General features: G+C 42.8%; 46 protein-coding genes (2 of these 46 cut by a window edge). 17 read left to right on the top strand and 29 right to left on the bottom strand.

Annotation, left to right across the window (positions count from 1 at the left end):
• The 12 genes from EYS00_RS06765 to ccoN form a co-directional block, all read right to left on the bottom strand.
• Positions 1-202, bottom strand: partial view of a patatin-like phospholipase family protein gene (locus EYS00_RS06765; protein WP_130635800.1) — the beginning only. The gene continues 803 nt to the left of window position 1, outside the view; only the first 202 of its 1,005 coding nucleotides appear in the window; it begins with the start codon at positions 200-202; its stop codon lies beyond the left edge, outside the window.
• A 5-nt stretch (positions 203-207) separates the two neighbouring features.
• On the bottom strand, positions 208-1,146 hold the full coding sequence (gene ttcA, locus EYS00_RS06770; protein ID WP_130635801.1) for a tRNA 2-thiocytidine(32) synthetase TtcA: 939 nt from the start codon (positions 1,144-1,146) through the stop codon (positions 208-210).
• A gap of 58 nt (positions 1,147-1,204) precedes the next feature.
• Positions 1,205-2,125, bottom strand: a complete 921-nt coding sequence (gene uspE, locus EYS00_RS06775) for a universal stress protein UspE (protein ID WP_130635802.1) — start codon at positions 2,123-2,125, stop codon at positions 1,205-1,207.
• A 100-nt stretch (positions 2,126-2,225) separates the two neighbouring features.
• The gene (gene fnr / locus EYS00_RS06780) at positions 2,226-2,966 is read right to left on the bottom strand and encodes a fumarate/nitrate reduction transcriptional regulator Fnr (RefSeq protein WP_130635803.1); all 741 of its coding nucleotides are present in this window, start codon (positions 2,964-2,966) and stop codon (positions 2,226-2,228) included.
• A 42-nt stretch (positions 2,967-3,008) separates the two neighbouring features.
• Positions 3,009-3,677, bottom strand: coding sequence for a sulfite exporter TauE/SafE family protein (locus EYS00_RS06785; RefSeq protein WP_130635804.1), 669 nt, complete (start codon positions 3,675-3,677; stop codon positions 3,009-3,011).
• Positions 3,670-3,879: a cbb3-type cytochrome oxidase assembly protein CcoS gene (ccoS, locus tag EYS00_RS06790; RefSeq protein WP_130635805.1), complete on the bottom strand. Its 210-nt coding sequence runs from the start codon at positions 3,877-3,879 to the stop codon at positions 3,670-3,672. Before ccoS ends, EYS00_RS06785 begins: the two co-directional genes overlap by 8 nt.
• Before the next feature lies 1 nt (position 3,880).
• The gene (locus EYS00_RS06795) at positions 3,881-6,265 is read right to left on the bottom strand and encodes a heavy metal translocating P-type ATPase (protein ID WP_130635806.1); all 2,385 of its coding nucleotides are present in this window, start codon (positions 6,263-6,265) and stop codon (positions 3,881-3,883) included.
• Positions 6,265-6,744, bottom strand: coding sequence for a FixH family protein (locus EYS00_RS06800; RefSeq protein WP_130635807.1), 480 nt, complete (start codon positions 6,742-6,744; stop codon positions 6,265-6,267). Before EYS00_RS06800 ends, EYS00_RS06795 begins: the two co-directional genes overlap by 1 nt.
• Before the next feature lie 105 nt (positions 6,745-6,849).
• Positions 6,850-7,806: a cytochrome-c oxidase, cbb3-type subunit III gene (ccoP, locus tag EYS00_RS06805; RefSeq protein WP_130635808.1), complete on the bottom strand. Its 957-nt coding sequence runs from the start codon at positions 7,804-7,806 to the stop codon at positions 6,850-6,852.
• Positions 7,807-7,821: 15 nt separating this feature from the next.
• Complete coding sequence (locus tag EYS00_RS06810) at positions 7,822-7,983, bottom strand: cbb3-type cytochrome c oxidase subunit 3 (protein WP_130635809.1); 162 nt, start codon at positions 7,981-7,983, stop codon at positions 7,822-7,824.
• Between the two features lies 1 nt (position 7,984).
• A complete protein-coding gene (gene ccoO, locus EYS00_RS06815) occupies positions 7,985-8,590 on the bottom strand; it encodes a cytochrome-c oxidase, cbb3-type subunit II (protein WP_130635810.1) in 606 nt (201 codons plus the stop codon).
• Between the two features lie 14 nt (positions 8,591-8,604).
• Positions 8,605-10,038 carry a cytochrome-c oxidase, cbb3-type subunit I gene (gene ccoN, locus EYS00_RS06820; RefSeq protein WP_130635811.1) on the bottom strand — a complete coding sequence of 478 codons (1,434 nt, stop codon included), beginning with the start codon at positions 10,036-10,038 and terminating at the stop codon, positions 8,605-8,607.
• A gap of 241 nt (positions 10,039-10,279) precedes the next feature.
• On the opposite strand from ccoN, the gene EYS00_RS06825 reads away from it, so the two are divergent.
• Complete coding sequence (locus tag EYS00_RS06825) at positions 10,280-10,741, top strand: hypothetical protein (RefSeq protein ID WP_242618675.1); 462 nt, start codon at positions 10,280-10,282, stop codon at positions 10,739-10,741.
• A 37-nt stretch (positions 10,742-10,778) separates the two neighbouring features.
• Here EYS00_RS06825 and bfr (EYS00_RS06830) read toward each other — a convergent pair whose 3' ends face one another.
• From bfr (EYS00_RS06830) to EYS00_RS06845, 4 genes are all read right to left on the bottom strand, one after another.
• Complete coding sequence (gene bfr, locus EYS00_RS06830) at positions 10,779-11,246, bottom strand: bacterioferritin (protein ID WP_130635813.1); 468 nt, start codon at positions 11,244-11,246, stop codon at positions 10,779-10,781.
• Positions 11,246-11,722: a bacterioferritin gene (gene bfr / locus EYS00_RS06835; protein WP_130635814.1), complete on the bottom strand. Its 477-nt coding sequence runs from the start codon at positions 11,720-11,722 to the stop codon at positions 11,246-11,248. Before bfr (EYS00_RS06835) ends, bfr (EYS00_RS06830) begins: the two co-directional genes overlap by 1 nt.
• A gap of 128 nt (positions 11,723-11,850) precedes the next feature.
• A complete protein-coding gene (locus EYS00_RS06840) occupies positions 11,851-13,431 on the bottom strand; it encodes a cation:proton antiporter family protein (RefSeq protein WP_130635815.1) in 1,581 nt (526 codons plus the stop codon).
• 112 nt (positions 13,432-13,543) lie between these two features.
• Positions 13,544-14,008: a c-type cytochrome gene (locus tag EYS00_RS06845; RefSeq protein WP_181412790.1), complete on the bottom strand. Its 465-nt coding sequence runs from the start codon at positions 14,006-14,008 to the stop codon at positions 13,544-13,546.
• 133 nt (positions 14,009-14,141) lie between these two features.
• On the opposite strand from EYS00_RS06845, the gene EYS00_RS06850 reads away from it, so the two are divergent.
• The 3 genes from EYS00_RS06850 (at position 14,142) to EYS00_RS06860 (ending at position 18,674) form a co-directional block, all read left to right on the top strand.
• The gene (locus EYS00_RS06850; RefSeq protein ID WP_130635816.1) at positions 14,142-14,564 is read left to right on the top strand and encodes a universal stress protein; all 423 of its coding nucleotides are present in this window, start codon (positions 14,142-14,144) and stop codon (positions 14,562-14,564) included.
• A 166-nt stretch (positions 14,565-14,730) separates the two neighbouring features.
• The gene (locus EYS00_RS06855) at positions 14,731-16,761 is read left to right on the top strand and encodes a TonB-dependent siderophore receptor (RefSeq protein ID WP_130635817.1); all 2,031 of its coding nucleotides are present in this window, start codon (positions 14,731-14,733) and stop codon (positions 16,759-16,761) included.
• Positions 16,761-18,674: a YfiR/HmsC family protein gene (locus tag EYS00_RS06860; protein ID WP_130635818.1), complete on the top strand. Its 1,914-nt coding sequence runs from the start codon at positions 16,761-16,763 to the stop codon at positions 18,672-18,674. The genes EYS00_RS06855 and EYS00_RS06860 overlap by 1 nt, the downstream gene beginning before the upstream one ends.
• Here the strand turns inward: EYS00_RS06860 and EYS00_RS06865 are convergent.
• The 5 genes from EYS00_RS06865 to EYS00_RS06885 form a co-directional block, all read right to left on the bottom strand.
• On the bottom strand, positions 18,643-20,391 hold the full coding sequence (locus EYS00_RS06865; RefSeq protein WP_130635819.1) for a bifunctional diguanylate cyclase/phosphodiesterase: 1,749 nt from the start codon (positions 20,389-20,391) through the stop codon (positions 18,643-18,645). The two genes, EYS00_RS06860 and EYS00_RS06865, sit on opposite strands and share 32 nt — an antisense overlap.
• A 94-nt stretch (positions 20,392-20,485) precedes the next feature.
• Positions 20,486-21,007: a hypothetical protein gene (locus EYS00_RS06870; RefSeq protein ID WP_130635820.1), complete on the bottom strand. Its 522-nt coding sequence runs from the start codon at positions 21,005-21,007 to the stop codon at positions 20,486-20,488.
• Positions 21,008-21,128: 121 nt separating this feature from the next.
• Positions 21,129-22,076: an ABC transporter substrate-binding protein gene (locus EYS00_RS06875; protein WP_130635821.1), complete on the bottom strand. Its 948-nt coding sequence runs from the start codon at positions 22,074-22,076 to the stop codon at positions 21,129-21,131.
• A 129-nt stretch (positions 22,077-22,205) separates the two neighbouring features.
• Positions 22,206-22,958, bottom strand: a complete 753-nt coding sequence (locus tag EYS00_RS06880) for a LytTR family DNA-binding domain-containing protein (RefSeq protein ID WP_130635822.1) — start codon at positions 22,956-22,958, stop codon at positions 22,206-22,208.
• Positions 22,951-24,039, bottom strand: coding sequence for a sensor histidine kinase (locus tag EYS00_RS06885; protein WP_130635823.1), 1,089 nt, complete (start codon positions 24,037-24,039; stop codon positions 22,951-22,953). Before EYS00_RS06885 ends, EYS00_RS06880 begins: the two co-directional genes overlap by 8 nt.
• Positions 24,040-24,514: 475 nt before the next feature.
• On the opposite strand from EYS00_RS06885, the gene EYS00_RS06890 reads away from it, so the two are divergent.
• From EYS00_RS06890 to EYS00_RS06930, 9 genes are all read left to right on the top strand, one after another.
• On the top strand, positions 24,515-27,427 hold the full coding sequence (locus EYS00_RS06890) for a TonB-dependent receptor domain-containing protein (RefSeq protein ID WP_130635824.1): 2,913 nt from the start codon (positions 24,515-24,517) through the stop codon (positions 27,425-27,427).
• Positions 27,428-27,887: 460 nt separating this feature from the next.
• Complete coding sequence (locus EYS00_RS06895) at positions 27,888-28,880, top strand: DUF2157 domain-containing protein (RefSeq protein ID WP_130635825.1); 993 nt, start codon at positions 27,888-27,890, stop codon at positions 28,878-28,880.
• Positions 28,881-28,952: 72 nt separating this feature from the next.
• Positions 28,953-29,771: a DUF4824 family protein gene (locus EYS00_RS06900; protein ID WP_130635826.1), complete on the top strand. Its 819-nt coding sequence runs from the start codon at positions 28,953-28,955 to the stop codon at positions 29,769-29,771.
• A gap of 198 nt (positions 29,772-29,969) precedes the next feature.
• Positions 29,970-30,245: a hypothetical protein gene (locus EYS00_RS06905; protein WP_130635827.1), complete on the top strand. Its 276-nt coding sequence runs from the start codon at positions 29,970-29,972 to the stop codon at positions 30,243-30,245.
• Positions 30,246-30,357: 112 nt separating this feature from the next.
• Positions 30,358-31,824, top strand: coding sequence for a TolC family protein (locus EYS00_RS06910; RefSeq protein WP_130635828.1), 1,467 nt, complete (start codon positions 30,358-30,360; stop codon positions 31,822-31,824).
• Positions 31,817-33,499 carry an efflux RND transporter periplasmic adaptor subunit gene (locus EYS00_RS06915; protein ID WP_130635829.1) on the top strand — a complete coding sequence of 561 codons (1,683 nt, stop codon included), beginning with the start codon at positions 31,817-31,819 and terminating at the stop codon, positions 33,497-33,499. The genes EYS00_RS06910 and EYS00_RS06915 overlap by 8 nt, the downstream gene beginning before the upstream one ends.
• Positions 33,496-36,615 (top strand): efflux RND transporter permease subunit, encoded by a 3,120-nt coding sequence (locus EYS00_RS06920; RefSeq protein ID WP_130635830.1) that lies wholly within the window; start codon positions 33,496-33,498, stop codon positions 36,613-36,615. Before EYS00_RS06915 ends, EYS00_RS06920 begins: the two co-directional genes overlap by 4 nt.
• A gap of 155 nt (positions 36,616-36,770) precedes the next feature.
• The gene (locus tag EYS00_RS06925; protein WP_130635831.1) at positions 36,771-43,943 is read left to right on the top strand and encodes a LamG-like jellyroll fold domain-containing protein; all 7,173 of its coding nucleotides are present in this window, start codon (positions 36,771-36,773) and stop codon (positions 43,941-43,943) included.
• 147 nt (positions 43,944-44,090) lie between these two features.
• On the top strand, positions 44,091-44,804 hold the full coding sequence (locus EYS00_RS06930) for a hypothetical protein (RefSeq protein WP_130635832.1): 714 nt from the start codon (positions 44,091-44,093) through the stop codon (positions 44,802-44,804).
• A 39-nt stretch (positions 44,805-44,843) separates the two neighbouring features.
• Here EYS00_RS06930 and EYS00_RS06935 read toward each other — a convergent pair whose 3' ends face one another.
• Positions 44,844-47,411, bottom strand: coding sequence for a hypothetical protein (locus tag EYS00_RS06935; RefSeq protein ID WP_130635833.1), 2,568 nt, complete (start codon positions 47,409-47,411; stop codon positions 44,844-44,846).
• Positions 47,412-47,561: 150 nt separating this feature from the next.
• Here EYS00_RS06935 and EYS00_RS06940 point away from each other — a divergent pair, with 150 nt between their 5' ends.
• The 4 genes from EYS00_RS06940 to EYS00_RS06955 all read left to right on the top strand — a co-directional run bounded on the left by EYS00_RS06940 (position 47,562) and on the right by EYS00_RS06955 (position 49,794).
• Entirely contained in the window at positions 47,562-47,993 is a 432-nt protein-coding gene (locus EYS00_RS06940) for a hypothetical protein (protein ID WP_130635834.1), read from the top strand.
• Between the two features lie 162 nt (positions 47,994-48,155).
• Positions 48,156-48,419, top strand: a complete 264-nt coding sequence (locus EYS00_RS06945; RefSeq protein WP_130635835.1) for a hypothetical protein — start codon at positions 48,156-48,158, stop codon at positions 48,417-48,419.
• Positions 48,377-48,697, top strand: coding sequence for a hypothetical protein (locus EYS00_RS06950; protein WP_130635836.1), 321 nt, complete (start codon positions 48,377-48,379; stop codon positions 48,695-48,697). The genes EYS00_RS06945 and EYS00_RS06950 overlap by 43 nt, the downstream gene beginning before the upstream one ends.
• A 203-nt stretch (positions 48,698-48,900) precedes the next feature.
• Complete coding sequence (locus EYS00_RS06955) at positions 48,901-49,794, top strand: hypothetical protein (protein ID WP_130635837.1); 894 nt, start codon at positions 48,901-48,903, stop codon at positions 49,792-49,794.
• 400 nt (positions 49,795-50,194) lie between these two features.
• Here the strand turns inward: EYS00_RS06955 and EYS00_RS06960 are convergent, their stop codons facing one another.
• From EYS00_RS06960 to EYS00_RS06990, 7 genes are all read right to left on the bottom strand, one after another.
• Positions 50,195-50,449, bottom strand: coding sequence for a hypothetical protein (locus tag EYS00_RS06960; protein ID WP_130635838.1), 255 nt, complete (start codon positions 50,447-50,449; stop codon positions 50,195-50,197).
• A complete protein-coding gene (locus EYS00_RS06965) occupies positions 50,439-51,101 on the bottom strand; it encodes a phospholipase D-like domain-containing protein (protein WP_130635839.1) in 663 nt (220 codons plus the stop codon). The genes EYS00_RS06960 and EYS00_RS06965 overlap by 11 nt, the downstream gene beginning before the upstream one ends.
• A gap of 167 nt (positions 51,102-51,268) precedes the next feature.
• A complete protein-coding gene (locus tag EYS00_RS06970; RefSeq protein ID WP_130635840.1) occupies positions 51,269-52,507 on the bottom strand; it encodes a site-specific integrase in 1,239 nt (412 codons plus the stop codon).
• Positions 52,508-52,622: 115 nt separating this feature from the next.
• Entirely contained in the window at positions 52,623-52,895 is a 273-nt protein-coding gene (locus tag EYS00_RS06975) for a TMEM165/GDT1 family protein (protein WP_130635841.1), read from the bottom strand.
• A 111-nt stretch (positions 52,896-53,006) separates the two neighbouring features.
• A complete protein-coding gene (locus EYS00_RS06980) occupies positions 53,007-56,093 on the bottom strand; it encodes an efflux RND transporter permease subunit (protein WP_130635842.1) in 3,087 nt (1,028 codons plus the stop codon).
• A gap of 60 nt (positions 56,094-56,153) precedes the next feature.
• Positions 56,154-57,134 (bottom strand): efflux RND transporter periplasmic adaptor subunit, encoded by a 981-nt coding sequence (locus tag EYS00_RS06985; protein ID WP_242618677.1) that lies wholly within the window; start codon positions 57,132-57,134, stop codon positions 56,154-56,156.
• A gap of 20 nt (positions 57,135-57,154) precedes the next feature.
• Positions 57,155-57,671: the 3' end of a TolC family protein gene (locus tag EYS00_RS06990; protein WP_130635843.1), read on the bottom strand. Its footprint extends 806 nt past the window's final position; only the last 517 of its 1,323 coding nucleotides appear in the window; its start codon lies off the right edge, out of view; the stop codon is at positions 57,155-57,157.

The following is a 57,671-nucleotide window of genomic DNA, read 5'->3' on the forward strand; positions in this document are numbered from 1 at the left end:
AAACCTGCCATTCAGTGAGACCTACCGCCCAATCGTGAAGTTCATCAAGACGACCACTCGCGTAGGCAGCACCCACGTAGGCGCCGATGGAACAACCCGAAACAACGTCTATTTGAATCCCTAAACGCTCAAGCGCTCGTATCACTCCAATGTGCGTCCATCCACGTGCAGCTCCGGCACCTAGTGCGAGTCCAATCTTCATATTTGCTATTCCGTAACGTTAACTACTTGAATATCAGCTGAGTTTTTCGAAGGCGTAATATGCGTAAACGATGGTTGATCAAATGCCGTGTCACCGTCTTTAACTGGCGCATCTGTAGTTGCTATCCCTTTGAAGTCATATAAATTTTTGTCAACTAAATGAGACGGCGCTACGTTTTGCAATGCGCTAAACATAGACTCAATTCTACCCGGAAAACGTCGATTCCAGTCTTGAAGCATGGCCTTCACATTTTGGCGCTGCAGGTTTTCTTGCGAACCACACAGGTTACACGGAATGATCGGGAATGCTTTTGCCTCAGAATATTTCACAATGTCTTTTTCTGTGCAGTAGGCGAGAGGGCGAATAACGATATGCTCGCCGTTATCACTGACCAATTTGGGTGGCATAGATTTTAGTTTGCCGCCATGGAACATGTTCAGGAAAAAGGTTTCAAGCATATCGTCTCTGTGATGACCCAAGGCAATCTTAGTTGCGCCAAGTTCTTTAGCAGTACGGTAGAGGATCCCTCGACGCAAGCGCGAACACAGTGAACAGGTTGTTTTTCCCTCTGGGATCTTTTCTTTTACGATAGAGTAGGTGTCTTCTTCTACAATCAAATACTCTACACCCAGTGTTTCAAGGTAGTTAGGCAGCACGTGCTCTGGAAAACCCGGTTGTTTTTGGTCAAGGTTAACTGCAACTATGTCAAAGTGAATTGGTGCTACTCGCTTCATGAACATGAGGATGTCGAGTAAGGTATAACTGTCTTTTCCGCCCGAAAGACACACCATCACCTTGTCGTTGTTTTCGATCATGCCAAAGTCATCAATGGCTTTACCAACGTTTCTACGCAAACGCTTCTCTAACTTATTTAAGTTATATTTTTGCTTACTTTCCGGTGCGTTGCTCGACGGGTTGCTAACGCCAGTTAGGCTAATACTCATAATCGCTGTAACATCAATATTTAAAAAACGGCATTATACCCAAGCGAGCAACGTTGAGCTACGATATCGGTGAAACAAAACCATCGGGTTTTATTGCAAGCACATCACAAGCAAGCTCATCTATCACATGCTCGGCAGTATTCCCTATGAGGGCAGCAGACAATCCTACTCGCCCCACAGTCCCAATGACCACTAATTCAGCGTCAATCTCTTTGGCAATATAAGGGATAACTTTTTCAGGTAAACCCTCTTTAACGTAGCAGTGGTCGCCTTCAACATGGAATTTTTCTGCATGCATGGCCATTTGTTTTAAATGATGATTCTTAACCGCATCGTTATATGTGCTAGCGTCAAATTCAGGGACTTCAATGGCAATGTTCAGTGGGGTTGAAGGATAGCAATTGACTAGGTTGACGTGCCCACTCAGAAGGTTGGCATAATCATTGGCAATGACGGTAATTTTGTCATTGAGATTGGCGTGTTCTTCGTCTTCGGTGCCAACATTTACCGCAGCGATAATTTGTCCCCCTGGAGGCCAGCCATGATCTTTTACCAGTAATACTGGCGAGGGGCATTTACGAAGCAGGTGCCAGTCTGTTGGTGTGAAGATAACAGAGGCGAGGTCGTCGTGCGGGCGTGTACTTTTAATGACTATATCAGCACTTGAATTAACAGCGTGATGAATGATTGCCTCGTAAGAACGATTATTCCATTCAACGACTGTATCCACTTCTGAGTAACCCAATTCTGCGAGGTGTGTGGCCAACCATCTAGCGTGCTCATTCGTAACCGCATCGCGCATCGCCTCCCGTTCGTCGGGGCTCAGCATGGTGGTCATATCATAGGATAAGTCGTACACCACGAGCATGGCGGAAATTCTCGCGCCTGTTTTATTGGCCAGTTCAATGGCTCTTGCTAACGCGGGTTGATTGTCTCGATCTGCGTCAATGACAGCTAAAATGTGCTTATATTCAATCATCGCTACCACCTTAACCTAGGTTATTTACACTCTAACTCCTTGTATAAGTGTAATACGAGATCGAAAAATTGCGGGGTTATTCGCTAAAAAAACTGTTGGGTTATCCGTCACATACAATACTGTGTCGACCTACGTTACTTAGCTTGTCACGCATTAGGTCAAAATCAGTAATAGTGATTAATTTACCCTCGACACGAATAATACCTTCTTTCTGGAAGCGGCTGAGTAAGCGACTGATAGTCTCGATGGTTAAACCAAGGTAGTTTCCAATCTCATTACGGGTCATCGTAAGGTGGAATTCTTTATTGGAGAAACCACGTGCTTCGAAACGCTCTGAAAGATTTGCTATGAAATACATAAGACGTTCTTCAGCGGTGCGTTTGTTTAGCAGCATCATCATATCGTGGTCTTGTTTAATTTCCGCACTCATGAAGCTCATGATCTGATGGCGAAGCTTAGGAAATTGCATTGCCATCTCATCGAGGGTTTCGTAAGGGAGCTCACAAACCATGGCCGTCTCGAGGGCTTGGGTATAACTCTGATGGCGGTTTTCGCGCAGTGCATCAAACCCTACGATATCCCCGGGGAAGTGAAAACCGGTAATTTGCTCTTCACCATCTGCGTTGGTAACAAAGGTTTTGAATGATCCAGTTCTAACAGCATAGAGAGAAGAAAAAGCATCGCCGCTCTCAATTAATGCATCACCTTTGTGTAGTGGCTTTTTTCTTTCAATGATATCGTCTAACGACTCGATTTCCGTTTTATCGAGTGCCACAGGCAAACATAAATGACTGAAACTGCAATTTTGACAATGAATAGAAAATTGGCTTCCTTTGCTCATAATACACACACTTAACGCTTTGAACTGATAATCTGAATATTACTATGAGATAGATTGAATTGCTCGATAAATTAAGAAAATCGCATACATAAATAAGCCCGTTGCGATAACCTGACGCACAACAGGATGCTTAAATCCTTGCATTAGATAAGTACTCCCGATACTTGCAATAATTAGGGTAGGGAGAGTACCTAGCCCAAAAGCTAGCATGAGGAGCGCACCGTCTACTGCGTTACCAACGGCAAGGGACCATGTGAGCGTTGAGTATACAAGACCACAGGGTAGCCAGCCCCAAATAAATCCGTAAGGTATTGCATACGCGGGATTTTTAAAGGGAATAAAGCGTTTTGACATAGGTTGTAGGGAGCGAAATATCTTTTGGCCTAATGCTTCAATATGGACAAGTCCCCGCCACCAGTTACCCAGATAGCAAGCCAGCAGTATCAGCATTAAAGCACTTAACAGTGACAATATTGGACCGCCGACTGGGACAAAATGCGTAGCCATTTGCCCGAGAGCCCCCGTGATTGCGCCGGCAAGGGTGTAACTAGCTATACGACCAAAGTTGTACGCAAGTGTAAATGGAAGTTTATTCTCGTTTGGTGGTATTACTGCATTCAGTGCCGCGACAACGCCCCCACACATGCCCACACAGTGCACGCCTCCAGCGACGCCCACTAGAAATGCCGAAAGCACATTTAATTCAGTCATTAGACTCGTTTTGCTGCTGTATTTTTTTGCGTTTTTCTGCCAATGCTTTTTCTTCTGGTGACAAATCGTCGTCAAACAGAATGCTATACCCTTGGCGGTCTAGGTCATCGAACTGGTTTGATTTTACCGCCCAAAAAAATACCAGTATCGCGACGGCCACAATAATAATGGCGATTGGGATCAGCACATAAATTATACTCAAGTTAACCCCTTAGCAAACGCGTTGAGTTGTACACGACAATGATACTACTAAGCGACATACCCACTACCGCCATCCACGGACTCAGCATACCTGATACCGCAAAAGGAAGAATAACAAGGTTATACCCAACTGCCCATGCCATATTCTGACGAATAGTTGCTTTTGCCCGTTGTGCCGATTTCAATAAAAAAGGCACTACAGACAGCTTGTCGCCAAGCAAAATGACGTCAGCGGCGGTTTTAGCTACATCGGTTGCATTACCTACAGCGATAGCCACATCGGCGCTGGCAAGTACTGGAGCATCGTTGATACCGTCTCCCATCATAAGCACAGAGTCACCTTGCTCTTGTAAGGCTTTTACTTCTGCAAACTTTTGCTCGGGCGATAGCTCACCTTTTGCAATGTTTATCGACAGTGATTTAGCCACGCTATCAACATTGTGCTGCATATCACCACTAAACATAGCGAGCTTATAATCTTTGAGTTGCGTCAAACTATCTTTGGCATCCTTTCGCAACGTATCCGTGACTTTGAAAGCACCGAGTAATTCCCTATCTGTTACCAAAAAGACATTGGCCTCAAACTCAAGACTGGGTAGGGGCTTCTCGCCAAAGCAAAAGTGCTTTGAACCCAATTGATAACGTGTGCCCTGTATCTCGCCAGAAACGCCACCGCCCGGTGTCACTTCAAACCCTTGCATCACTAGATCACTAGACTTGGTATCAAACGCTTTGGCGATGGGGTGTTCTGACCTTGACTCTAAGCATGCCGCAATATCGAGTACAGCTTGTTCTGCGTGATTGGAGTTAACCCATAGTGCTTGTATGGAAAACTTACCTTGAGTAAGTGTTCCGGTTTTATCGAGTGCAATGGTGTTTATCTTAGTGAGTTGCTCTATGGCATCAGCCCGCTTAAGCAAAATGCCATGCTTATTCAATTTAGCCATCGCGCACGTCAAGGCTGAAGGTGTGGCTAGTCCAAGCGCACAGGGGCAGGTAGCAACTAGTACTGAAACTGTGATCCAAAACGCATTTTCGCTGCCGTGTAAATACCAATACAAGTATGTTGCCGAGGAAATGAGAAGTACGGCTACTACAAAGATTCGAGAAAACTCGTCAGCAATTTGCGCCACCTTTGGCTTATTTGCCATGGCTGTAGTTTGTAGTCTGACTATTTGATTGACTAAGGCGTGCTTCAGTGTATTTGTGACCTTAATGGTCAAACTACCGTCTTTACTCACTGTACCGCCGTACACAAGACTGCCTGTCTCCTTGAGTACTGGATTGAACTCACCTGTGAGCATTGATTCATCAACTGACGAAGAGCCCTCCAGTACAACACCATCTACAGGAATTGTCTCACCGGGTTTAATCAGCGTTAGTTCGTCTTTTTGAAGCTGTTTCGCTAAACACTGAACCAGATTGCCATGTTCATCAATTTTTGTAGCTGACACCGGAACATACTGGGTCATATTGGCAGAAATTTGAGCCGCTCTATGACGGCTGCGGTGCTCCAAAAAGCGACTCAATAACAGTAAAAAAATAAACATGCAGATGGATTCGAAATACACTTCGCCTTCTTGAAGAAGGGTAGATTTCAATCCCGCGATATAAGTGCCGAATACGGCAAGGGTGATTGGAACATCCATATTGACAGTGCGTGCTAGCAAGGCCTTTGCTGCACCAATGTAAAAAAGGCTACCGGAGTAAAGCACTACTGGTGTGGTAAGCGTAAGTGCAACCCAATAAAAATAGTCTCTCGTTTCGGCTTCAATTGCACCGAACCAATCGAAATAGAGGCCTGCCATCAACATCATCACCTGCATGGTCATAATGCCTGCTAAGCCGAGCTTTTTTAGAAAGGACTTTTCTTCACGCTTGTAACTTGCTTCGTGATCATCTGGTTGAAAGGGAGCGCCTTTGTAACCAATACGTTTCAGCGCCTTGAGTATCTGACTTAATTTTAGCTGGTCATCTGCCCATGCGACCATGGCCCGTCGCTCTTGAACGTTAACAGACACTTGCGCAATACCAGTGACTTTTGACAATTGCTTCTCGATCAGCCAACCGCATGCTGCGCAGGTGATACCTTCAACCGTTAACTGAATTGACTTGTTGTTTCCCTCATCAACAACAAAATCTTCTTGTAAGGCAGGTTCGTCAAACAAAGTGAGTTTGCTTAACTGTGCCGGTACAACATCGTCGCTCTTTATTGCGGGTTCAGTGCGGAATTGATAATAGTCTTCCAACCCATTTTGAACGATGGCCTCAGACACCGCCAAGCAGCCTGGGCAACACAAAAAGCGCTGCTCACCGAGGATCTGAGTAGAGTAGGTGTGTTCATCATCGTTGGGCAAACCACAATGATAGCAATTCGGGTCTTTCATTAAGGATTAAATCTGATCGTTGCGCCGTTGGGGAGTGTCAGTGTTTGTTGAATTTTCCATTCTTCATTCATTGGCATCAAAGAAACACGCCACTTACCTGATAAGTCATTGTCGGTTGAACCGCGGAAAACACCTGTGGCATCTCTAGTTAGTAATACCTCGGTATCTTTCTCTTCAAGGGTAACATGATGAAAGGCGAGCTTTAGTGCTGTTCCATCTTGAGGTATACCTGAGTGAAACTTTATGGCTATTAGACCATCGTCAATGGTTAAGTCAGTAGTGATCCGCAATCGACGAGCATTGGCTACTTTATCTAGCCTGGAGTTAATTGCTTTACCTTCTTTGTAATAGTCGTCAACAACTAGGCTGTCTTCGGTATTAATGGCCAGTCTTAACAAGACAACGCCCATAATTAGCGTGACTACTGGCACAGCGATAAGAAACCAGGGCCAAAACTGTTTATACCAAGGTGTGTTCATTAGGGTCCTATTAGCGCTTTAATTTAATGGTTTTGTTACATCGAATAATCTCATAAAAAAAGCCCCGTGGTCACGAGGCTTTTCATCGGTTAACTAGGTTAACGATTATTCGTCTGACAAGCTATATACGTAAGCTGCTACCACGTGGATTTTGTCATCACCTAAGGTTTTCTTAAATGATGGCATAACACCGTTGCGGCCGTAAGTTAGCGTTTCTACAACAGCTCTGTGTGAGCCACCGTATAACCAAGTAGTGTCTGTAAGGTTAGGCGCACCAAGCATTTGATTACCTTTGGCATCCATTCCGTGACAGGCTGCACATACCATGAACCTTGCTTTACCGGCTTCCGCTAGTTCAGCGTCTACATCTGGTAATCCACTGAGGCTACGTACGTAGTTAGCTACTTCTTGAATACCTTGTTCGCCCAACGCTGGAAGTTGTGCAGGCATTAGACCTGAACGGCCAAGTGTTAGCGTTTCAACAATCTTCGCACCTGAGCCGCCGTATAACCAATCGTCATCGGTTAGGTTAGGGAAGCCACCGTTTTGGCCGCGAGCATCAGAGCCGTGACACTGTGAACAGTTTTGTAGGAACAAACGCTTGCCTACTTTATTTGCTTCAGGATCTTTGGCTAACTCTTCGACAGGAATTTGCGCATACGCTTCAAAGATAGGGTCGAATTGCTCTGCTGCAAAATCTAGTTCACGATCATACTCTACCAGATAACCGTTTGCCGACGCCTGCTCTCGAGCCTGGGCTGACTCTTCAAGAGACTGAACGTTCTGGTTTGAACTACGCCACTTCCAGAGACCTTCGTATGCACCAAGACCCGGATAAAGTGCTAGGTAAATAAAACCCCACACAATAGTGATGTAGAACATAATGGTCCACCAACGCGGAAGTTGGTTATTGAGCTCGATAATACCATCGAACTCGTGACCCATTGACTCACCTTCCTCAACACCTGTCTGGTTTGATAGACACCAGCGAAGAAGAAAATAGCATCCTATAATCAACCCAAGGGTGATTACAGAAATCCATATTGTCCAAAACATACTCATAGTTTAAGACTCCTGCTAATCTTTTTTTGATTCGTTGTTATCTTCGTCAGCGAAGGGTAGGTTGGCGGCTTCGTCGAATTTACTTTTATTTCGACTACTAAATGCCCACCAAACTATGCCTATAAAGCTGACAAAAACGATGACAGTGAAAATGCTGCCTACAATACTCTGGTCCATGTTATTTCAAATGAGTGCCAAGAGATTGTAGGTAAGCAATAAGGGCTTCCATTTCTGTTTTGCCCGATACTGCCGCTTGCGCACCTGCGATATCTTCATCGGTATACGGAACGCCGAAACCTCGGAACACTTCCATTTTCTTACCGGTAAGCTCGCCCGATAACGTATTTTCCTCTAACCAAGGGAACCCTGGCATATTAGATTCTGGAACTACGTTACGAGGATTAATGAGGTGCACACGGTGCCATTCGTCACTGTATCGACCGCCAACGCGAGCCAAGTCAGGACCAGTACGCTTAGAACCCCAAAGGAAAGGATGCTCCCATACGGATTCACCAGCAACACTGTAGTGACCGTAGCGTTCTGTTTCAGCACGGAATGGACGAATCATTTGGCTGTGACAACCTACACAACCTTCACGGATGTAGATATCACGACCTTCTAACTCTAATGCCGTGTAAGGACGAAGGCCCTCAACCGGTTCCATTGTCTGCTGTTGGAACATTAGTGGTGTAATCTGAACCATCGCGCCGAAACTGATTGCTACAAGAATCAATACGGTAAGTAGGCCGACGTTCTTTTCAATTAACTCATGTGGATTTTTCACTTCACGTCTCCTTATTACGCAGCCTGAGCTTCAGGTTCTGCAGCAATACTGCCTTTAGGTGCACGTACGGTCATGTAAGTGTTATATGCCATCACCAACATACCTGCTACCACGAACACACCGCCAATGAAACGAACCACGTAGAAAGGCTTAGATGCTTCTAGAGACTCAACAAAGCTGTAGGTGAGTGTTCCATCTGGGTTTACCGCACGCCACATTAGGCCTTGAAGTACACCAGACATCCACATTGCGACGATGTAAAGAACAACACCGATTGTCGCTAACCAGAAGTGCACGTTAACCAAACGAGTGCTGTACATTGCTGGCTGACTAAATAGCACTGGGATCAGGTGATAAATTGAACCGATAGAAACCATTGCAACCCAACCTAGCGCGCCAGAGTGCACGTGACCGATAGTCCAGTCTGTGTAGTGAGAAAGTGCGTTTACCGTTTTAATTGCCATCATCGGGCCTTCAAACGTAGACATACCGTAGAAAGACAGTGAAACGATAAGGAAGCGCAGTACTGGGTCAGTACGAAGCTTATGCCATGCACCAGACAGTGTCATGATCCCGTTAATCATACCACCCCAAGACGGTACGAATAGAATGACAGACATCACCATGCCAAGTGACTGAGTCCAGTCAGGAAGTGCAGTGTAGTGTAAGTGGTGAGGACCAGCCCAGATGTAAAGTGAGATCAGTGCCCAGAAGTGAACAATGGATAGACGATATGAGTATACCGGACGACCCGCTTGTTTAGGAACAAAGTAATACATCATCCCTAAGAAACCTGCAGTGAGGAAGAAACCAACTGCATTGTGCCCGTACCACCACTGCATCATTGCGTCTACAGCACCGGCGTATAGCGAGTAAGATTTGGTGAAAGAAACCGGAATTGCCATGCTGTTACCAATGTGTAGCACAGCAACAGTCAACATGAACGCACCTAAGAACCAGTTCGCAACATAAATGTGCGATACCTTACGGATAACTAGCGTACCGAAGAAGTTGATAATGTAAGCGATCCAGACAAGCGCGATGAGAATGTCGATAGGCCATTCTAGTTCTGCGTATTCCTTTGAGCTTGTTAGGCCAAGCGGTAAAGTAATAGCTGCAAGAACAATAACAGCTTGCCAACCCCAGAAGGTAAACGCTGCTAGCTTGTCACTGAACAGTCTTACCTGACAGGTACGCTGTACAATGTAGTACGACGTAGCGAATAGTGCACAACCGCCAAAGGCAAAAATAACGGCGTTAGTGTGCAATGGACGCAAACGTGAGAAGGTTAACCATGGTGTGTCGAAGTTAAGCATAGGTGCAAACAATTGCGCGGCAATAAATACCCCTATACCCATACCAACGATACCCCAAATGATGGTCATGATGGTAAATTGCCTGACGACTTTGTAGTTGTAATCAGGTTGTGCTTGGCTTATTTCACTCATTTTAATGAATCTTCCACTTCAAATGAACTTATGGTCTCCAACTGCCGTTTTATTACGGTAAAATGTGAAAGAGCGGTCCCTCTTCACACTGAGCTTGGAAAGAGTAATAATTATTGCTCCAAGCCAATTGGTACGCGGATGATAAGGTTTTTAATTACAAAAAGATACCATAAACTAACCGAGCTTGATCTCGGTCAATACAGAATCATTCAAAAATTAATCAATGTTAAAAAATTGCAACATGAATTCAACAAATCGCTTACGTTCGTACCTCGGGCCACTCACTATTTTTTTTGTTGCAGTAGCAATATTTACTGTCCACAGATACCAACAAGCGCTTCAAAATAATGCTATTCCCTATGTTGAAATAGGTAATACCTGTAATTTTGTCAATAATCGCTGTGAACTTTTAATAGAAGGCCAAAAAATAACCGCTTCATTTTCTCAACATCCAGAAGTCGAAGAATCTGTCACTCTAGTATTCAATGGGCTTAACGGAATGGCGCCAGAGAGTGCGTGGATTGAAGGCGTGAATATGTACATGGGAAAAATTCCCGTTTTGCTTACTGAATCAGGCAATGATCAGTGGAGTGGTTGGTTTATGCTGGGTAGCTGCTCAGAGCCACAAATGCAGTGGAGAATACAGCTGAATATAACGGGAAAAGAGAGCGTCTATTTTCTACACTTTTCAACGGTTCAATAAAAAGGCCTCTATCTGAGAGGCCCTATTGATAAGCATGTTACATTTGCGATTGCAGATAATTTTGTAATCCCAAGCGCTTAATCAAACCCAGTTGTTGCTCCAACCAGTGGGCATGGTCCATTTCAGTATCATCAAGTAATACGGTAAGCATTTCACGAGTCACGTAATCGTTCTCTGTTTCACACAGAGCGATTACTTCTTTGAGCTTTTTATCAACTTCATACTCTACGCGAAGGTCGCTTTCTAACATTTCTGGCACATCAGCACCGGCTTTAAACCCTGTGCGAGTTACCATATCCGGTTGACCTTCTAAAAATAGAATTCGCTCAATCAGTTTAGTTGCGTGACCACGCTCGTCGTCAAATTCGTGGTCAATACGCTCGTATAGCTTGTTTAAGCCCCAATCTAGATACATTTGCGAATGGAGGAAATATTGGTCCATTGCCGCTAACTCGTATGACAACAAGTTATTTAGTGCGTTAATGATAGTAGTGTTGCCTTTCATTAGTCGTCTCCCATGACCTGCGCTTGCAGGTAATTTTCAATACCCATGGCATTGATTTGATAATCTTGCGTTTCTAACCAATCTAAATGTTCCTCTTCATACTCGAGCACTGATTCGAGTAAATCACGTGAAACATAGTCTTGCTTTTCTTCGCAAAGGGCGATTGCTTCTTTTACTAGTGGGATTTGTTCTTGCTGAAAACGCGTATCACACTTGAGCATCTCATCGGTGTCCTCACCAATGTAGAGTTTACCCAGTGCTTGTAAATTGGGTAGTCCTTCCAAGAACAGAATACGCTCGATGATATCGTCAGCTTGCTTCATGTCTTTGATGGACTTTTTGTAGTTCTTACTATTGAGCTCAGTTAAGCCCCAGTTTTTGAACATACGTGCGTGAAGAAAGTATTGATTTATAGAGGTTAATTCACACGTTAACACTCTATTTAAAATTTCTATAACGTCGCTGTTGCCTTTCATTTTTAGCCCCCGTCAACTAATTGTGCATAAGTATAAGGGGGTAATCCGTAAAAATCAAAAAAAATTCAATAAAAACAATTAGATATAAATGTTAACCATTCTCAGTTAATCCTTTGTTCTCATTGTATTTACGGTTTAAGTTGTTGGCTTTGCGCATAGGCCATACTTTCCTCAGCAAAACCTAAACCTGCCTCAGTGAAGAAATTGAATACTTTGTCTATGCCATTGTGCCTTAGATACTTAACTTCATCTTCGTACCTGGCTATTGCTGCTACTTTACCTTGATAACCAGCAATTTTTAGTTGGTGAGTGATATTAACTGCGTCGTCAATAGTGGGGAGTGCTAGCAAGACCAATTGCACATTCGCAATATCGAGGTTTTCCCAAAGATCGATATCCTCGCCATCACCGCATATCACGTTCATTCCGCTCTGTTGAAGTTGCTGAACCTTCACTTGATCGGCATCCATTCCCCACACATTGATGTCGTCTAGACAGTTTAAAGCGTTGAATGCACCTTTGCCTACGCGCCCCATGCCCATGACTAGAAAGTCAGCATCATTCATTGTGGGATAAACATCTTCTGGTAAACGTCTTGTTTTTTCAAAGCGCTTCACATAGCTTTTAATTTCATTGTATTGAGAGTGAGACTGACGATACAAAATACTGGTGAATACGAACGAGAACGACACAGCTAACGCTATTACCACCAGCCACTCGTCTGTCAGCATACCCAGTGATACTGCTAAAGCGCCTACGATAAGTCCAAACTCACTGTAGTTTGCTAAAATCAAACTGCTCAAATAGGCAGTCCGCGCGCGCAATCGCAAACTCGTAAACAAGCCGAAGAACAAAAGCCCCTTGATAGGAAGTAGCAGACAAAGTGCTAATGCCAAACCTATCATTGCGATTGAGGGGAGGGCAGTTAGACCTATCGATAGGAAAAAGCCAACCAAAAATAGATCCTTAAAACTTAGTAAAGACTTGGATAGCTCCGAGGCTTTTTGGTGTTGGGCGATCATAACGCCGAATATGAGTGCACCCAGATCTCCCTTTATATTGACCATTTCGAATAAATGATAGCCGCCTAATGCGAGCATAAAGCCTGTGAGCGGCAGTAGCTCTCCGTGTCCAGACTTGTTTATCATTTTGTAAATCAAAGGGAGTAGAGGAAACAGAGCAAGAAGTCCTAACGCGTAAATTGACGGTAACTTACCTGTTGCCGCGACCAAAAATACCACCGCAAAGACGTCTTGCATTACTAGTATGCCAATTGCCAATTTGCCGTGTCGGGTTTTCATCTCTCCGCTTTCATCGAGTACTTTTACAACACAGACTGTGCTACTGAAACTCAAAGCAAATGCTATTAATATTGCACTTTGAAAATCGAGTGACGGAATAAAGTGACTAGCGATTGCGGAAAGACCGTAAAAAACACCACTTGATAAAGCAACCCATAATAGCGTGTGTGAAACACTTCCCCCCCAAACCTCTCGTTTACTCAAGTCTCTGATGTTTAATTTTAGACCTATGGTAAAGAGCATAATGGTGATACCCAAGTCTGCGACGGTAGATAAACCGTCCGACATGGTGTAGCCCATAAAATTGAGCAAGAAACCCGCTAAAAGAAAACCTACAAGGGGAGGAACGCCTATAAGCTTTACGCCTAAGCCACAGATAAAGGCGAAGAAAAGAAGCGCGTATTCCATGAAACCATTGAATCCTATATGAAGATTTAGTTACCCGTCAGTTATACATCAAAGCCCGGTGCAATGTCACACCTTAGTCGCCGGAGCAACTCAGACGGGTAACGCGTAACCTTTATTCTGGTGTTCTAAGTTCATACAACCTATATTCAGACGTACGATAGGGTTCAACTTTGTATTTGGGTTGTAGGAATGCCACCAAGTCGACTAATTCGGTCACCGTAAGGATATCATTCATATTTCTCATTTTTGACTCACCATTATCGGTGGTCATGCTTACAGGTTGTCTGCGCGTGATTTTGTGCGACGGGTTAATGATACTGGTAACGAGCTCTCCGTATGTAGTAACGCTTGCGCTACTACCGCCAATAGGCACTGGACGTACAAGCACGTATTCATGGTCTTCGGCAACATCAATCCCCTCAACCTGATGGCAATCAGTACAGCGAAACTTTTCGAAATTCTGCGCCCCCAATACAGGGTCACCTTCAGGTAATGAGAATCCCCGCGATGAATTAGGTCCACACCCCACGAGTGCTAGTGCTGTGCCAACAACAATAATAAGTGATTGAATTTTCATAGTAACGTCCATTTAGCGCCAGTTGGTTTATAGTATGGATATAAAATAGCCTTGCATGTTGATTTTAATCAAGGTTCTTTCGTATAGATGAAGTAAAGTTAAACTGAGTATTGCATATACCGAGGGCTATACCATGGATAATTACGAAACAATTTTAGTTCCTATCGATGTTTTCTCTGACTACGAAGCGGTTGTAACACGGGCACTCAACATCGCTGGTAATCCACACAAGTGTCATCTTCTTTATGTCGCGTTTCCTCAGGCGAGCATGGAACCATATGGGTTGTTTTTAGAGCGTGACTTTTCATTAGAAGTCACCGAACAAGCAGAGCGAAAGTTAAAAGATGTTGCGGCCCGCCATGATATTCCCTACAGCCACGTGAAAGTCGTTATTGGCTCTCCTGCCGAAGAAATTCATATCATGGCTGATAAAATAGACGCAGACCTTATTGTTGTTGGTACTCACGGTCAAAGCGGATTAAAACTCTTACTGGGTTCCACAGCCAATGCTGTGCTGCATGGCGTTAAAACTGACGTACTTGCTGTAAAAGTCTAGTGGTATGAGTTTCGAAGGTTTTAGACTTAATTGCTTTGGGATTTGTGTTAAACAATTCACACAACTGAATTAAACACCTTTTTTGTACTATGCTTCTGTGTAGGTGACGACACAGAAGTATCCTCTGGTCGACACTATTGTACATTTACTTTGTTAACGGACTATTATGCGCAATATGGTGTTTGCAACTGTCTCACTGCTTCTGTGTGGTGTAACAGCGGCATCAGACTACAAAGATGATGATGCATTATTCTCAATGTCTCTCGATGAACTGTTGGAAGCTGAGTTCACTACAGCGACACTCACACCAGAAAAAATTGACACAGTTCCCGCCGCTTATTCGATTTTTAGCAGGAATGAAATTAGGTCACTAGGTGTAAGGTATTTGCACGAACTGCTTGACTACGTTCCTGGTTTTCAAGTCACTCGCTATTCGGATTTTCCACAACAGTATTCTGCGAGTTCTCGAGGTTTGAGTGTGGGGTCATCATCAAGGAAGATTCTTTTTTTGATTGATGGTTTTACTGCAAACGATCCTAGAGCAGGCAGTGGTGTTAATCTTTTAAACTACTCAATTGATCACATCGAGAAAGTCGAGGTATTACGGGGGCCGGGCTCTGCAATCTATGGTTCAAACGCTTTTACCGGTGTTGTGAATGTTATTACGCGCAACAACAATAAACGGGTTCGAATTCAGAGTGGTAACGAGATAACGTCAGATGTGTTTTCCCAATGGCACACCGATATGGAAGACATTACCATGAGTGCGCAAATCAATATGATTAACGCGCGTGGTGGTCATTACACTGTAAGAGATTTTTTAAATGGTGGTCATAAAAATATCTCAGATCCTTATCAACAACGTTCTATCATAATAGGGCTGTCGAATACTCAACATAAGCTAAACGTCCATTATCGTTATCGAGATGCAGACGATTTTTACAGTATCCAACGATTGAGTGACAGATATGAAAATAGAAGCGTTTCGTCCATGACGAGCGTGCAATATCAATACGATTACCACTGGCTCGAAGATATATCCGCTACTTTTCAACTCAGTCATATCACCACTCGTTTAGAAAGTTCAGCTCAGTCTACGCCAGTGGGGGCATTTAAAAACATTAGTGTTCCAGATACCGATGACCCCCTATTTGGTACTGGTTATTTAGAATCTCGCGGAATTAAAGCAACGTGGATAAACGACTATCGCTTGAATAAAGGTGTGTCAGTGCAATTTGGGGCATCTATACAAAACAATGATGAGACACTAGCCGAAGGGACAACTAACTTTGATTTAGATGCAGTGTTAAATTTGCAGTTCCCAGTTCCATATTCGCCAAACATTGACTTTGTTTCTAAAGTTGGTCAAGAGGACGATCAAGATGCCGGCGGTGCGTTTATTCAGTATCAGCATCAAAAAAATGACTTAAACTGGGTACTAGGGTTGCGTTATGACAGGTTTGAGTCAATAGGTGGTCGTTTCACTCCGAGGCTAGGGTTGGTTTATCGTTCCAACAAAAATTTTCAATGGAAACTTTTGTACGGAGAAGCATTCCGCTCACCAGACCTTGCAGAATTAAGTCTATTTAATGGTGTTGGTCGTGTCGGTAACAGATCACTTCGTTTTGAATCAACGCAATCAATAGACTTTATTAGTCAGTACACGAGTAATGAGACCCGTGCCTCCGTTAATTATTTCATCACTGAATACAAGGATCCTATTATCAATGCTGTAATTGCAGGCAGGACTACGTTAATCAATGGCGAGGACTCGCGTGTTAAGGGGCTAGAAGTTGAAGTTAAACATTTTTTTACTCAACACACATGGATAAGAACAGCCCATACACGATTCCATCAACTTCCCGAAAGTGCTTTTCGAGAATCAAAAACATTGTTTAATTTTCATCTAAATCATTCTATTGCTGGCAAGGTGTCTCTTGGCATTGGTGGTGATTACCGCTCAGCAAGGAAAACCCTTCTGCAGGCATCTCCCCAAGAATTTAACAGGGTGGAGGGATACTGGCGATTGCGCTTGTCAGGATACTATGAGTACGACAACACATTGACGTTTAGCTTTATTGTGAATAATCTTGAGGGAACACAACCGATTGGACCAGCGTTGGGTTCCGCACTTCCTGATGGTGTAGTTCATCCGGGAAGGCAGTGGACAGCGGGCTTTGAATGGGAATTTGATTAATGAATAGACACATTACGGCATTTGTCCTCCTACTGATAACCGTAATGTTCTCGTCCTCAACATCTGCACAGTTCTCTCAGTACGACTTAAAAGTTGCCTTCATAAATAAATTTACTGGATATGTTAAGTGGCCGGAAACACCCGACCAAATACACGTCACCTACCTTGGTGATGAGGAAGCATATTGGCTGAGTATTCAAAAACTCACTTCTATCGATGGTCCAAATCAAAACTACTCTGTATCACGAGCAGATACTTTAGAATCCTTACCTTTTTCCCACATACTTGTGGTAGATACTACTTTCAATGACCGAGTTGAAGAAATTGTTGAACAATTAGAGAACAAACCTACGTTGCTTATTACTAATGATTTTCTAGATAACGCATTGATAGGTATCGACCTTGTTGCACACGAGGGGCGTACGATTTCCTTCAGTGTAAACCGCTATAACTTGGCGTTTCAAAACCTTGAAGTCGACCCAGACATAGTGTTACTTGGTGGTTCCGAAGTTGATGTTGCAACACTCGTTAGAGAAATGAACTCTCAGCTAAACGTGCTAAATGCAGAAGTTGAAGAGAAAAATGCGCTTTCACTAGCGCTTCAACAAGATGTAGCAACGAGTAGAGCATTGCTTACCGAGCAATCCACAGAGCTTGAAAACTTGGCTGGTTCCTATCGTCAGTATCAACAAAGGTACACGGCATTATCAGCCGAGTATGAGCCATTAAGAGAAGCACTAGAAAATGCGCAAAAAGAACTATCCGCCAGCCGCACTCAGCTTGCAACCAATAACCAAGAGCTTGATGCGCTAAATGCAGCGTTAGCTGAACGCACGTCGGCAAACAACACACTCAATGCACTTATTGAGCAAAATCAAGCCCGTCTAGTTCAACAAAATGAACTGCTAAGTCAACAAGACGCAGCGCTAGAGCAATCGAAGCAGACCATTGCGGTTCAAGATGAAACACTACAGTCGCAGAGTTCAACCATCAAAACTCAATCAATTATTGTTTACCTCGCAACCGCGGTGGCGTTACTGACGGGAATAATGGTTTTACTGGCCTACAGAACTGCTAAACAACGTCAACGTACCAATGAAGTGCTTCACGAAAAGAACGCTCAGTTAAGCGCAATGAATGAAAAGATCATAAACACACAAGAGCAACTTATTCAGTCAGAAAAAATGGCGTCGCTTGGTAACCTTGTGGCTGGTGTAGCACACGAGATAAATACGCCACTCGGTGTGGGTATTACCGCGATTTCTCACTTAACACACTCAACGAAAGAATTTGCAAAACTTATCGAGGAAAACAAACTGACAAAAACTCGTATGAACAAGTTCATCGCTTCAATTGGGGAAACTGGTGAAATCGTTGAAAATAATCTCACTCGGGCTGGTGAGTTGGTGCGTAATTTCAAGCAGGTATCGGCAGACCAGACAACCGATGAACTGCGTTGCATTGAACTGAAGAAGTATATTGATGAAGTAGTTTTCAATTTGCATTTCAAGCTGAAAAAAGCCAACCACAAGGTGACAGTAACCAGTAGCATTAACGAATGTGTCAATACTTACCCTGGAATTCTTGCACAGATCATTACTAATTTGGTCATGAATTCCGTGCTGCATGGTTTCCGAGATCTACAGAATGGCGAAGTTAATATCGTGCTATCAAAAGAAGCTGGTCGGGTTGTTATTGATTACACGGATAATGGCTGTGGAATTTCCGATAACGTTAGAAAAAATATATTTGAACCCTTTTTTACCACAAATAGAAACCACGGCGGCACCGGCTTGGGAATGCATATTTGTTATAACCTAATTAACCAAAAACTCAATGGAACTATTGTATGTGCTGCCTCAGAGAATGGTGCGCACTTCGTTATTGATTTTCCAGCTCACTGTCAGAACTAGCACTAATAACAGCGTTCTTTTGTTCGAGAAGAGCGATTAAATCAGCTTCGGGCATAGCTTTCCCTATAAAGAAGCCTTGGATTACGTCACATCCAGCGGTGTTTAAAAATGCTACTTGGTCTTCAGTTTCAACGCCTTCTGCGATTACTTTCATATTTAATTCTTTGGCAATGGTAATCATTGCTTTTATGAGACTATTAGCCTCTGTTGTTTTGTTGATGTCCCACACGAATTCTCTATCTATTTTAAGATTATCAAAGGGGTACTGACGTAAGTAACTCAGAGAAGAATATCCCGTACCAAAATCATCCATGGCGAGTTTAAAACCGTTTGAATGCAGTGCTGCAAGGCACTCTGATGCATTGATCTCGTCACTGAGGAGAATGGTTTCTGTGATTTCAATTTCGAGTAGGTGCCTTGGTATATTGTAAAGCGTAGCTTTTGCGATCAATGATTGAACAAAATCAGGTTCCCGTAGTTGGCGTGGAGAAAGATTCATAGAGACGCGAATGGGTAACTCTCGTTCGAGTTGATGCTGGATGAAAGTCGTTACGTTATCCAAGATAAAATCGCCGATTGATACGATTAAACCTGACTGCTCTGCAACAGGTATAAATTCTGCTGGCCCAATGGGACCTATCTCCGGACAGTGCCATCTGAGCAACGCCTCTACACCGACAATGCGTTTGGATAACAAATCATATTGAGGCTGGTAATGTACTTCTAACTGTTGTTTTGCCAGTGCTTTTCTTAAGTGTCTTTCCACAAGATAACGACGAGTAATTTCTCTGTCGATGGTCTCATTGTAGACTGTGAATTGCCCCTTGCCTTGAGCTTTCGCCTTATACATTGCGGAATCTGCTTTCCTCAGCAAGGTAGACATGGTTCTGCCATCATCTGGATAAACTACTAGACCGATACTACAACTGACAAACAGTTCATTGTTAGACAAGATAAACTGTCTAGCTAACGTGTCGATGATCTGCTGCGCAATTTTATAGTATTCTTCGAGAGGCTTGTGCTCACTAATGAGTACGACAAACTCGTCGCCGCCAAGTCTGGCAAGTAAATCGGCTCGTCCGACTATGTTATCTAGTCTAATAGCGGTCTCTTTTAACAGTCTGTCGCCAATTTCGTGCCCCAAGAGGTCGTTGATATTTTTAAAGTTATCTAGGTCTATGAAAAGCAGCGCAAAACGATGGTTAGAGCGCAAATTTCGTTGTATTAAAGAGTTGATTCGTACGCTTAAAAATGAACGATTTGCCAAGCCCGTAAGTTCATCATAATGCGCTTGATAGTTCAGTTTAAGTTCTGCTTCTTTTCTAGCGGTAATCTCTCTAAAAACTACGAGAATACGATTAGGCTGAGACATTAAGAGTCTTATTTCAAAATAATGCTTGCGGCCATGTTTTATTATGTCAGTTTCAAAGGTCACTAAATGATGATTTGTACAAAGCTGTCTTATATTTGAGTAGAGTTGACTCTGTAGAGATGCAGGTAGTCGCGCATAAATCGACCGGTTGATGTCATTGCTCGTGAGATAATCAAAGGATGAGAAACTGGAGGCTCTAAGGTCAATTATCTTGCAGTCATCATCAATCAATACAAAAACGTCTGGCATTACGCTAAAGACTTCATCAAGTATCTTATCCTTGTGATGACTATCTAGGTATGCCCGCTCTCTGTCTTCCGCCCTGGCGATTAGCTTAGTTGCCATATTATTGAGCGCTTCTCCTAGCCGTTTAAATTCGCCTCGTCCACGTAGTTTTGCTCTAATTCTCGTTTCATCAACGGCGATTTGTTTGGCAGTTTTAAGCAGGTAATCCGTCGGGATCTTGACAAAGCGATAGACGACCAAGCCAGTTGCAGAGGACAGTAAAAGTAGGAGTAGGGCGGCTAACGCACTGGTTTTTTACCGATTCACTAACAGCGCTTTGAAGATAATATTCGATGGAGTAAACCAACAATACTCGACCGCGAGAAAGCGAACGAATTTGCCCTCCTTCTGGGGCTAGTGTCAGTGGCGCTGATACATAAATTTGTTTGAGTCGAGGATTGTAACTTGCTCGGATACCGAATTTTTCAGAGGTTTCGTAAAATAAGGAGGCTCTGGTGTTTACTTCGGTAATGTGTTGCCCCAGATGACCAGCATTTGTCGAGTAAAGTACGATGTCGTTAGTATCGAGTGCCACCAATAACTCGTAACCAATGTTCACACCTCTTGCTCGTAGCGCTTGATCAGCGCGATTTGATTCGTCACTTTTCAAGAAGTTATTCATCTCACGAACCAGTGAGGCGATATCTTGTTCAGCATACTTGACGTTGCTATCCACGATGAAATCAACCGTCGAAGAGTAACTACTCCACAGCGAATAAGACCAAATTATTACCATCAGTAAGACAGTATAGAGTGGTATCCACAGTTTTAAATCTGCCGATACAATGTGATTAAACCTACGGTGTAATAAACTCATTCGTGGTCAGATGCTCTGGCTCTTGATAGTTGGAAAGTAGATCGTTGGATTTCATCAATGCCTCCAATCTCCTTGCTGATAGCATGAGCTGAGATGGTTCTCCAGACATCAATGTTTCAACTTCGGATTGAGTTGGCATGTAAATTTTGTCTAACGTTCCGTCCACACTGCTCAGGTCAATACGCAAAAACTTACTAACATACCTGCGAGTTAAATCTGGCTCTTGTTGCATGAACTCACGTGCATGGTAATAGCCCTCAATTAAACTCAGTATGGTGTTAGGTCGTTGTTCAACCACTTTCCGTTTAACCGCGATAACATCAATGACAGTGTTTGGAATCTGCGCACTATCGAAGAGAATGTTTGCTCCTCTCCCAACGAGATAACTCACCGTAGGTTCGAACGTAACAATAGCATCTACCGACTCAAAACATACTGAGTGCTGGTCAAAAGCGCAGTTAACAACATTAATGTCTTTAGTGGAAATGTTCACTGAAGACAGCGCCTGCTCGAGCATAAACGCACCAACAGCAGAACGCTCGACGGCCAACGTTCTCCCTGCTAACTCGCTCAAAGTATTAATGTTGGGTTTACTTACCAGCGCATCAGCGCCATTTGAGGTGTCTAGAACTAGTACAATTTGAATATCAATACCCAAATCTATAACGGTAAGTGCTTCATCTAACGTCAGCGCTGCTGCTTCTAGGTTGTCCATCGCTAGCGCGTGAATCGCCTCGGTAGTAGAGGGAAGTTCAATGATATTTATTCCTTGTCCAGCATACTGACCATTTTGTTTTGCAATATACAATGGTGCAAATCCTGGCCAACTGTTGATACCAAGTCGAAAGGGAGCTTGAAAGCTTTTTGAGCAAGATGGGATTAGTAAAACGACAACTAAAAGAAGTCCCGAATAAAACCTTGTACGCACGTGATTATCCTTATCAGTACTTTAAAAAAGTTGTACAACATTTAGTCGATAATTTCACATTACAGTACAAGTATAGAACAGTAAATAGAAGAGGCTTTAAATAAAAACCTCTTCTTGATTAAGAAAATCTTAACTTGTAAGTTCCGCAAGCTTTGTGCGGTTTCTTCGAGAGAGCATTAGAACATCTCCGGTATTCAAAATAACTGAATAATCGCCTTTTTCATTTGGACGTAATTCTGAAATCGCTGAGCGTTTTACGATAGTCGAACGATGAATACGTACAAAAATATCAGGGTTCAATTGCCCTTCTAAAACAGTCAGCGTCTCTCTGTGGAGTACTTGTTTTCCATCTTTCAAGTGAATTTCAGCATAGTTACCCGCACCCGAAATATAAACGATGTCATTAACGTCAACCAAGCGAATTCGGCCTGGATCTCGAATTACTAATCTATCCCGATAAGTGTTTTCTTGATTAATGATTTGTTTAAGCATTTCTCCAATTTGAACCACATCTTGAGGTGATTCTTCATGAATGCGAGAGTAGGCACGTGCTATCGCTTTGTTAAATCGGTCGTCGTCGTAGGGTTTTAATACATAATCTACTGCATCTAATTCAAATGCATTTGCTGCGTGTTCGTTATATGCGGTAACGAACACAACATTGCTTTTGCTTGGCAACGTTTGAGCAACCTCCATTCCATTCATTCTAGGCATTTCAACATCAAGCAAAACTAATTCTGGTTCGTAGATTTGAGCGAGTTCCATTGCCTCTTTACCGTCACTCGCTTCATAAACGCGATCAATATCTGTTCGCTGAGACAACAACATTTTCATTGTCTCTCTCGATAAACGTTCGTCATCTGCAATCAAAACATTAAGCATCCATATCTCCTGTGGGTATGATCAAGCGAGTTTGGAACATGCCATTTGAACTGGGAGTTAGTTCAAAGTGAAAATTGTCGAACATGCGCGCCAATCTCTCTCTGGTGTTTGACACACCAATACCATAGCCTTTGTGATCATCATTTTCGTTAACTGCATTTAGTAGGTCTATTTGCAGCATATCTTGAATTTTCGCTACTTTTAGGCGCAGTGGATTGCGCTTTTCATTCGATTGAGCCCCATGCTGAACCGCATTCTCTATCAAGGGGTGAAGCAACATATTTGGAATTTCGAGCCCTAAACATTCATCATCAACCTCGATATCAACATCGAGTTTGTCTTCAAAACGCATTTTTTGAATCGCTAAGTAACTTTCTATAAATTTGATCTCATCTTTTACTCGAACACTTTTATTACTCTTATTATCAAGAATTGTTCGCAACATCACACTCAAAGATGAAAGAGCACGTACTGCATCGTTTTCTTGTTTTAACCGCACTAGACTGGCGATAGTGTTCAGCGCATTGAACAAAAAATGAGGATTGAGTTGTGTACGCAAGGTTTTAAGCTGCTCCTCAATCAAAGCCGTTTGTAATCGCTTAAGTTCAATACGATCGTTTACCGATTGCTGGTAGTAGCGCAAACTCATGGTTAAAACCACAACGCCACCATAAATCAAAACGTCAATATGCGCGCTGCCGGTAAGTACTACATATAAAGCTTCCATGTTATCGGTAAAGCTTCTATCAACTAACGCACCGCGCATGAAGGTTGAAGCTATAAAGTACAGCATCAAGATGAACGATCCCGACACTAAGTGTGCACCTAAACGCTTAACCCAATGGTCGAACGACTCTTCAATAATATTTGTCGCGGTATGTGTTAAACCAGATACCCAGATCCAGTTGAGAAACCAGGGGCTGAGCAAAACCCAAACTCTACCCCAAGAAAGTGCATTGGATGTATCCAAAATTGCATTGTATTGGATGTACGTAATTACACTAAGTATGGTAAACCAGAAGCATATTGATAATGCCCAGAAGAACTTCCCTGGTTTGTGTAAAGACAAGAAATCTAGCATCCTAAACCTATCCCAATTGGCAGTTCGCTATAGCGAACATTTGTGTATCCAACAAACAAAAATATCCATATTCTCCTTCATCAATCCTTAACCTGTGACTGCGCCCCGCCTTTTAGTCATCATTATGAGACCACTTGTCACAACATTTGGTCAATTCGGCAAATGTTACAAACTGCGACAGCTGGTCACACTTATTAGTTTTCTACGTAATCGGCGTGAGTTCACTAGCGTTTGTCGTACTAAACCTGCGAATAAACGCTTTTTTTAGACACACAATTTTTGCGATAAACGGCGCTAAGAAACTGCGAAATCCGCTTGTCGCGCATTTCCCCCCGTTTATCCCTAGATAATGTCGTCCTATGTATACCACCTAGAGATAAGACCTGTTTCTTCCTAATTTACTTTCAGATAGCGACAGCTATCTACCAAAAAATAATTATGAAGCTATGCAAAGTAGCTTCGCAGGGAGAAATACATGTATAAAAAAACAAAATTATCAAATGCGGTAAAATACGCATTGGTAGTAGGCACTGCGCTCGGTATGACATTTAATGCCAATGCGCAAGAAAACACGACAGAAGAAGAACAAGTTGAAAGGATTGCAGTAACCGGTTCACGCATTAAATCAGCAGAACTCGCCTCAGCATCACCGCTCCAAATACTAGACGCAAGTGACATTCAAGCATCTGGTGTTGCGAACATCCAAGATATACTTCTAGAAAATCCAGCGTTTGGTACACCAGCGATTAGCCGTACAAACTCAAACTTTTCTACAGCAAGTGCTGGTGTATCAACTATCGACTTACGAGACTTGGGTACTGCGCGTACCTTGGTACTGGTCAATGGCCGCCGGTTTGTGTCTGGTGTTCCTGGTAGCTCTGCGGTTGACTTAAATACTATTCCAGCACAATTTATTGAGCGTATTGAAATTCTGACCGGTGGCGCGTCTGCGGTATACGGTTCTGACGCTGTTGCTGGTGTTGTTAACATCGTAATGAAAGACAACTTTGAAGGTATTGAGTTTAATGCACAATTAGGTCAATCAGGTGAGGGTGATGCTGACGAGCGTCAGTTCGCCATGACCATGGGCGCAGAAAGTGCTGATGGAAAAGGTACCATCATGGCGCACATTTCATACACAGACCAAGGCGCTGTTTTTTCTAGAGATCGCAAGCGCTCTGATGTTGACCAATTATCAGGCATCTACTTTGAAGATGACCCGGTAGCGAATCCAGGTTCAATTTTTGAAGCAGTTCGCCCATTCTTCTCATCATTCCCACCGCAAGGTCGTTTTGATGCAGGAGATACGCGCTACACGTTTGATTCGAACAACAATCTTCAGGCGGGATTCTCTACCAACGGTAACGATACCATTGGGCCAGATGGTTTTAACCGATCTGCGCATCGTACTATTGCGATCCCAACTGAGCGTTATCTTATGGCGTTAAATGGTCGTTATGAATTAACAGACGACCACGCATTTTTCTTCGAAGGTACATACTCAAACGGTTCGACCACTACTGAACTTGAGCCGTTCCCATTTGCATCAGACGATATCTATTCAGATGGTTTTGTTCCTCTCGAATTCATGGTTGGCGGCCAGTTAGTGGCTAACCCATTCGTACCAGATGCTATCTTAAATTCTGCGATTGACGAAAACGGCGATGGTGTCCGCGATTTGTTCTTTGCTAAACGTCTGAGTGGCGTTGGCAACAGGGGTAACACTGCCGAGCGTGATACTTTCAGAATCTTAGCAGGTATGGAAGGTGAATTGTTCGATGGTTGGTACTATGACGTATTTTATACTTACGGCCAAACGAAAGAAGCTCAGGTTTCTAATGGTCTAGTAAACGTTCAAAACTTCCGTTATGCACTAGAAGCGGTGACCGACGTTGCAGACTTTGATAACGATGGTATTACCGACGAAGCGATTTGTATGGATGCCACTGCTCGCAGCTTTGGCTGTGTTCCCATCGACATTTATGGTTTTGGTTCAATTTCAGAAGAGGCTGCTAGGTATGTAACCGCACCAGCGTTACTCTCTACGGAAGTTACGCAAGAAATCATTGGCGGTAACATCTCTGGTGAAGTTATGGAGTTACCTGCGGGTCCTCTGGGTGTTGCTGTTGGTTTTGAATATCGTGAAGAGTTCTCACGTAGTGAATTTGACGCATTACAACAAGCAGGTCTTAACGCGGGTAATGCTATTCCAGCTACTGAAGGTGAATTCGACGTTACAGAATTCTACTTAGAAACCAATGTACCAGTGTTTGAAGGTTTCAATGTCAAGGCTGCGGTGCGTGCATCTGACTATTCAACAGTAGGTAGCACCTCGAGCTGGAACGTTGGTTTCGACTACGAGCTTAACGATGAAATTCGCTTCCGCGTGATTCAAGCGCAATCAACACGTGCGCCTAATATTGATGAATTGTTCCAGCCAGACAGTCAAACATTCCCTTCAGGTTTGATTGACCCTTGTACAAACGACGCAACAGCACGATGCTTAGCTGATGCAGGTGTTGCGGCAAACATCGCAACTAACGGCACATTTACACTTAACCAATCTGACATTCAAGGTATTAGTGGTTTTAACCGCGGTAATATCAATGTTAGTGAAGAGAAAGGTAAATCAACCACAGTGGGTGTTGTTTATACGCCTGAAAACATTACGTTCCTTGAAGATTTTGATTTCACGTTGGATTATTTTGATATTGAGATCGAAGACGCAATTGTATCAACACCTCGTCAGTTCATCCTAGATCAGTGTTATGACGGTGGCGATGAGTCATTCTGTGATTTTGTTACACGTCGTCCTACTGCAGTAGGTAACAACAGCGCTGGTTCAATCGAGTTTATCGATAGCGCGGTGACTAACAGTGGTGGTGTTACTCTTGAGGGTGTTGACTTAACCGTTAATTATCGTACTGAGGTTGGCGGTGGCGATCTAACTGCACGTTTGGCTTACACCTATCTCATCGACGGTGCGACTACGCCAACACCTGATGCTGCTGAAGATCCGTTCGTAGGTGAAATTGGTACGTCAGAACACAAGGCATTCTTCAACTTAGGTTACCGTTACGACGATATGAACTTCGTTGCACGTATGACTTATATTGGTGCTGCTGACTTTGATGATCAATTCCTCTCTGGGTTTGGCATCGCACCGGGTGGTATTGGTGTGAGTTCAATCACCTATGTTGATTTGCAAGCGAGCTATCAGCTTAATGATGTTGTTGAAGTGTATGGCGGTATCGACAATGCATTCGACAAAGAGCCACCAAGAATTCTTTCTGGTGTAGCGGGTAGTGACACGGGTACTGAAACTGACGCGGGTACTTACGATCCAATTGGTCGTGAATTCTACGTTGGTGTTCGTGCACGCTTCTAATTGAAATAGTTAGATAATATTAGAAAAAGGTCAGCAACTGCTGGCCTTTTTTGTTGGCTATTAACCTTTAGTCTTAGTTTTCCTCATTTTATCCCAGCTAGTGGTCAATTCGTCACTGTTGTGTAGCGCCCAATATTCAACAAGTTAAACTAATTACGTTGGATGAACTTCCAACAGAGTACACAACATTGTAGACGTGTATTCAAACTGGACCTTTGGGCTGATGCACCCTAGCATCAGCCTCTTTTTTTACGTCATCTCTGCTTTCTGAGCTAAAACGTCCACACAACCTCACCAATAATATTCTCTTCAAGAACACATCCTGTGCAACTGGATATCAAAACGTAAAGGTTTGTTAATTCCTTGACTTAAATAATGATTAGGCCGAATCTAAGTTATGTCGATTTTGCTGGACAACAATGCGATCGTGCATTGATGCATTCAAGGAAGTATGTAGTTTATGGATAGTCAACATCTAGCTCAACAGCGTTGTGATCAAATTAACGCATTCAACAAGGAGTTAGAAACCTTAGAACGTGAGGGTGTGTTTATTTTATCAGAGAGTTCTCGGCAATCCGTCTCTGCACACCATGAACAATTACTTCGAGATTTATCAGCGTCATTTGATATTGATAGCAACAATACTGCAAAACAGCTTTCCATTGGTATGAAAGTCGCTTCGTTGTTTGGAGCTATTGCACTATCAGCGAGTGTGTTTTTTCTTTTCTATCAGTATTGGGGGCTGTTGACTACGACCATACAAACCCTTGTGTTAGTTGCCTCTCCGTTGATTATGCTTGGAATAACGGCTATTTTCAGCAAACATGAAGACTCGGGATATTTTGCAAAAATCAGTGGGCTTCTCGCCGTATGTTGCTTCGTATTGAATCTATCAATGTTCGGGAAAATATATAATCTCCCGTCGTCGCCAAATGCGTTTTTAATATGGTCCTTGTTTTCTTTGTTGCTCGGGTACAAAGTGAGATCGAGAGTACTATTAACCTTCGCTATTTTGTCGTTCGCTGCTTATTTGTCTGCGAGAATGGGAATGTGGTTCGGTATTTATTGGCTTTCATTTGGTGAACGGCCTGAGAACTTTTTCTTACCCGCATTACTTATATTTGCTTTGGGGCACCTCGTCCAAAAGCATTATGAAAACTTTGCGCCAGTATACAGGGCGTTCGGCTCGCTATTGTTGCTCATACCTGTACTTGTGCTCTCCCATTGGGCCAATGGCAGCTACTTACCATACTCAAGAGAATTCATAGAGGGGAGCTACCAATTAGCAGGGTTTGCTATCTCTGCAGGGCTCGTTTGGTATGGGGTCTACAGAAACTGGAACGAAAGTATCAACTTAGGCACAGTGTTTTTTATTGTTTTTTATATACCAAGTTTTACGAGTGGTGGTGGGATTGGTTCCCAAAATATCTATTCTTCCTGGTTATTGCGCTAACTTCTGTACTTCTACTGCTGATATTAAAACGCGTGAGAATGCAGTTGAAGCATAATGCAGTAGGAGTTAACCATGTTTGAAAGATTGAAAACAAACGCATTTTTGATTTTGGCGGTACTTTTACTAATCGTAAATGGGTTCGTATTAGCTACCGTGGTGTCAAACAAACAAAGCGTATTGTCTGAACTCGTTTTGACTGAGCGAGAACTCACTCTGTCTTACAAAAAAAATGAAAATTCGGGGAGGTTTCTTCGAATTAAATATCGAGCGCTTAACGATAATGTTGGTTTGTATGTAGGTTCATATAGCCGCTTGTTTCCTAAGTGGTTAACTGAAGAAAAACTGATCCAACTTGGTTTTGTAATCAATAACGAGGACACGGATGACACTTACATAGGCGTTTATGACAAAAAGGAAGTTTATATCGCTCTTGAATATGACGGAGAGGCCTATGTAAATATGTTATCCAATGTGGAAGCGTGGTACGAAGAGCAATTGTTAGAAGAGGAATCACCCTCAGATCGGGAACGCTTTGTTAGAAGGCTTGCTAAAGAACGAGACGAAGCGTCGAGATTATTTGTCATAGATGCTGAAACGTCTTTGGATGTACTGCTTTCTCGTTACGATGGTGCTGAAAACATCATGTATGCCAAAGCGATTGTCAGTGTTTCAAAACCACTTTATGGCGATAATCGCGGTCACGGCTTTGTCGGTTTTATTGAACAATTAGCCGTTGAAAACATTAATCTAGCCTTGCCTTATAGTCATACTCTAGGGCAACTTCCTTTACGCGAGTATGATCAGGTTAATCCGCCAAGGTATCGTGTTAGTGTAAGCGTTGGCAGCCAATTATCACCGTTTGTAACTGACGTTTCTTTGATGAGTGATTGAGTAAACTGAGTTCAAGTATTCGCAATACCCAATCGGTCGGTTTATTTGAACTGTATTATTCACTATAATCCAACCATGAATATTAAACATACATCGGTTTCAATCCTTTTTTTGCTAACACTGCTCTTCTCACAAGTCAGCAGTTCGTTTGCATCGCCGATGATATCTTCTTCATCAGATGCTTCTTGTAACATGTCAATGGAACATCATGATGGTTCACATGGTTCCAATTCAGCAATGGCTATGGGGCATAATAGTCAAGACGCCGATTGTTGTGATACTCATGATATGAGTAAATGTGCTGAAGGGCAGTGTGATTGTGTCGTACTGTCTTTCGTAGCCGCTATTATCGATGACCACGTTCCTAAACAATCAACGGTTAACGCGACTAAAGCGCCATCCGAGTTGGCTTCATTCGTCTTATCCGCTTATTCCGCACCTCTCATACGACCTCCAATACAGCTCGTTAAGTAAATTACTGTTCGCCATAGCGAACCAGTACTTCTATCTCCCCACGTAGAATGGGACAAAGCGCAGCCATCATGGTTTGTGACTACCAGCAATTCTTGTTTAAAGAGAACAATTAATGAAAGTATTTCAAAGCGTACTTTTGCGACCTGTATTTATAGCAATGCCAGCAGTGGTAATTATTAGCTTGTCACTAGCAAGTATTAGAGATGTGAACGCATCGACAGTGTTGAGTCTAGACGGGGCTATCAGAATCGCCCAATCACAGGACAATTGGCTAGCGAAAAGTCATTTAGCGCAGGAGCAGCTTTCCATCCTCAGCGAGGGAGCGAGTGCATTACCTGACCCGACGTTGAATATTGGTATGTTGAACCTACCTACGGACGGTTTTGCTTTGAACCAAGAACCTATGACACAGCTGAGAATAGGTGCCTCTCAACTATTTCCAAGGGGGAATACCCTAGCGTTACAGCAATCACAATTACAAGAAACTGCAGATAAACAACCTATTATGCGGGCTGAAAGGCTTTCTAATATTGAACTGCAAACAACTCATCTTTGGCTAGACGCATACTTTAGCCAAGCAAGCTATGCCTTAGTAAAAGATGCTGAACCACTTTTTGATAAGCTTGTTGAAATAGTAAATGCGGAATATGTATCCTCTGTAGGCAAAGCAAGTCAGCAAGATTTAATTCGGGCCGAATTGGAACTTGTAAGACTTCAAGACAGACTTATTACCTTATCCACACAGCAGCAAACCGCATTAGCTAGACTGAGTCAGTTTTTGTTAACTCCACGTCAGTCTCATAGTGAAGTCTCAGAATTTGAATATTTTGATTCAGTTGGAGAGCTACCAAACCATCAGCTTAAACATATTAGTACGCAATTAGCGCAATTGAATGCCTCGCATTTTTTAGATCAACAAACGTTGTTTTCTTTGATAGAAAATCATCCATTAGTGATGGTGATAGAACAGCAAATTAACGCTGATAAAATCGGTGTTGAGATCGCAGAGCAAAACTACAAACCACAGTATGGCGTTAGTGCAAGCTATGCGCTTCGAGACAACGAACCAGAGGCTCAAGGAGGTGATAGCCGAGCTAACTTTTTATCTATCGGAATGACTATGTCGTTGCCGCTATTCTCAACCAAACGACAGGATTCGCAGGTAATGAATAGTATTCATCAGGTAGAAATCACCAAGACAGAAAGACTATTACTTCTTCGTGAGCTTATGGCTGGCTTGCAAAGTAGCCTTCAACAATATCAAGGTTCATCCCAACGACTAAACATGTATCAAGAGGTGATCTTGCCTCAAATGTCCCAACAATCTGAGGCGGCTCTCAAGGCTTATACCAATGACTTAGGTGATTTTGCTGAGGTAGTAAGAGCTAAGATCGCAGAATTAGATGCAAAGATAACAACATTTAAGATAGAGGTGGATCGGCGAAAAGCGCTGGCGGAGATTCAATATTTTTTAGCCACTTATGAATCAGACACAGATTCATCCTCCAATGCGCGTACCAATTCTACGCTTAATCTCACGAGTAAAAGCCCACGCTTTCAAGGGATGACTAATGACTAAACAACAAAAAAACAATCGCTCATTTCCTGATTCTAGCAGGGTAACAACACTTTTCATTGGGGTAGCGATAGGACTCGTCGTTGCGATACTTGGCTACCTAATCCTTGTGCCATCCAATCACAATTCACAACATGTTGAGGCTGGAATAGACACGCCAAATAAACCCTTGTATTGGGTTGCGCCCATGGACCCTAATTTCAAACGAGACAAACCGGGTAAGTCTCCAATGGGCATGGATTTGGTTCCTGTGTATGAGAATAATAACGCCGAGATGTCACCCGGCACGGTTTCTATTGACCCAGTAACCCAACAAAATCTTGGCGTAAAAACCACAGTTATTAAAGCATTAACGCCGAACAAAACCATCACGGCATTGGGCGAAGTACAATATGCACAAGATGAGATTGAGCACGTACACTCGCGGATCGCGGGTTGGATTGAGGTACTAAATGTACGCGCTAAAGGTGATTTTATCGAAAAAGGAACGCCCTTGTACTCGATTTACTCTCCAGAACTAGTCAATGCACAGGAAGAGTTGGTTATTGCTCTTAGACAGAATAACGCTACTTTAATTAACGCGGCAAAGCTCAGACTTCGTTCTTTAGCGGTTCCTCAATCTCAAATACAAACCCTCGAATCCACAAGAAAAGTGTCTCACACTGTGACCTTCCTGGCACCGATTTCAGGTTATGTAAAAACACTGAATATTCAACAGGGTTTTTACGTAGAGCCAAGTGTCACTATGTTATCTATTGCTTCAATTAACAGAGTTTGGGTGATTGCTGATGTATTCCCTAATGATGCGACCATGTTGCACGTGGGACAAGAAGGAACAATTACAAGTGACCATTTACCAGGTCAAATCTTTGAAGCTCAGTTAGATTACCTGTACCCAAAGTTAAATGAACTAACACGCACTACACAAGCTAGATTTGTAGTTCAAAACCGGCTCAGTCATTCAAGCCAAGTTCACATCGAGCAAATGCTAAAACCCGGTATGTTTACCCAAATAGCGCTGTCTTATAGAGGTGAGAATGCCAATAGTGAAAACGGCACAGTTTTGGGTGTTCCAAAACAAGCTGTGATTAGAAGCGGTAAAAATGATCGAGTTGTATTGTCATTAGGTGAAGGGAAATTCAAATCCATTAATGTGCAATTGGGTCGAGATTTTGATCACTACTTTGAAGTGCTAGATGGTTTGGTTGAGGGGGATGAAATTGTCACTTCCGCTCAGTTTCTCATCGATTCGGAAAGTAGCATAACCTCTGACTTTAAGCGTATGGAAACCCCTGATAGCACACCTTCTAGTGGACACGAACATCATATGTCGATGCAATCTCCTGTGAGCCAACAAACAGACGATGCTGATAGCACATTAGAAGAAAAAACGAGTGCTTGGACCGAAGCCACGATTAACAATGTAGACAAAGAACGACGCACGGTTAACCTATCACACGGTTACCTAGATGCATTCAATATGATGGGCATGACGATGAATTTCAGTGTGTCTGAGCGCATTGACATCAATGAATTCAAAGTAGGGGCAAAGGCGCATGTTGAAATTGTTCGCGAAGACAGTGGCATGTTCCAAGTGAAAACACTTCACATTATGAGCGATGTCGAGACTGAGCCAAATCATCACCAGTATGATCATTCAATGGGAGATCAGCAATGATCAACCGTGTAATTTTGTGGTCTATTCAAAATAGGTTTTTTGTACTTCTCGCTACGCTTTTAATCGTTGGCACAGGCGTTTACTCAATAAAAAATACTCCAGTAGACGCCATTCCTGATTTAAGCGACGTGCAGGTTATTGTAAAAACGTCGTACCCAGGGCAAGCACCTCAAGTGGTTGAAGATCAAATAACTTACCCGTTAACTACAGCGCTACTATCAGTTCCCAAGGCAAAAACGGTGAGGGGCTTCTCATTTTTTGGTGATTCTTATATCTACATCATCTTCGAAGACAACACCGACATCTATTGGGCGAGAAGTCGCGTACTGGAATATTTATCGCAGGCTTCCACTGCATTACCAGAAGGGGCAAAACCTCAATTAGGACCTGATGCAACAGGTGTAGGTTGGGTGTATATGTATGCGCTAAGCGATAAAAGCGGCAAGCATGATTTAAGCGAACTTCGCAGCTTGCAAGACTGGTTCTTAAAGTACGAATTGCAAACGGTAGCGGGCGTTTCTGAAGTGGCAACTGTAGGCGGCATGGTAAAGCAATATCAAGTCATGGTTGACCCACTTAAACTTCAAGCTCTGGATATTCCGCTTTCTCACGTACAGCTAGCACTTCAGCGGGGTAATCAAGAATCAGGAGCATCGGTCGTGGAAATGGCAGAGGCCGAATACATGATCCGTGCAACAGGGTACATACAAAACGCAGCGGATATTGAAAACATTCCGATTGGTTTACGAGCGACTGATCAAAACAGCAAGGTTCCCATATTGATAAAACACGTCGCCAGTGTAGAAGTAGGTCCGCAAATGCGCCGTGGTGTAGCCGAACTTAATGGCGTAGGGGAAAGTGTTGGTGGCATTGTAGTGATGCGTTTTGGTGAGAATGCACAAGCAACCATTAATGGCGTTAAAGCCAAGTTAGAAGCACTGCAAAAAAGCTTACCCGATGGCGTAGAAATCATTTCAGTGTATGACCGCTCAGGTTTGATAGAACGAGCAGTAGACAATCTAACGCAAAAGCTGTTGGCAGAATTCGCTGTAGTCATCATTATTTGTATGGTGTTTTTGTTTCACTTGCGCTCTTCTATTGTGGCAATCATTAGTTTGCCCATTGGTATTCTTGGCGCGTTTGTGGTGATGCAATGGCAGGGTATAAACGCCAACATTATGTCCTTAGGCGGAATCGCCATCGCCATTGGAGCAATGATAGACGGTGCGATAGTGCTTGTTGAGAATATGCACAAGCATATGGAAAAAACAGAGGTTAATGCAGATAATCGCTGGAAAGTTGTGGCTAAGTCTGCAACTGAAGTGGGGCCTGCGCTGTTCTTCAGTTTATTGATTATTACAGTAAGTTTTCTCCCTGTATTTACCTTGGAAGCACAAGAGGGACGAATGTTCAGTCCGCTTGCTTACACGAAAACTTATGCCATGGCTGCAGCAGCACTGTTAGCAATTACTCTAGTACCTGTACTCATTGGATATTTTGTTGGGGGCAAAATTACGTCAGAAGCCAAAAATCCGGTTAACAAGTTGCTCATTGCGGTTTACAGGCCGGTACTAAAACAGGTGTTACGTTTTCCAAAGTTTACTGTTTTTGTGTCTGTTTTCATCATGGCTGTTGGAACGTGGCCGTTGAATAAAATAGGGAGCGAGTTTATCCCACCTTTAGACGAGGGTGATTTGATGTATATGCCAACCACTTATGCGTCGGTATCTATTGGTGAAGCAAGAGATATTTTACAGCTCACGAATAAACTGATTAAAACTGTGCCTGAAGTAGAGACGGTGTTCGGCAAAGTGGGTCGCGCTGAAACGGCTACCGATCCCGCACCACTAACAATGATAGAGACTTTCATTCAACTTAAGCCAAAATCTCAGTGGCGCGAAGGAGTAACCACCCAAAGCTTAATAGCTGAGTTCGATAACTTAGTTAACTTTCCCGGATTAACTAATGCGTGGGTGATGCCGATCAAAACCCGCATCGACATGTTAGCAACAGGTATTAAAACCCCTGTGGGCATAAAAATAGGTGGGCCAGAGTTAACTACAATTCAATCGATTGGAAAAAAACTCGAAACGCTACTTGGTTTAATGGATGGCACAGCTTCAGTATACGCAGAGAGGGTAGCTGGCGGCCGTTATATCACCATAGACATCGATAGGTTAAGTGCTGCACGATATGGCCTTAACATTGCGGATGTTCAATCCTTTATCAATAGTGCTGTTGGTGGCGCTAACATTACCAATAGCGTAGAAGGGCGAGAAAGGTACCCGATTCAGATTCGCTTCCCGCAAGACTATCGCGATTCTCCAGAATCACTGCGTCGCCTTCCTTTTGTGACGCCAAGTGGTGCACATATTCAGTTAGGTGACATCACTTCAATTCAAATCGAAGACAGCCCACCTATGATTAAAAGCGAAAATGCCCGTCCAAATGGCTGGGTTTACGTGGATATAGAAAACATGGATGTGGGGCAATATGTAACTGACGCCAAAGCGTTGATATCCGAGCAACTGGAATTACCAACAGGGTATTCACTGACGTGGAGCGGACAATATGAATATATGGAACGGGCTAAGGCTAAACTCACCTATGTTGTACCGCTTACACTGGCAATCATCATTGTATTACTATACGCCAGCTTCAGAAGCTTTCCGCAGGTTGTGATGATTATCGGTACTTTACCTTTCGCGCTTATTGGTGGAATTTGGCTGTTATATTTAGAAGACTTTAACTTTTCAGTAGCCGTTGGCGTTGGATTTATAGCATTAGCAGGTGTTGCTGTTGAAATAGGTATCATTATGCTGGTGTATCTAGACAGCAAGTACAATGACCTAAAGCAATCCTTCAACGAAGTTGAACTAAAGCAAGCCATTATTGAGGGTGCAGAACAAAGGATCCGACCGGTAATGATGACCTCAACCTCTATAATCTTCGGATTGATGCCGGTGATGTACAGTTCGGGCGCAGGGTCAGAAGTCATGAGTCGGATTGCTGCGCCCATGGTCGGTGGCATGATTAGCGCATTACTGCTCACGCTTATTGTACTGCCAGCAGTTTACTATTTATGGCGTTCATCAAGTAGCCGGAATTTCATATAGTTAGTGTTACTTGAGTTAGTCTTTTTTCAAGTTTCAGTGTTGCCATTCATACTAATTATGCGTGGCGATACGTAACCCCACATTTACCTCACATTTGTCATTTATACATACGCAATGATGACAAAACTGTAGTAGTTAAATGGGGTAGTGAACATATGACGCTAAAACGGCTATACGTAGCATTGTTTTCAATCAGTGTTGGGTTTCCAAGTATGGCGCAGACCGTACTTGAACCAATCACCATTGATGTGGATGAAAACACAAAACCAAATACGACCATTGGCACCGTTGATTTCAGAGATGGGGTATCTGATAAAACAGTACGTTTGGAAGTGGGAGCAACGGCGATAAGTAATTGGGTAACCAACGGCGAGCCATTTGAACCTGTTTCATTTGCGTCTAATTTCAGCCAAACACCCATTGTGTTTGGGCAAATTCAATCGAATAGTGACTATCAAGTTGAGTACGAAGTAAGTACCTATTCTTATTCTGGCGTTACCAGTAAAAACAACAATCGTTTATTAATGCGTCATCGCATCAATAATGTTAATCCACTCGGATTTGAAGCAGTTCTTGAGTCTGAACTCGACAAAAAGGGTACCAGTGTTATTCAAAGCTTCATCGATACGGGTGAGGGTGAAACACTCGGTTGGATAGCATTCGAAGCGCCTATTTCTGCAGTTTGGAACGATAAACCCTTTGAAGTGTCGAGCACAGGCACTGTGGTTACTCACAATGCTCATGGTCATTCTTTCACTGCTCCTATTACTGATACGCCGGTTATCTTAACGTCGCTATCCACTTATAACGGCACTTCACAAAGCGGCGTTGCCATTGATGAAGTGTCAGCAAATAAAGTAAAAGTTCACATTGATAACCTTGATGACGATACTCATACCGCGGAAAACGTGAACGTTTTCGCGCTTCAAGGTACCGGCTTACTTCATACAGAAACTTATGCCATCGTAGGTGAAACTGGTGTCATCACGGTAGAAGATACCGATAAGGAAAGTCCGTTCTCAATCACATTTTCAAAGTCGTACAATAACCCTGTAGTTTTTGTACAAGCCGTGGGAAAAGACAAAGACATTTATGACGCTGCAGTGCGTTTAAACTTTGTTGCACCTATGATGCTTGAGGGTTATTTACACTCAGACAATGAGAGTGTGGTCCCTTATAGCTTTGGTGAATTTGATCTTCATTATCAAATTTTTGAAGCCGGTCGCTGGGATATACCACTAGAGCATTACACCTACGAAATCGTTTCTGGTAACGATGCCGGTGTGTTCACTATTGATGCCATTAAAGGCGATATCAAAGTAGCAGACCAAACCCAATTAGATTTTGAACTGGGTAACAATCAATACTCGTTAACGGTTCGCGTTACTGATGGCGTTGGTAATCAGTACGATACTGCGGTAACTATTAACGTAAACGATATCAATGACTCGCTGAACAACAACGCTCAATCCATTGATGGTTTAGACGCCGATGATTGGACGGGGTGGGCAGTTGCACCAGCGGGCGATGTTAACGGTGATGGTTTTGATGACATTGTCGTAGGTGCGCCTCAGTCAGATATTCTGACTAATGATGGCGCAATCGTAATGGAAGACAATGGTGCAGCTTACGTTCTCTTTAGCGATGAAACTGGAACATTCCCAACAATCACAGAAGTTAGAGCAGGTACGCGAGGCTTTGGTATATTAGGCGCTGCAGCTGGCGATAATGCAGGCTTTGCGGTTGCGGGCGGCGTAGACATTAACGGTGACGGCCTGTCAGATGTTGTTGTAGGTGCTCCCTATGCCAGCGTTAACGGTGACAATTCTGGCTCAACTTATGTGGTATTTGGTAAGTCCGACACAAATTATGTTCCGCTATCTGATTTAAACGACGGTGGCAGCAATGACGGTTTTGCTATTCATGGAGCCTACCAAGAGGACTACGCTGGCGGGTCTCTTGTTGTTGGCGATGTCAACGGTGATGGACTGGGTGATATTGTTATCGGCGAAACCGTCACTCGATTCCTAGCGGGTACAGGTTCATTTGAATTACGGAACCTACTAGAAGACGGCACCGCTGATCCCAACCTCGCTTATGTTGTTTACGGTAAAAGTGATAAAAATGTAGTTTACCTTTCAAACGTTGCTACCGACTATAACGAGCAAGGTTTTGCCATTACTCGTCCGAGCAGAAGACTATTCGATGCATGGCACTACGGTGCACAAGTATTACCAACGGGCGATTTCAACAGTGACGGTCTAACAGACTTTATAGTGAGTCATGGGCTGTACGTAGACACCTCAGGCACAAGCTATGTGGTTTTCGGTCGCATTGGTGGTGAATCAATAAAATACAACAGCATTAAGTCAGACGAAAACGGTATCAAAATTACGCCGCAAGGCAGTGGTAATTATGGTTTCAATTTTGGTGCGGCGTCACTCAATGCACTGCCTTCATTTACTACGTCTCACGTAGGTGATGTAAATGCTGATGGTGTTGATGATATTGCGTTGTTACTCACAGATACCGGTTGTTGCTCTGGTATTGCACATCCAAGAGCGTACATTTTATTTGGTGGCGTAGACGTTGCTGATGAGATTAACCTTTCGGACATTGCAGAAGGTAACGGTGGCTTTGTTATACACAATGACGCTTCGAATATAGACCATAGTGACTTGCAGGTTATCTTGGGTTCTATTGGTGGAGCAGGGGACCTAAATGGTGATGGTTTTGACGACATTATTATTGGCGACCCATTTGCCGAAGACAACAAAGGGCGAGTGTATGCGGTGTATGGCCGAGAAGACACTGACCCAGTTTATTTAAGCGAAATAATTGAAACCAGCCAAGGCTTTTACTCTGAAGGCAACGGTGGTGAGCAGTTAGGCCAGTTTATTGCTAGTGCGGGTGATATTAATGGCGATGGCATCAAAGACATTCAATTTGGTACACCTTCAGCGAATAAAAACAACCTAAACAACACTGGTGCGGTGTATGTGTTAAACGGCGATGGTAATTTAGTTAACCTTTGGGGAACCAGCGCTGGCGATACCATTACCGGAACCACAAACGCAGATAACATTGCTACTGGCACCGGTGACGACGTTATTTACACTAATGGTGGTAAAGACGCGGTTTATTCTGGTCCGGGTGAAGACACCATTTATGTTAGTGATAACACCTTTATTCGTATTGATGCAGGCGGTAACACAGATACGTTAATCTTTGATGGCTCTGGAATAAACCTTAACCTAGCTGCAGAGGCTTCTCGTGTTCGTAACGTGGAAGTGTTTGATATTCGCGGCTCTGGTGCGAACTCAATTACCCTTAATAAGAGTGTTAGCAGTAACTCAAACCTACGTATTTTAGGTGACGGTGACGACTATGTTGGGGCAGCAAACAACCAATGGGTTGATTCAGGTGAAACACAGGTTATCGATAACGTTACTTATAAGGTATTCACTTCTGGTGTAGCAACCATGTTAGTGCAAGACGGTGTTTCAATTGCCGTAAACAATGCACCAACGATTGAGAATCAAGCGTTCACAGTCAGTGAAGCATCGGCAAGCGGAACTATTATTGGTACGTTAGATGCTGATCCTAACGATGTTGGTGACTTCGTTACTTTCCAAATCTTAAGTGGTAACACCGATGGCGATCTAGTGTTAGACGCCCAAACAGGTGAGCTAAGTATAAGTCCAGATATCTCTCGTCTAGATTTTGAAAGTACGCCATTATACACCTTAGAAGTTATCGTATATGACCAATACAACACCACGGACGTAGCTGAGGTTACAGTTGAGGTGTTGGACATGGAAGCCATGACCATTAGCTTTGAAGGCGATGCGAGTGGTGAAGCAAGCTATTGGGGTAACAATACCGTACTCGAATTGTTAGGAATGAGTTCACCGGATTGGGCGTCTACTGAAACCAAAATGACGTGGACACTTCCCGACGAAGATTCAGGGGCAGCAACATGGCCAGCATTTAGAGTTCAGTCTGGAGGTAAGATTCATTACGTAGGTGGCTTAGACGTATTTGGCGGCTGGGTTGAAGCTGACATTCCACTGGTAATGGACTTAAAATTTCCAGATGAGATTCAAGTAGGCCAGCCTGTTAACTTAACAACACAGTTCAAAGTAAAATCAGATGCGAACTTCATGGCTTCCTCACCTGGTGTCGAAATTTCAGCGGAGTTGATCGTTGAAGACTTCTTCATGAGCTTCGAGTCAGAAGTATTCCCAAATATGAATGACACGACTGCAATAGACTATGGCTCAGTTGAAAAGTCAGTCGGAGCAGAATCATCTGGTGTTTACGGTGACAACTGTGCCAACGCACTGAATCGGTCTAAGTGTTACAAACTGGAAGATGGTGTTGAAGTTTATGATTTAACTCGTGAACTTTCAGATGACGACATCGCTGCGCTAATTGAAGCGCATCATTATGAACTTTCTTTAGCGACCACCATTAGCCATGCAAAACAAGTAAGCTCGAATCTTACTTACGACACTACCATGGTAGATGGCGTGTATATGGTAGATGTAGTTTATGCACACCTTGGTGCCACTGATGGTTTTGAAATTATCAGCACAGATCATTCTGATCCATTGGCGTCGATAACATCATTTGTTAGAGCTGAGACCACTGACGAAGAAATCGCGCTTTACATAAAAAATCTCACCCGCGATACCTTGGCTTCGGAAATAGAAAACAGCGCGCGAAAGGCCATCGAAAAAGCCATAAATTTAGAAGTAGATAACTTACGCTTCCTAGCAGGTCATGACCTTATTGATTGGGTTTCAGAAGAAGTTTACTGGGGTAAAAACTGGACCAAATGGCATGCTAAAGCGGGTATGGAAGCCGTAGAAGGTACCTCTGAGCAATGTATCGACGATTTTTACGCACCTGTTGGTGAAGATCTTTACCGTAGCTACAAATTTAGCACGCTAGATACTTTTGTTAGCATTACGTTAGACTTATTCCAAGACTTTGAGTTGAACGTTGAGCCTTCTGCAATTTTAGTTTTAGAAGATGGCTCTGAAATCTACTTCGACCCAGAAGAGGACATTGTTTTCACACCTGAGTTACACCACGATGTTAATAACGACGGTATGATCGACGCCACATTGACTGTTGATGTTCAGTCTCACTTTGTTAACAAAAGTGATATGAAAGCGTCGTATAAAATGCCGTTTAAGTTCTTAGAGTTCTCATATAACGTGCAGGAAGCTGTATGTACTGATGCACAAACCTATTTTATGGGTAATCAGGGAATTCAGTATGAGAAAGGCTCTTACGGTCCTTTAATGGATAGTGAATGGGTATTTGAGTTTTCAGATACTGATTTCGGTGGGCCAACTGAAGTAACGCTCGCTCAGAATACTTATACAACCCACTTATCGTTTGACCTGTGTAACACCAACGGTGTTTGTGGTGAACCAGTGTTGTCATACAACAATAATGCACCTGTGGCATCAGATGTTGTAGTAACAGGTGATTTTATTGGTAAATCAACAGTCTCAGCCACATACACCTACATGGATCACGATGGTGATATCGAAGAAGCCTCTCGCTATCAGTGGTACCGTTCCGCAACGGGTAGTGATTCAGACGCACAAGCAATTGACGGCGAGTCCTATCAGTCTTATGCCTTGTCTATTGACGACATAGATAACTACGTCGCTTTCTGTGTAACACCAGAAGACGGTACTGACTACGGCAGCCCTGAGTGTTCTGAGTGGACATACGTTGAGAGCCCTTACCAACAAGATTTATCTATCTTGAATGGATTCGGTCAATCTGTAGTGTTTGATGGTACAGATCAAAGCATGGTGCAAACCCTAGACAACGGTTTTAACCCTGACAGTTCATATACCATCGAAGCATGGGTGAAAGTCAACGCATTGAATCCGGATGATAATTCTAATCTGATTACGTTTACAGAAGATGGAAACACTTCTAAAGCAGCAATTAGAATATTCTCAGATGGCCGTATACGGGTTAAACCAACAAATACTGCGTTTAAATCCACACAGACAATTACTGTAGGGAAATGGCAACACTATGCCATCAGCTATGACCAACCGACTCAACAGCTATCAGTATACTTAGATGGAGAGCTTATTATCTCCGAAGTCGATGCCGCAAGCTCGAGTGACGTTTACTTTGTTTGGGCATCAGGTAATGACGGTGTTAGCAAGAAACTCAATGGTCAAATTGATGAAATCCGTGTTTGGGACTATGCGTTATCGCAAGAAACCATTACTGCCAATCGTGCATTGGGTGTCTCGCTAAGTGATTCAAGCTTGGTGTCATATTACAACTTCGACAATATGGTTGATGGTGTAGTGGGGGATCTAGTTGGGGGAAGCTCCATGACATTTGTTAACTCGCCAGAACTCGAAAAGCACAATGCCTACTTAACCTTTGACGGCAATGGTGACTATATCGACTTTGGTGATCCGACCGATGGTTCTCTAGATTTTGCGGGTGAGAATTTCACCATTCAAGCTTGGATTTATTTAGAGCCAGGTTCGAATGGCACCAACCGAAATATTCTAGCGAAGAAAATTTCATCTAATGCAGGTTACAAAGGTTGGAGTTTGAGCATAAACAGTTCCAACCGTTTGCAATGGCAACACCATGCTTATAACGATGGCCAGAAAACTTATGCAGTGGGAACTACGTTCAAGACTGGTCGTTGGTACCATATAGCAGTAGTTGCCGACTGGGAAGTAGGTAAAATTAAAACCTTTGTTAATGGAAATGAACAGTCTGGTAGTGGGAACGGTTTGGGTGACAAGCGCAACTTAAGTAACCATGTGCCTATGCGTATTGGTGCATACAGCCACGACAATACCACATCCAATACCTTTAAAGGTCACATAGACAATGTAGCTGCATGGACCCGTGTCCTAACTGCAGATGAAATTGCAGCATGTATGGACGAAATAGTGTTGGGCTGTGAGCAAGACATGTTGTTTTATTATGATTTCGAAAAAGAAACCCATAAAAACAAGGTTCAAAACAGATACGGCGGGACTATTTACGGTGCGGCTACAGTAGATAACGGTATCAATGCATCATTTACTACAGGTCATGACCAAAGCTTTATTGGAACACTTCCCATCGGTGAGGGCAGTGAATTCAGTGTTGTAAATATGCCAGCAAATGGTGAATTATTCTTCAGTAGTTATACGGGTGAATTTACCTATATTCCTAATGGAGATGACACCGTTCTGACTGATTCATTCACTTATATCGTCTACACACCAGATGATAGATCAAGCGTTGAAAAAGTAGTAACGATTAACAGGGAGTAATGGTTATCACACATTCATAAATCAATAAAACTACAGCTTACAAGCATCGACCTCTTGTAAGCTGTTTTTTAATTTTCACGTGAATTTGTCACGTTTCAATTTTTGAATTCTCCTTTTTGGAAAAAATTACCTAAATTTGGATATAAAATGATGCATTTACTTAGACTAGTAGCGATGTGTGCAACAACGTTGGCTTTTGGAACAAACGCTGCCGTTATCGATAACGAAGATTCTCTGGCTGGAAGCTTCATAGACACAAATACAAATCTTGTATGGATGGATTTTGGTATCAACAATAATTACACCTACTACGAAGTAGTCTCAAAGTTAGCTGACGGTGGGGAATTTGAAGGCTGGAGACTGCCCGATTACGATGAGGTATACGACATGTGGTTCGGTGTTATCAATGCAAGTAATTCTGATATTGACCGAGTTCGTGAAGATTTCTATGGTCCAGGTACAGATTTGTATCTTGACGCTAACTCTGATGGTGCTGATGACTCAGTCTGGGATAACGCTTTTGACGTGATGGGTTACAATAGCTTAGGGACTGGTTTCACCGGATTCGACTATACAAAAGCTTGGGGCCTTTTTGCTGGTGAAGATGCTATGTACTCAATTGTATTTGATGACTTTCTGGATTTAGAAGTAGATGGCGAAACGCGTGAAGACTCGATTGCCTTTAACAATGGATGGAATCAAGAGTACCTAGCGGACGATATCAACACTAATTTGTCTACCTTATTAGTTCGTGTGACTGAAACTGTCAATGTATCAGAACCTAATACAATAGCCTTGTTTACTGTAGTACTTTGCGCATTTGTCACAGTTCGTCGTCGTGAAGAAAGTGCAACTCATTAGCTCAGTAATAGAAATTTGAAGCCAGCTTTTTCGCGCTGGCTATTCAGGCTCATCCATCACGCCATCATCCCACCAATCAACGCTTAAGATATGTTCAATGTCGTAATCCCAATCGAAACTTATTTCTATTCCAAGCATTCCACAGTAGGTGTTTAAAAAATCGATAAAAATCTCTGCCAGTGGAGATTCAAACTTTTGTTCTGGATAAAGATTGAAAGGTACTAAAACGATGTTTTTACTAAGTGCTATTAGTTGTCTAGCGATTACTTTTTCCGAGGCGTTCCGTGCGTAAACTACATGTTTGTTTATATCTAATACCACTGCCGTTGCAGAGTCAGGGAATATTCCGCCTAAATTTAAACAGCTATTAACGTATCTTCCCATTTTAAGCTGTTCAAAAGGGTTAAGTTCAATTGAAAGAGTAAGATCTTCATTATTATATTTATAGCTTTTAGAGAAATTAGCAGACCAATGTTCTCTCACTTGATCATCAAGAGTGTCGAGCCAACCTACACTTTTAGGGTGGGCCCATAAATAGTCAGTCTGTCCTTTGCAGGCCGCCACTAAGAATTTTTTAAATGGCGTTTTATTCAGGTTTGCATTCTTCAACATCTTTTGTGCAAATAGCCAATCGTCGATACTTGTATGTTGAGGTGCCAAGTCTTTTTTGAGCTCACATTCAACATAGTCTTTTAGGGACAATAAGATAATTTCTGGCTTACGCTGAGATAAAACCCTTAAGTGTCTTTCCTTTTGAAACTGAGTCATCTGATGCTTACCAGCAACAAAAGCTTTAACCGATTTGGGTATGAGTGTCTCTGCACTTTTGGGGGCGACTACTCTGACTACTTTTACGGCATTTTCCAAATACTGAAAATGTAAACTGAACTGATTGTCAGGAAATAGCTTTTCTTTCCATTGCTTCACCAACTGACGTCTATGTTCGTGAGCAAATACACCTAAGGTCTCACTCACTGTTATTAGTGCTTTTGGATATAGTTCCAAACCGGTTGCAACTAATCTCGGCTCCATATCAACAAGCGTGTTAAGCCCCCAACCAATAAGCTTTCCCTTGTTATGGTTTGAACACGCTTTTTCAAAAACTTTGAGCGCTTTCTCGCTTATGTCGGGAAGACTGTCGAGTCTTCCTAGCGCATAGAGTGGCATTTCAATATGTGCGTCTGGACTGAATGGAGGTTTTGAATATTTGCTAATCCATCCAATTATTGGGGGGAGCTTGCTTTTTAGTTCGTTGGGTTCTTTTATATCGTCGATAACAAAGCACAGGTCGTTATAGAACTGCTCGACATATTTATCATCTAAGAGCATAGCTTGGTGAAGAATACTTTCGAGATAATCGGTAAGGCAATGCCACATGATTTTTGTGTTTCTATGACTAATATCAGCCGCAACAAAGCTTGATATAAAATAACAATAGTTGACGATATGGTTAGATGAAGCAGCAGCGAATAGCTTACTGTTACAAAAATCGGTCAAATAAAACGAGAACTCTGTTAATGAATGAGAACGATACCAAAGATCTCTCGTCACACTGTGACTTTTATCGCTAGAGACTTTTTTTAGCATTGGTTGAAACCAATCGTTACTAAACTCTCCCAACATACTAGGAGGAGCAAACCTAAACGGCTCTGGCTCATCTGCCTTTAACTTTAGACCTGCAATTAAGTAACTCTCGTTTATGCCTTCAGATAAAGCAATGACTAGATTGGCCAAAGACGCGCTTTGAATTTCACTGGGGAGCGCCGCTACTAAATTTAACGCTTCAATGCTAAAAGGCGCCGTAGAGTCGCCTAATGCAATAAATACCTTAAACAACTCATTGAGTGTTTCTTCACTAAAAAAATTAACAGCAATTAACCATCGCCAATTGGAAATAGAAGTTGAGAATAACTCAATTAATGTTTTCTTGAGCGGTTCGGACAATAACTTGTAGTTCTCTTGAATTTGAAAAATGTCTCTAGATTTAAGAGGCTTAAGAAAAGGGAAAATATCTAAATAAAAATCTTGTTGAAGCCCCTTAGTATCGTGGATGTCAGAGTGATAGATAGCAAGGTAGGGTTCAAGGGGAGGGCGCTGCAATGATAATAATCTTGTCGCTGAACCTAACAAATTAGCTTCTATGTTAACTTTGGGCAATAGCTTCCAGCATTCACATAGAATTTCAAAAGTTTGTTTCTTGCTGTTCAGTGCTGGACGCAGATCGCCTAGAAAATTTTGTCGTTGTTTGGGTGGTTGATATTTGGTTCCCTTGTATCCTCTGGGATGAGCGGCGGTTCTTTTGTGCGGCAGAACCGGTTTAGCCAGGTCTAGTGCTGGAGCATTATCGTTAAGATGATTTTCTGGCACTGTGTTTTCAATCACAACCAGTAACGCAATTAATACCTCCGGCGTCAGTTTTTTTGTCGACCCGATCAACCTCCAACTACTGATTAAAGGTTGAAAAGGCAAAGCATCTTTCGCACTGAGGGATTCTATATTTATACGACGCCCGTTTTCTTGTAACAGCAGTAACTCGCTATCTGTCCTAATGATGTTTGTGCTCTTAATTGACACTACTTTACCTTCCATAAAAACAGCAATAGCCATTTTGATTGGCTTAAGGGGCAATCAAATCATAATAGGTACGTGCGTAATAATTCAATGAAAAACAAAGGATTTTATGTAAAGCTTTATGTGTAAAAGACAAATCAATGTCTTGGATGAGGCGAGGGATGACATGTGTTTAAAGGAGTTAACATGTTCTTCATTAGAAAAAAGCTAAGCGTTTTCGGTATTTTTCTAGTAACACAGTCAGTGTTCGGTCAGCAAACGTACAATTACCAACATCTTCAAAACAATGACCTAATACAAAGCAATGTTGAACGGGTTGAAGAAGGTATGTTTGTAGGATGTATTGACTTTAGTATCACTTATTCAGACGCTCAAAATAATCAAACTGAAAAAGTCGCTGATGCCAAGTTTGTTATCAAAGAAACACTAAAGGGTTATGGTGACGATAGAACAATCTGCTTTAACTCAAATGGAGATTGGCTCCACGTTTATAATAACGGTGAATTGGTTGATTCAGTTTCCCAATCGATAAACATTCCAATTAGAGTTTTGCTTCAGTACATTTTGCCCAACAACTTTATTCATAGCTTTAACACAATTTGGTCAAAAAGGTATTAAATAAGAATTTATGTTTTAGGTGATCAAGATAGAAAGGATATACCAATTAGAATGCTCATCTATGGAGAGGACGAGATCAAGAATTGGATTCACTACGCAATTGCTAAACAGCAAGGTGATGAACCACCGTCAATTGAGATTCCTAAGCCGGAATCAGACTAAATGATAAAAATAATTATAGGGATCGCTATGGGTTTTCTGTCTTTTTTAACAAACGCTCAGAATAACAATGACAATCTGCCTTGGAATGGCCGAGCAAGTATTTTAGAGCATATCTCAACAAGCCTTGATACCAATGGAAAGATAACTGAAATTGGTGAAACGCTTCCTGATGAAACTACTTTTTACAAAGATAACGACTTACGTTGGGTTGCAGGAGGGGGATGGATGGAGCTTTCGGTCATCATGGAGATGCAGGTAGTGTGAAAAAAGAAGCCAACAAAGTTGCCAACTTAGTCAAATCAATATCGAAGAAGGGAAGCCTTAGAAATCAGGTCGAGCTTTACAAGCTTTTGTTAAAGGACAGTCTTCTTGATTTTATAGATCCCGCATTGGAAAAAATAACTACCTCAAATGTCTCGATTGACCCACATCTTCATGAATTTGCGAGATTTCTTGCATTTGAAAGCCCAGATAGAGGTCCGGTGAAATTTGGAATAGCTTTGCTTGGTTTAATTCAAGATCAACAAGATTTAGAAAAATAAAAATCCTAGGAAGACATGAAGAATTTACTCTTTATTCAGTTGTCGCTGCTTTAAACATATCTGAACAACCTGAAAAACAGCTTTTCGAATTAGCAAGATATGTTGATGGGTGGGGTAAAATTCATATCGTAGAAAGGTTAAGTAATACCGAAGATAAAGAAATAAAGGAATGGTTATTACTTGAAGGTTATCAAAACAATATCATGTACGAATATTTAGCCTATACAGCGGCTGTTTCTGGGGGGTTCAAAGAGGCATTGCAAGCTGACAAAGTCAGTGGAGCTATGCTTGATTCCGCTGGAGACATAATCGAAGCATTATTGAATGGCGGCCCAGCAGAAGATCTAAGTGACTACAAAGATGCAGCAATAGTTATTGATTTATATATTTCACATTTGGTTAAAGCTGGGCAGTTAAAAATAGTACACTTCAACATTCTAAAAGCTATCGAAGACTATCTAGAAGACGATGAACTGGAATGGGAAAAACTAGCTGAAAACGGCTGGACGCCCGAAAAACGTCACATTGTTTTAGAAAGAGCCAAAGGGATAACTGACGATAGCTCGTGGAAAACAACAGTTACAAAGGGACTTAGTACAAACGACAACCAACAGTTTTGGGAGATTAAGCGTGCTGCCAGATATTTAGATATAGATCTTTGGCCAACCATATCAAAAAGAATAAATGCAAATCCAGAAGACACTATGCTGTGGTTCGATGTAATGCAGTTGGTCACTGACAAAGATATAAGTAGTATCATAGAGCTTGCTGAAAAAACCATTCCTTTGCTTACAATCTCAACAGGTCCAGCAAATGAGATGGGATTAGGTGAAAAATATAAGTATCACCAAATTTTAGACACTATTTTACAGGACCTTGGTAAATTTCCCGGCCATGGAACCCGCTTAATCGAAACAGGGCTCCAAAGCCCAGTCATCAGAAACAGAGTAATGGCAATAAGGGCGATTGAAGATTGGGGAATCCAACATACTTCTGATGAAATACTTCGAGTTTTAGAAACAACAAGTAGACTTGAGCCGGACCAAGAGATTAAAGAAGATATGAGAAGAATGTTAGCGAACGTTCAAAGCCAATAAGTTACAACGAATCGAGATGCGTTTTTACATTAATTTGGTTTTAAATCTGATAAAGCAGGGAAGCTTAGCTATAGAGCATATGGACCAAGCTTTCTAATTCCAGAGTTACTATGTTTAATTCCAGCACTGGAATACATTTGCCAGTGCGCTAATAGGTTGAATGATTAAATATCTTATTTAACATAATATGCATTATGAGAAATTAAGTATTAAAAGAGATGAGGGCGGTTCGATGTCAGCTTCTGTAATTTTTCCAAACTGCTATTTTCCCTTTGTGATACATATTACTTCACATCCCCAAAAACGGTATTTCCAAATCGTGCGCTACGTGCATGAAATTGCTTTCGCAAGGTCTAACTACTGTTTCATTCACGTAGCGTCATCAAATTTGAACGGGTTTTTAAAGTAATTTCTCTACAGGCAAAATTCTAGACAACCATGCGCCTAATCGTTGCGATAAAGAAGCTTCAGGTTCTGAACTAAAGCTTTTGCCTGATGCCAAGTCTGTCCATTGAAGCTTTCCATTCTGTAGCTCGAGTTTATAAGCATTCTGCGCTAAATAAATTGGTAACTGCTCAAGTGTTTTCCCTACGTATTCATTTTGCTCGAATAGAATGCCCATCTCAGTATTTAAATTTCCAGACCTAGGATCCATATTTATTGAGCCAGTTAAAAAAACGATTGTCATCTACTATGATGATCTTTGCATGCAAGCTCGACTTGCTTGAACCTGTGAGGCTCCAGTTATCGTTTGATTCGTCATTATTGGTTGCCTTAGTTTCCCATAGCTCAACATCACCATGTAATAACGCTTCACGATATTTCGCGTACCAGCCGTGCACTGCAAAAACATCGTTCGATGCCAAACTATTGGTAACAACCGTTACCTCGATGCCTCGCTCAATGGCACTTATCAGTGCTTCAGTGCCATGTTGCGTTGGAACAAAATATGGCGAAATAATAATGACTGATTCGTTTGCACTGGAAAGAATATCTCTCACATCTGTCACTAATTGGCTTTCGTTATGAATGACCTTGTTTGGCTCATCGTAATACAATGAGGCGTTTCCCCAGAAAAGACTGAGTTCGTCGTTAACTAGATCGTTGTACAATGTTGATGCTTTGAAGTTGTAACGTTCTGAAGTAAATGCATTTACAAGCTGCTGTTGATTGAAAACTTTTTGCGACAAAGAATCAGAATAACGAATGGATTCCTTCGCAATCCATTCAATTGGCGTCGCTAGATCACTGTTCCAATAGACATCAAAAGCAGTACCTGCTTTATCTACAACATCACCAAACACCATAAGAGGCTTTTCTTAAACAAAACCCTCAAATAACGCATAGCAAATGAGAATTATTTACGCCATTTATCATGTAAATGTTGCCACACCGCAAAGGATACGATTTACGATATAATCATCATCAGTGCATGATTCCTAAAGATATGCCAACAATGATAAAAGTAAGTCGACTAATCCACTTTTCGGTCTTTACCAGTTGAAGCTCGTCGTTTCCGCTCAACTTGCACGTAAACAGTGTCTGTTGTTGCACTACTTGAATGCCCTAAGTCTTCCGAAAGGTCCTTCAATGGACGATTTCTTTCAATTTCCATACTTGCTCCAGTGTGTCTGAGATAGTGTGTCGTGGCTTCATTTAGTTTTTGCGCGGCATTAAGGCCATGCTTAGCTTTCATCTTGGTAAAGGCGGCATCAAACACCTGCTGAATGAGTCTAGAAATCTGCCTACTGGTTAAGCCACCTCGACCACGTATTTTTTCAACCAAGATAGTTTGTTCACCTTTAGACGGTAAAGGTGAAAGACCTCGCCATTCTCGGTAACGTTTAAGGAAAGGCAAATAACCTGATGGCACAGTAATATCGCGGATCTTTTTTCCTTTGCCATAAGCCTTAAACCACCAGTTATTATCCTCATCTGTCCAAAAGTGACTCATCATGGGAGTCCAATCCTGACGTTCTGACAGCTCAGAAAGCCTCAGAAATAACGTTTTCATTGTCGCCACAATAAATAAGTTGCGCTCCAGTAGCGGGTCCTCCTCAGCCATTTCAACTGCAGTATCTAATAGGTATTGCCATTGTTGTTCGGTTAAACGACTGATTGTTTTTACCTGGCTGTCTTTTATTAAGTGTTTACAGTCTCGTTTTGCTAACGGTATGGGATTACCAAAACAGATTTCTTCATCAATCAAATGCCGGTAGAAAGAGTTTAATGCCACGAAAGTCGACTCGAGCGTTTGTAGAGATGGCTTGTATTTTTTGGGATCTGGCACACGTTCTTTGTCGTACTTCGGGGGTGTTTGTCTAAATGGCGTCCACTTAGGGTTTGAAGCAAAGTAACCATTCTCTAGCGAAAACCGGTCATGCAATTGGGTGCCGATCCAATTAACCGGTGGCGCCACGCAAAAGTCGATATAGCGTAAAATGTCAGCTTTTCGTAAATCATCAACCGGTTGTTTGTCGACTAGAAACACCCACAGTAGAAACTTTTCGATATCGTTTCTGAAACGTGTATAGGTATGCTGAGATTTGTTTCGGCCAATGTATAACAAGTAGTCTTTGGCCCAACCCCAGTGTTGCAATACCCATTCTGGTGACTGTTCAAGAAACTTTGTTAATTGTGGATAGTCTGCCGACTCATGCTCGGTCAGTTCGATATAGGTAGGAAATAAAGGCGTTGGTTTTTTGGTGGCCACAGCTGATTACATGATTCTTTAGTGTGCACCACTATAATACGCTTAGCCCACTATGTCTAATACTGAACCGTATTAGACATAAGGTTGTTGGTTACTGATTCCTAGCTATCCAGTTTTAAGCATTGGCTACCGTGTATACTCCAATAGCGATAAACCCTGCTCCTGCAGCGTAGTGTAGATATTTCTCGTTTATGTAATCACTTATCAGCGCTCCAGCCAAAACACCAAGTGCACTTGCCACAACTAGTGCTGCAGATGCTGCAAAAAACACCGTATATTTGCTAACGTCTTTGTCCGTAGCGAACAACATGGTTGCCAACTGCGTTTTATCTCCAAGCTCAGCGATAAACACTGATACAAATATAGTTAAAAAGACTTTCCATTCCATACATCACTCACTCAGTTAAATTATCCTACCGCTTTGCATAGCTTACAAAAAAGAGGGATTATCTCCCTCTCCTCATAAAGCAGTAAACCTATCTGTTTTTTACACCTTGGACTAACGAAAAAGGACAGGCAAAACGATCAGTGTTAACAGCGTGGATGAAATAATCCCCCCTATCACGACTGTTGCCAGTGGTCTTTGTACTTCTGCTCCTATGCCCACATTAAATGCCATAGGCACAAAGCCTAAACTAGCCACCAAAGCTGTCATTAATACCGGCCTTAAACGAGTCAACGCTCCGTCGGTAATACTGACTAAAAGATCACCTGTCTCTGCCAAACGCTGCTTAATAAACGATAACATAACCAAGCCATTCAATACTGCTATGCCAGACAACGCGATAAAGCCTACCGCAGCCGAAATAGACAGTGGCATGTCTCGAAGCCATAGCGATAATACGCCTCCCGTTAACGCAAGCGGTACACCAGTAAAAATGATAAGTGCATCCTTGAGAGATCCAAACGCGATGACCAGCAAGGTGATTATCACAAAAAGCGTTGCTGGTACGACAATCATTAATCGCTGGCTAGCACTTTCAAGCTGCTCAAACGTGCCGCCATATTCCAACCAATAGCCGCTCGGCAGAGATACCTGTTGGGTAATCGCCTCTTTCGCCTCCGCGACGAACGACCCCAAATCTCGCTCTCGAACGTTTGCGGTTATGACAATGCGTCGCTTGCCATTTTCACGACTTATTTGACTGGGCGCGTCGACGTATTGCAAGGTCGCGACTTCTCTCAAAGGTACAAAGTCGCCCGACGGTGTAACCAGTGGGATATCTTTTAGACTCTCTAAATTATTTCGAATGTCATCTCCAAAACGGATGGCTATTTCAAAACGTCTATCTCCTTCATACACTAGACCGGCAGATTGGCCGCCGATTGCTGTATTTAACCACTGCTGTAAATCAGCGGTATCTAATCCATAGCGCGCGAGTTGAATGGGTTTGGGGTCAACGGTAAAAATAGGCACAGCGTCAACTTGCTCAATTCGCGCATCGGCAACGCCATCAATGCGATTAATAACTTGCAAAATGTCGCTTGCTGATGAATACAGTGTATCCAAATCATCGCCAAACAATTTGATACCTAGATCTGCTCTTACCCCACTAATAAGCTCGTTAAAACGCATTTGAATGGGTTGAGTAAATTCGTAGTTGTTGCCTGGTAAGGTTTGCAAGCGCGCCTCTAACTTTTCTACCAAAGCCTGTTTTGATAAGCGCGGGTCGGGCCATTCATTCTGCGGTTTAAGGATCACAAATCCATCTGTCACATTAGGCGGCATAGCATCAGTAGCAACCTCTGCGGTGCCGGTTTTCGAAAATACCGTTTTGACTTCTTTAAATTCCATAACAGTGTCTTCAAGCAACTTTTGCATACTTATTGCCTGTTCGATGCCTGTCCCAGGTATACGCATTGCGTGCAGTGCAATATCGCCTTCATTAAGCTGAGGCACAAATTCAGTGCCGAGCTTTGTGCCAATCCATAGCGATGTCGCCACCAAAACGCTTGCTACAATCACCACCGCCCAACGCATTTTAAGCGCAAAGTGTAAAATTGGGCGATATACGTTTTTGGCGCCAACGATGATAAGACTTTCTTTTTCACTGACCTTGCCTTTCATAAATAAGGCAACGGCCGCAGGCACCAAGGTAAAGCAAAACACCATCGCAGCCAATAAGGCCATGATCACTGTAGCCGCCATCGGATGGAACATTTTTCCTTCTACGCCGGTAAGTGTGAAAAGCGGCACATACACAATGGTGATAATAAGCACGCCAAAAAGGCTCGGTCGTATAACTTCGTTGGTGGCCTCAAACACCAATTTGAGCCTCATCTTTAGAGTCAAAACATCTGCTTTTCTCTTTTGCGCCTCTGATAATCGTCGGATACAGTTTTCAACAATAATGACGGCACCATCCACAATAAGTCCAAAATCCAGCGCGCCCAGGCTCATTAAATTGGCTGACACACCGCTTTGCACCATGCCGGTGATGGTAGCCAGCATTGCTAGAGGAATAACAGCTGCAGTGATAAGCGCAGCCCTAATATTTCCCAGCAAAACAAATAACACGACAATAACGAGCAATGCCCCTTCAACTAGGTTTTTTTGTACCGTCGCGATGGCTTTATCGACCAGCGTTGTGCGGTCGTAGACGGTTTCGAGCAATACGCCTTCGGGTAGGCTTGGTTGGATTTGCTTAAGCTTTTTGCCCACAGCAATGGCGACTTCGCGTGAGTTCTCACCTACAAGCATCATTGCAGTACCGATAACGGTTTCTTTACCTTCCCGTGTCGCCGCCCCCGTTCTAAGCTCTTTTCCAATCGCAACTTTCGCGATGTCTTTTACTTTGACTGGCACGGTATCAAGTGTAGACACCACTATCTGTTCGATGTCATCGATATTGGCAACTTGTCCCTGTGAACGAACCAATATTTGTTGTCCATCGCGTTCGATAAAGCCTGCCCCTTGATTGGCGTTGTTTCGCTCAACTGCCTCAATGAGTTGCTGTATTGACACGCCAAACTGAAGTAACTTTTGAGGGGCGGGGTTTATGTGATATTGCTTTGTATAGCCACCGATCGCGTTGACTTCTGTTACGCCGTTTACAAGTGCCAGCTGTGGTTTGACTACCCAATCATGAAGCTCACGCAGCGCCATCGAGTCATAAGGTTCACCATCCTGTTGGGCGGCCCCCTGCTCGGCACGCAAGGTATACATGTAAATCTCACCAAGCCCGGTTGCAATGGGCCCCATTTCTGGCTCTACCCCTTGCGGTAACTGGCTTTTTATCACGCCCAACCGCTCATTGATCAGCGCGCGCGCAAAATACAAGTCAGTTCCCTCCTCAAACACTACAGTCACTTGCGACAAGCCATAGCGAGATAAGGAACGGGTGTAGGCTAAATTGGGGATACCGGCCAATGCAGTTTCTACTACAAAGGTGATACGCTGCTCGGTTTCCAATGGCGAATAGCCCGGAGCTTGCGCATTGATTTGAACCTGTACATTAGTGATATCGGGTACAGCGTCAATGGGCAGTTTTTGATAGCTATAAATCCCTAGTGCAGCGACAAAAAGGGCGAAGAGCATCATTATCCCCCGTCGCTCTATTGATAGCTTGAGTATTGAATTGATCACAAACAAGTCTCCCAATCACCAAGCTTGACGTTGCCAAATAGCGGAATCAGATTTCCTTGTTTAATGATCATGGCCAGCCTCCGATTTTTGCAAATCGGCTTTCAAAAGAAAGCTATTTTCAACGACGATGATATCCCCAAGCGATATGCCGCTAAGGATTTCCACATTGACCTCATCCATACGCCCGACTTCGACAGGCTTTGCATGGAATTCACCTCCTTCCCTGACAAACACAACCGTTTCATTTTCGAAGCTTTGCAATGCTGAGCGAGGCACACGTAGGTCAACATTAAATTCGGACGTGGTAACAAGTCCTTCCACCAACGTGCCAACAGGCCACCGCTCAGTAGCGTTATCGATAGAAACAAACACCGCAGAATGCGCCATATCTTCGGCAATTGCCGTAATATGACTTATGGTAGATTGCTGTGTGGCGTCAGCATAAGAAAGCGTGACGTCTTGGCCTGTCCTTATCGTGTTAATTTGACTGGGGAAAAGCGCAAGCTCTGCCCAAACACGTTCGTAGTTAGCAATGGAAAAAAGCACTTGTCCATTAGAAAGCTCTCCCACATTTGCGTGTCTCGCAATCACTTCGCCATCAAAGGGTGCGGTGATGTTATAGCGCTTTAAGCTTTCATTTGATTCAATCGTCGCAAGCACGCTGCCTTTCTTAACACGCATACCGATATTGACATTGGCTTCTATGATCATGCCATCAAAGCGTGCTCGTACATGACTTAATGAAGCAGGGTCGGTAACAAGTCTGCCGTAAAGCTTGGTTGTTTGACGGAGTATTCCGCCCTCGGCTTGGCTTGTAATGATCCCATTCGCTTGCACCATCGCTTCAGACATTGCAATCACACTCTCCTCTTCAGTCTTGTGCTCATGTTGAGAGCTCTCCTTGTTTTCATGATCGTGATCGGACTCTTCGCTGTGACTGTGTTGCTGTGAAGCTAACGCGGGTTCTAAGGTGTCTATAGCTAGTAGTGCGAAGCATAAAAATAGAACCATTAAAAATTTCATTGATAATATTGATTTCATTGTCATGGCCTTTCTCATGCTTATTGGGAAAACGTGGATGACGAGAGACGCTGAACAGATTGTCCCGTCAGTGATTCAATGTCGGCATTTCTAAGATGTACGCGACTCGTCGCTTGAATTAAGGCATAACGTTTATTCAGCAATTCTTGTTGGATGGTCATCCATTCTAAATAGCTGAAACGCCCGTCTTCATAGGCTTGCTTCACTTGTTCTAAAGCCTTTTCAAGCGGCGGGATAATGCTTTGCTTAAGGGTTTGTGTTTCGAGAATGGCTTGGTCTCTTCCGTAGAAAAGCATGTTAATTTGACTGAACAGCGACTGCCGAGCTGCTAAACGCTGTTGTTCGATTTCGTCTAGCTGAGCTTTTTGAGTATCGTACTGACCTATATTCCTGCTCTTTTGAAATAAAGGCACGCTCACACCCGCAACCAAAGCAGTCTCGCCAATTCCTTGCATGCGACGAATCCCCGCGCTCCACGAGACATCAAATTGATTGTTGGTCTGAATCAAGCGTAAATTGGTTTCCGCTACACGGGAT

This window comes from Alteromonas sp. KUL49 (assembly GCF_006538345.1).
Taxonomy (GTDB): domain Bacteria; phylum Pseudomonadota; class Gammaproteobacteria; order Enterobacterales; family Alteromonadaceae; genus Alteromonas.

Coding starts and splice junctions, on each gene's coding strand:
- EYS00_RS06850 (WP_130635816.1), top strand. CDS start 14,142: ATGGATAATTACGAAACAATTTTAGTTCCTATCGATGTTTTCTCTGAC.
- EYS00_RS06985 (WP_242618677.1), bottom strand. CDS start 57,134: ATGAAATCAATATTATCAATGAAATTTTTAATGGTTCTATTTTTATGC.
- ttcA (WP_130635801.1), bottom strand. CDS start 1,146: ATGAGTATTAGCCTAACTGGCGTTAGCAACCCGTCGAGCAACGCACCG.
- EYS00_RS06845 (WP_181412790.1), bottom strand. CDS start 14,008: ATGAAAATTCAATCACTTATTATTGTTGTTGGCACAGCACTAGCACTC.
- EYS00_RS06825 (WP_242618675.1), top strand. CDS start 10,280: ATGAATTCAACAAATCGCTTACGTTCGTACCTCGGGCCACTCACTATT.
- bfr (WP_130635813.1), bottom strand. CDS start 11,246: ATGAAAGGCAACACTACTATCATTAACGCACTAAATAACTTGTTGTCA.
- uspE (WP_130635802.1), bottom strand. CDS start 2,125: ATGATTGAATATAAGCACATTTTAGCTGTCATTGACGCAGATCGAGAC.
- EYS00_RS06785 (WP_130635804.1), bottom strand. CDS start 3,677: ATGACTGAATTAAATGTGCTTTCGGCATTTCTAGTGGGCGTCGCTGGA.
- ccoP (WP_130635808.1), bottom strand. CDS start 7,806: ATGAGTATGTTTTGGACAATATGGATTTCTGTAATCACCCTTGGGTTG.
- EYS00_RS06955 (WP_130635837.1), top strand. CDS start 48,901: ATGTACGAATATTTAGCCTATACAGCGGCTGTTTCTGGGGGGTTCAAA.
- EYS00_RS06930 (WP_130635832.1), top strand. CDS start 44,091: ATGATGCATTTACTTAGACTAGTAGCGATGTGTGCAACAACGTTGGCT.
- EYS00_RS06910 (WP_130635828.1), top strand. CDS start 30,358: ATGAAAGTATTTCAAAGCGTACTTTTGCGACCTGTATTTATAGCAATG.
- EYS00_RS06925 (WP_130635831.1), top strand. CDS start 36,771: ATGACGCTAAAACGGCTATACGTAGCATTGTTTTCAATCAGTGTTGGG.
- ccoN (WP_130635811.1), bottom strand. CDS start 10,038: ATGAGTGAAATAAGCCAAGCACAACCTGATTACAACTACAAAGTCGTC.
- EYS00_RS06950 (WP_130635836.1), top strand. CDS start 48,377: ATGGATGGAGCTTTCGGTCATCATGGAGATGCAGGTAGTGTGAAAAAA.
- bfr (WP_130635814.1), bottom strand. CDS start 11,722: ATGAAAGGCAACAGCGACGTTATAGAAATTTTAAATAGAGTGTTAACG.
- EYS00_RS06795 (WP_130635806.1), bottom strand. CDS start 6,265: ATGAAAGACCCGAATTGCTATCATTGTGGTTTGCCCAACGATGATGAA.
- EYS00_RS06905 (WP_130635827.1), top strand. CDS start 29,970: ATGGAACATCATGATGGTTCACATGGTTCCAATTCAGCAATGGCTATG.
- EYS00_RS06885 (WP_130635823.1), bottom strand. CDS start 24,039: ATGCTAGATTTCTTGTCTTTACACAAACCAGGGAAGTTCTTCTGGGCA.
- EYS00_RS06935 (WP_130635833.1), bottom strand. CDS start 47,411: ATGGCTATTGCTGTTTTTATGGAAGGTAAAGTAGTGTCAATTAAGAGC.
- EYS00_RS06920 (WP_130635830.1), top strand. CDS start 33,496: ATGATCAACCGTGTAATTTTGTGGTCTATTCAAAATAGGTTTTTTGTA.
- EYS00_RS06800 (WP_130635807.1), bottom strand. CDS start 6,744: ATGAACACACCTTGGTATAAACAGTTTTGGCCCTGGTTTCTTATCGCT.
- EYS00_RS06945 (WP_130635835.1), top strand. CDS start 48,156: ATGATAAAAATAATTATAGGGATCGCTATGGGTTTTCTGTCTTTTTTA.
- EYS00_RS06965 (WP_130635839.1), bottom strand. CDS start 51,101: ATGGTGTTTGGTGATGTTGTAGATAAAGCAGGTACTGCTTTTGATGTC.
- EYS00_RS06975 (WP_130635841.1), bottom strand. CDS start 52,895: ATGGAATGGAAAGTCTTTTTAACTATATTTGTATCAGTGTTTATCGCT.
- EYS00_RS06865 (WP_130635819.1), bottom strand. CDS start 20,391: ATGGCAACTAAGCTAATCGCCAGGGCGGAAGACAGAGAGCGGGCATAC.
- EYS00_RS06880 (WP_130635822.1), bottom strand. CDS start 22,958: ATGCTTAATGTTTTGATTGCAGATGACGAACGTTTATCGAGAGAGACA.
- EYS00_RS06940 (WP_130635834.1), top strand. CDS start 47,562: ATGTTCTTCATTAGAAAAAAGCTAAGCGTTTTCGGTATTTTTCTAGTA.
- EYS00_RS06900 (WP_130635826.1), top strand. CDS start 28,953: ATGTTTGAAAGATTGAAAACAAACGCATTTTTGATTTTGGCGGTACTT.
- EYS00_RS06840 (WP_130635815.1), bottom strand. CDS start 13,431: ATGGAATACGCGCTTCTTTTCTTCGCCTTTATCTGTGGCTTAGGCGTA.
- EYS00_RS06860 (WP_130635818.1), top strand. CDS start 16,761: ATGAATAGACACATTACGGCATTTGTCCTCCTACTGATAACCGTAATG.
- EYS00_RS06960 (WP_130635838.1), bottom strand. CDS start 50,449: ATGGATCCTAGGTCTGGAAATTTAAATACTGAGATGGGCATTCTATTC.
- EYS00_RS06810 (WP_130635809.1), bottom strand. CDS start 7,983: ATGGACCAGAGTATTGTAGGCAGCATTTTCACTGTCATCGTTTTTGTC.
- fnr (WP_130635803.1), bottom strand. CDS start 2,966: ATGAGCAAAGGAAGCCAATTTTCTATTCATTGTCAAAATTGCAGTTTC.
- EYS00_RS06855 (WP_130635817.1), top strand. CDS start 14,731: ATGCGCAATATGGTGTTTGCAACTGTCTCACTGCTTCTGTGTGGTGTA.
- EYS00_RS06915 (WP_130635829.1), top strand. CDS start 31,817: ATGACTAAACAACAAAAAAACAATCGCTCATTTCCTGATTCTAGCAGG.
- EYS00_RS06895 (WP_130635825.1), top strand. CDS start 27,888: ATGGATAGTCAACATCTAGCTCAACAGCGTTGTGATCAAATTAACGCA.
- EYS00_RS06890 (WP_130635824.1), top strand. CDS start 24,515: ATGTATAAAAAAACAAAATTATCAAATGCGGTAAAATACGCATTGGTA.